Genomic DNA, 56,918 nt, shown 5'->3' on the forward strand with positions numbered 1-56,918 from the left:
CCCGGGAGGCACGATTCATGAGTGAGCGAGCTCTTCGCGGCACGCGCCTCGTGGTGACCAGCTACGAGACGGACCGCGGTATCGACTTGGCCCCGCGCCAAGCCGTGGAGTACGCATGCGAGAAGGGGCACCGGTTCGAGATGCCCTTCTCGGTCGAGGCGGAGATTCCGCCGGAGTGGGAGTGCAAGGTCTGCGGGGCCCAGGCACTCCTCGTCGACGGCGATGGCCCTGAGGAAAAGAAGGCCAAGCCCGCGCGTACGCACTGGGACATGCTGATGGAACGGCGCACCCGCGAGGAACTCGAAGAGGTCCTCGAGGAGCGCCTGGCCGTTCTGCGCTCCGGCGCGATGAACATCGCTGTTCATCCGAGGGACAGCCGGAAGTCGGCATAATCCCGGCAAGGCTTGAGCGGGATACAACACACAAGTAACCGCGGGCGCCGAACGTGAGCTTTCACGTTCGGCGCCCGCGGTTTTGTGCGCCCGCACTTTCGTGTGCCCGCGGTGATCGTGCAGCCGCGGCCGTCGTGCGCCCATGCGCCCTTCGCATCCGCGCCCTGCGTGTTCCGAGGCGACGAGCGGTGGGGGCGGCGCCCCCGCCGTCGGCTCAGTGCGTCAGCGGCGGGCGCGGGTCCTGCGGGGCCTCTCCCGGCTCGTCCCTGATGACCTCGCCCTGGACCACCTTTCCGTCCGGCTGGCGCATACGGGCCTGCTGGAAGGCATCCCCCAGGGTGCCCGGAGTCGCCTCACGGAGCTTGCGCTCGACGGTGCGCTCCGTGTACCGGCTGAGGGCCTTCTGGACCGGCGGGACCAGCAGGAGCAGACCCACCGCGTCCGAGATCAGACCCGGGATCATCAGGAGCAGCCCGCCCAGCATCATCAGGCCGTTGCCGCCACCGCTCGACGAGTCCGACGGGGCCCCGCCGCGCTGCAGCGCCTCGTTGAGGTTCTGGAAGGCGCGCCTGCCCGCCCGCTTGATGACCACCGAGCCGAGCACGAATCCGGCGACCAGCAGCAGGAAGACCGCGAAACCGCTCGTCGCGCCGGCCACCACGATGAGCAGCCAGATCTCCAGCACGAGCCAGGCGGCGACGCCCAGCGGCAGGAACGTGCGCAGCCGGGAACGCCGGGGCCGGGTGGGATAGGTGGGGGTCGGAGCGCCAGTCGTCATACGTCCAGTGTGCCTGGAACCGGCTCAGCACGGGATAAGGGGACGATCAACGGCGGCTGTGAGACAGCGGGTCTACGAACCCGGCGGCTTCGTGCGGCCCACTATCTTGCCGACCCGCTCCCCCACACCCCAGGTGGTGACCCGCCAGAGTGCCTCCACCAGGATGTCCCGGCTCATCTTCGAGTCTCCGAGTTCGCGCTCGACGAAGGTGATGGGCACCTCGACGACGTGGTAGCCGGCCTTGACCGCGCGACGGGCGAGGTCGACCTGGAAGCAGTAGCCCTGGGAGGCGACCTCTTCGAGGCCGAGGCCTTCGAGGGTCTCGCGGCGGAACGCTCGGTAACCGCCGGTGATGTCGCGCAGCGGCAGGTCGAGGGCGAGGCGGGAGTAGAGGCTGCCGCCCCGGGAGATGTACTCGCGGGACCTGGGCCAGTTGACGACCCGGCCGCCGGGCACCCAGCGGGAGCCGAGGACCAGGTCGGCGCTCTTCAGGGCGGTCAGCAGGCGGGACAGTTCCTCGGGCTGGTGGGAGCCGTCGGCGTCCATCTCGACCAGGACGCCGTAGCCCTTCTCCAGGCCCCAGCGGAAGCCGGCCAGATAGGCGGCGCCGAGGCCCTCCTTGCCCTTGCGGTGCAGCACCTGGACGTGGTCGTCACCAGCGGCCAGTTCGTCGGCGAGCTTGCCCGTGCCGTCCGGACTGTTGTCGTCCGCGACGAGCACGTGCGCCTCCGGGACGGCCTGGCGAACCCGGCCGACGATCGCCTTGATGTTCTCCGCCTCGTTGTAGGTCGGGATGATCACCAATGCCGTGCCGAGCGGCCCGAACCGCCTCCCCCGGTCCTGTGCTTCGAGGGTTCCGTCGCCGTCGTTCACTACTGCCCCTTCATCTCCGTACGCAGAGGTCCACCCTAATGGCCGCGGCCTGCGGTGACGTGACAGAACGTTCGTATGGTGGTGTCGTTTCCACAAAAGCGGGGTAAGAATCGACTTTTGCGTGCGGATGCGTGCCATCTCGGGGGCTGTGCGTACTGCGGATGGGGGCCCGGCGCCCTTCGGGCCGACCTGGGACCCGCTGGCTGCGAGTCGACCGAAAGCCGTTGTCTACTGAGCGCCCGGGCCCCATCCGGGTCACACCTCCCCGACCGGCCGGAACGTTCCCTCGCCGTGGCGCGGGCGCTGAGCCTGGCTCCCAGTGACGGTGCCCCGGTTCGGCACACCGTCCCTGACCCAGCGGCGCCACGACGCGTGCGCGGACGTTCCCCGGTCGGGCGTCCGGTGGTGGACTCGGCCGAACCTACCGGCCCGCAGCCGTCGGCTGTCAACAGCCGTTTGACCTGCGTATATTCCGTCAATGCCCTGGTCAGCGCGTTGGATTCGCGGGTCGAGCCCCGGCGCGTCGCGGGCCGATCGGGGGTGCGCCACCCCCGGAGATCACTCGCCCGGGCGTACGAACACCGTCCGCCCGCCCACCACAGTCCGCAGGCAGACGGGAAGGTCGTGACCCGGGGTCAGGTCGGGCAGGCCGGGGGTGCCGGAGCGAGGGTCGGTCGACCAGCGGGCGACCCGGTCGTCCGGGGCCTGGACGACCAGTTCGTCGGTGCGCCACACGGCGTAGTCGGCGGGCGCTCCCGGCACCAGGACGCCCGCGTCGTCCCGTCCGACCGCCCGCCAGCCGCCCCGCGTGTGCGCCGTGAACGCGGCACGCACGGAGACACGGTGCTCGGGGGTGCGATGGAAGGCCGCCGCACGGACCGTGCCCCACGGGTCCAGGGGCGTGACCGGGCTGTCCGAGCCGAAGGCGAGCGGCACACCGGCCCGCAGCAGGGCCGCGAAGGGGTTCAGGGTGCGGGCCCGGTCGGCGCCCAGGCGCTGGGCGTACATGCCGTCCTCGCCGCCCCACAAGGCGTCGAAGGCTGGTTGGACGGAGGCGGTCAGACCGAGTTCGGCGAAGGCGGCGATCGTCTCCGGGGTGAGCATCTCGGCATGCTCCACACGGTGGCGGGCGGCTCGGACACGAGCCAGACCCACCTTCTCGGCGGCGGTGCGCACGCCCTCGACGACGGTGGTCACGGCCGCGTCCCCGATGGCGTGGAAGCCCGCCTGGAGGCCCGCCTCGGTGCACGCGGTGACATGGGCGGCCACGGCGGCGGCGTCCAGGTAGGCGGTGCCGGTGTGGCCGGCGTCGGCGTACGGCTGATGCAGGCAGGCGGTGTGCGAGCCGAGGGCGCCGTCGACGAACAGGTCTCCGGCCGCGCCGACCGCGCCGAGTTCCCGGGCCTTCTCGATGTCCCGCTCGGCCCAGTAGCCGACCACCCGCGGGCCGGGCTCCTCGGCCGCCAGCCGCAGCAGCCCGGTGAAGTCGTCCTCGGAGGAGATCTCCGGCCCTGCGCATTCGTGAACGGTTCCGATACCGAGGGAGGCCGCCCGGGCGAGGGCGGTGCGCTGGGCCTCGACGCGCTGCTCGGGTGTGACGGCCGCGAGGGCGGCGGCACGTACCGCGTGGTGGGCGTCGGCGGTGAGCGGGCCGTCCACGGCGCCGAGACCGGGAGTCAGGTCGAGCAGGGCCGTCGTGACGACCGCCGAGTGGACGTCGATCCGGCTCAGGTAGAGCGGTCGGCCGCCGATGGCCGCGTCGAGCTCGGCGCGTGTCGGGGGGCGACCGTCCGGCCAGCGGGACGCGTCCCAGCCGTGGCCGAGCAGGACGCGATCGTGCGGGCGGGCGCTCGCGAAGTCCCGGACGAGAGCGAGGGCCGCGTCCAGAGTGGGGGCGTCGGACAGGTCCAGGCCGGTGCGGGCGAGACCGGTGGATGTGGTGTGCACATGTGCGTCGGTGAACGCGGGGGTGACAAGAGCGCCGTCGAGGTCGATCACCTCGTCGACGCCGTCCGCGAAGGCGTCGGCGGCACCCTCGGAGCCGACCCAGGCGACTTGCCCGCGTTCCACGACCATCGCCGTGGCGAAGGGATCGGCAGGGCTGTGGACCTCGCCGCGGCGCAGCAGGACGGTGGTCGGTTCGGCGGTGCGTTCACTCATGGGAGACAGTTTCGCGCCTCGCGCGCGCCGCCTCGCACCCAGGTCTGTTCGGCCGGCACGCCGCCCTCAGATGCGGGGCGGCCGGGCCTCGTAGGGCGTCGACAGCACCACCGTGGTCCGGGTCGACACTCCCGCCAGCGAGCGCAGCCGCGCCAGCAGTTCCTCCAGCTCGTGCGGTGTGGACACGCGCACCTTGAGGATGTAGTTCTCGTCGCCCGCGACGCTGTGACAGGCCTCGATCTCGGGGACACCGGCGAGGCGTTCCGCGATGTCGTCGGGGGCGCTGGGATCGAACGGCTTCACCGAGATGAACGCGGTCATCGGCAGCCCGACGGCCTCCGGGTCGACGACCGCGGCGTAACCGCGGATCACCCCCCGCTGTTCCAGCCGGCGCACCCGCTGGTGCACAGCCGACGTGGACAGGCCGGTGGCCTTGCCCAGGTCTGTGTAGCTCATCCGCCCGTCCTTGACGAGCAGCTGCACGATCTGTCGGTCGAGCTCCTCCATGGCGCAAGAACCTACAGTGCTCCTGATCTCCTCGGATACCTGAGCGGCGCAGGTCATACCCGGTTCGTGATGTGGCCGGGAGCAGCCTGCGGGCCTCCTGGGAGTCGGACGGAGCGAACGCGTCGGGCACCTGCGGATGGCATGTGACGAACACCACACGCCATGGGCGGGCTCCGTGATGTTCTCGTGATTACCGCCGAGACGGGACGGGAAGTGCTTGCTGTGGCCGAGGCCGCAGTGCCGTCACGGCCCAGCCCGAGGGGGAGAATCCAATGCAGAGTCTTAAGCGCCCTGGTCGTACCGCGTCCAAGCGGCCGCAACTGGTCGTCGAGTTCGAGCCGGAGGGCGTTGAACCCGACGCCCTCGACGACGAACTCGACGCGTACGACACCTTCGAGATGTACCGGGTCACCTGCCCGGATTGCGCGCAGCCAATCGCCCTGCTGGCGGACGAGGAAAACCTGCCGGAGCACGCGCTGTGCGCCTCGCCGTGGAACCCGTTCGGACTCACGGTCTGCGCCGGCACCGGCCGCAGGGCGTCCGACGCCAAGCCGGCCGACGAGTCGGTGAAGCCCCAGGAGCAGGACACCGCCCTCCTTTTGACGCTCCCTCAGGGTCTCGACTGGCGGACGCAGCCCTTCTCGCACGTCGGCGGCCCGGGCTCGCGTCCCATCCGGGTACCCGTCCTGCGACGCCAGGCAGCCTGAGCGCACAGTCCGCTCCATCTTCGTGACCGACCCTCAGACCGACCGCACCACGGCTCTCAGGCTGCCGTGGTGCGGGGGCGTCAGTACGTCCGGGCTGTCGTGGCGCGGGGACGTCAGCGCGCCCGGACTGTCGTGGTGCGGGGGCATCAGCACGTCGGGGCATCCGCCGCAGGCCGTCGGCCATAGGGCGCATCAGGCCCTCGCCCGAGGTCGGACACGGCGCCTCGGGCCGCGGTCCGCTGCCGAGCCGCGCCCCGGACGACCGTGAACGCACGCCCGATTCCCAGGACCGGTGACCTGTCCGTCGGCCATCGCGTTGCCCTGGTATGTCCCCCACCTACACAGCGACCGGGCGTCAGCGCCGGCTCTTCGTTCCCGCTCCTGTCGCCCGGGCCGCAAAATCGGTTCCGCCGGCGCCGCCGCCGGTTCAGGACCCGCCCATCTACCGCGAACTGCTCCGCGCCTGGGCCGACCGCGGTCGCACCCTGCCGGGGCGCCCCGACCCGGAGTGGGTCCGGCTGGCGGCGACCCAGGTGACGGCGGGCCAGTTCAGCGGGTCTCGGGACCCGCTAGGTGACGGGCGATGACCATCCGCTGGATCTGGTTGGTGCCCTCGACGATCTGCAGGACCTTGGCCTCGCGCATGTACCGCTCGGCCGGGAAGTCTGCGGTGTAGCCGTACCCGCCGAGGATCTGGACGGCGTCGGTGGTCACCTTCATCGCGGTGTCGGAGCAGTGCAGTTTGGCCATGGCCGCCTGCTTGGCGAACGGCCGGCCCGCGTCCCGCAACCGTGCCGCCGTCAGGTACAGCGCCCGGCCGGCTTCGATCTGGGTGGCCATGTCGGCGAGCATGAAGCGCAGCCCCTGGAAGTCGGCGATCGGCCTGCCGAACTGCCGCCGCCCGGTGGCGTATTCCACCGCCTCGTCCAGTGCCGCCTGGGCCAGGCCGATGGCGCAGGCCGCGATGCCGAGCCGTCCCGAGTCCAGCGCGGCCAGGGCGATCGCGAAGCCCTGCCCCTCGTCCCCGATGCGCCGGTCGTCGGACACGCGCACGCCGTCGAGGTGGACCTGGGCGGTCGGTGAGCCCTTCATGCCCATCTTCCTCTCGGGCTGCGCCGCGCTCAGGCCGTCCGCGTCGCCGGGCACCAGGAACGCGGTGATCCCGCGCGGACCTTCCTCGCCGGTGCGCGCCATGACCGTGTAGAAGTCGGCGACTCCGCCGTGCGTGATCCAGGCCTTCGTTCCGGTGATGACCCAGTGGTCGCCGTCCCGCACGGCTTTCGTGCGCAGCGAGGCCGCGTCCGAGCCGGAGGCCGGTTCGGAGAGGCAGTACGCACCCAACAGGCCGCCGCCGAGCATCGCCGGCAGGTGCTCGACCTGCTGCCCCTTGGTGCCGTAGGAGGCGAGCGCGTAGGAGGCCAGGGTGTGCACGCTGACGCCGAGACCGACGGTGAGGCGGGCGGCGGCGAGTTCTTCGAGGACCTGGAGGTAGATCTCGTACGGCTGGTCGCCGCCGCCGTACTCGGAGTCGTACGGCAGGCCGAGCAGGCCGGACGCGGAGAGCAGGGTGAAGACCTCACGCGGGAAGCGTCCGGCGTCCTCCTGCTCGGCCGCCTTCGGGGCGATCTCGTGCTGTGCGATGTCACGCACGAGCGAGATCAGGTCCCGGGCCTCGTCCGTGGGCAGTTGCCGTTCCACGGGCTGCGGGGCGCGATCGGGCATGGCGACGTTCTCCTCCCTGTCGGGATCTGGCGGACACACCCGTCGTGGGGGCGGCTCGCCGGGTCTCACTGGGTGCCGACCGATGCTCGCACTCCCGGGTCGCGGAAGCTGCTGACCAGCGGCTGTGAGCTGTGAGTATGCCCGATCGGAGGCATCCCGTCACCAGTTAACGACCGCTTACTTCAAGAAATTCCGGCACGCCGAACGCCCCCTCGAAATTGGTACGAACCATTGACCGAATGGTCTAGTCCTCTTACTGTTTCGCTCCAACGCTTCCCCGCGTTCATGCCAATCGGCGTGCGATCCCCTCCCTGTCCCCTGCGAGGAGACACCCGATGCCCACCCCGCTCCACCCCCGCGCCCGCTTCCGGGCCCTTCTGTCCGCGTCCTGCTGCGCCGCACTCGGCGCCGCCCTGCTCGCCGGTGCGGGCACCGCCACCGCCACGCCCGACGCCACCTCGGCCGACACGGCGGGCGCGGCCGGCGTGGCCGGCTCGAAGGTTGTCGGCTACTTCACCGACTGGGGCATCTACGGCCGCCAGTACTACGTGAAGAACATCGAGACCTCCGGCTCCGCCGACAGACTCACCCACATCAACTACGCGTTCGGCAACGTCACCGACGGCAAGTGCGCCCTCGGCGACGCCTGGGCGGACACCGACAAGCCGTTCACCGCCGAGGAGTCCGTCGACGGTGTCGCCGACACCGCGGACCAGCCGCTGAGCGGCAACTTCAACCAGTTGCGCAAGCTGAAGAAGCTCCACCCCGGCCTCAAGGTCATCTGGTCGTTCGGCGGCTGGAGCTGGTCGGGCGGCTTCGGCGAGGCGGCCAAGGACCCGGCGGCCTTCGCCCAGTCCTGCTACGACCTGGTCGAGAACTCGAAGTGGGCGGACGTCTTCGACGGCATCGACATCGACTGGGAGTACCCGAACGCCTGCGGCCTGACCTGCGACACCAGCGGCCGGGACGCGTTCAGGGACGTGATGGCCGCGCTGCGCGCCAAGTTCGGCAAGCGGCAGGTGATCACCGCGGCGATCACCGCCGACGCCACACCCGACGGCAAGATCGACGCGGCCGACTATGCGGGCGCGGCCCGATACGTCAACTGGTACAACCCCATGACGTACGACTACTTCGGCGCCTGGGACGCCACCGGCCCGACCGCGCCGCACTCCCCGCTGACGTCCTACCCGGGCATTCCGCAGGAGGGCTACAACACCGCCGCCACCATCGCCAAGCTCCGGAGCCTGGGCATCCCGTCCTCGAAGCTGCTGCTCGGCATCGGCTTCTACGGGCGCGGCTGGACCGGCGTCACACAGGCGAAGCCGGGCGGCACGGCCACCGGACCGGCGGCGGGCACGTACGAGGACGGCAACGAGGACTACAAGGTGCTGAAGACCACGTGCCCGCCGACCGGGACCGTGGGCGGCACCGCCTACGCCAAGTGCGGCAGCGACTGGTGGAGTTACGACACCCCGAAGACGATCAAGGGGAAGATGAAGTACAAGGACGCGCAGCACCTGGGCGGCACGTTCTTCTGGGAGCTGAGCGGGGACACCACCGACGGTGAGCTGATCAAGGCGATCAAGTAGCCGGTCCCACAGGGGACTTGGGGCGGAGGGCCACGAGCCTCCGCCCCCAGTTCGCCAAGCGCCCCGAGTTCGTCAACCGACTCGGGGCGTCGGCGGCCCCGAGGCGCCGTCGTCCCGAGTCGTCAGCCGTCGCCCCGGCGGGCCGGTCGCGGGGTCGAATAGGTGGAGTCCATCTCGTGGATGGCGCGCATGGAGCCGCCCAGTGTCTTCACCAGCAGCTCGCGCATCGTGTCGCGGGTCAACTGGGGCCGGCCGATCCAGTCGAGGGTGGCGCCCTCCACACTGCACACCCAGGCGAGCAGTCCCATGCGGGGCAGCGGGGCGATGTCGCTGCGGCCGTACGCCCCTTCCGCGATGGTCGCCACGATCGCCTCGCGCACGCCGTCCCGAATGGCGTGCACCTCGGCGTCGAAGCCGACGCCGCCGCTGACGATCGTGCGGTAGGCGGCCTGGTTGTGCTCGGCGTAGCGCAGATAGCTGTCGATGGTGCGGTGGACCCGGTCCACCGGCCCCAGTTCGAGGCCGCTCGCCGCGTAGGTGACCAGGTCGGCGACGGAGTCCTGGATGATGGCCAGGTAGTAGCCGCGCTTGGACTGGAAGTAGTAGTAGATCAGCCCCTTGGCGACATGCGCCTGCCGGGCGATGTCGTCCATGGAAAGCGCGTCGTACGACGTGTCGGCAAACAACTTCCGCCCGATGGCGATGAGTTCGGCACGGCGCGCGACCGAACGCTCGGTGCCGCGCGCCCGGGGGCGGACGGCGTCGCGCTGTTGACTGATATTCACTTTCGACCCTGTTCTCGACAGGCAGCGGGAAAGCCGCAGTATGCCAGGTCGGGTATGGGTCACCTCACAGCAGGCCGAGCTGGGTGACGAGCATCGCGATCACCACGACGAGGATCCAGCCCATGAGGTGCTCGAGGGCCTTCGGGCCGTCCTCCCGGGGTCCCCCGGTGCGGGCACGGGCTGCTGTGGCTGCGTGTGCGGTCATGGCGTCTCGCTGAATCTCGGATGCGTGGTGGACTCCCCCGATGGTTCTGTCCACCTTGCCATCGTTGGCGGCATTTACGACGGAGATGTCGGTCACACGCGAACGGCCTCCGGCGCCCTGCCGAAGGCCCTTCGACGTATCGCTCAGCGCACCCCCACCGCCGCGAGCGCCGCGCGCCGGCCCGGGGTGAGGTGGGCGGGGAAGTACAGGTAGCAGACGCCGCCGGAACCGGAGACGACCTTGCCGGAGGCGTTGTACCGCTTGGTCCTGAGCCAGATGTTCTCCCACTCCCGCCGCTTGTAGACGCGTCGCACGGCCTCGTCGCCGGGCGCGGCCGGGTCGTGGGCGATCACATCGCCGTCGGGGGTGAATCCGATCACGGTCATCAGGTGTCCGGAGGTGCCGTAACCGGCGCCGGTGAGCTCCTCCTTCAGGAACGACTGGGACGTTATGACCGGGATGCCGGCCGCGATCAGCGTCTCCAGGTCGGTCAGCGAGCCGAGGCGGGTCACCACGCCCTGGAGGCCCTCGAAGGTGGCCGCGTAGGCGGCGTTGAACGGCCAGTTGCCGCAACCGGCGTACTGGTGGTCATAGGTGAACCGGGCCGCGTGGCACACCTGGGGGTCGGCGTACGACGGATCGACCCACGCCACCTGCTCGGGGGTGAGCCGGCCGCCCCAGTACTCGATGATCATCTGCGAGGAGGTGGGGCTGCACCAGGCCTCGCCGCCGTTGTCGTACTCCGGATACTGGCCGACGTGGATCTCCTGCGAGTAACGCGGGACGACCAGCTCCGCGGCCAGGCCCGACGCCGAGGCCGGGACGGTGAACCGGTCGGGGACGTCGGAGCCCATCGCGCCGAGCCGCCGGACGGTGGGCGTGACCTTCGTGTCCGGCGTGCGGTGGAGCGTGAGCCGGAGACGGTACGAGGCCAGACGCAGGCCGGTGTCCGGGGCGTCGATCGCGAGGGTGTCCGTCCAGACGGCGCTCTTGCCATCGCCCTGGCCGTCGACCGAGGTCCGCCGGATGTCCTGGTCGCCGGACGCCCAACGGCCCATCACGTACCAGGGGCTGTCCGTGCCGTCGGAGTACGTCGCCTTCAGTTCGACCTGGATCCAGGTACCTGCCGGGGTGTGCGCGTTCCAGGAGGCGATCACCTCGGTCGCGGGTACGGCGAGCGTGTGCAGCGGGCCCGTCCAGGTCCCGTACTCCCAGGCGGCGGTCCTGCCGGTGTGCGGATCGGTGTACTGGGTGATGCCCGCGGGGGCGCCGATCACCACGCCCGGACGAGCGCCGGCGACGGCCCGGGCGCCGCGCGAGGTGCCGCCGCGCCATTCGGCGTAGGTGGTCCAGGCACGGTTGTCGACCGGGCGGGCGGGAGCCCTCATCGGGTCAGCGGTGTCGGACAGGGCCTCGGCTGCGGCCGCCGGGCCCGCGCTGCCCGCCGCCGCGGCCGCGACCACGGCGGCCAGGACGCTTCTGCGGGACGGCTGTTCGGATCTGCTCATGGGCGGGATGACCCCCTGGTGTCCGAGTCGAGATGAGTCGAATTGAGGTGAGGTGGTCCAGTGCACGGCCGTGCGCCCACTATGGAGCAGCAGACATGCTCCTGCCAGCACTTCCACCCGTGCCGCGCTCACCAATATTGGTCTCGTCCACTGGCGCCGCGGCCGGTGCCGACGATCAACCGGACGGGCCGCGTAGCCTGACATTCACCGCACCCGAGTCCGACTCCCGATCGCCCCAGGAACCGTCATTCACGAGCTCGCCGCCCTGCTGCGCCGCCTGCCCCCGTCCTGCGGCCCGGTCCGTCTGATCGGGATCGACGGTCACGCCGGCTCCGGAAAGTCGACCTTCGCCGGACAACTGTCCCGCGCGCTGGACGACGCGCCGGTGCTGCACCTCGACGACATCTCCTGCCACGACGAGCTGTTCGACTGGACCGGGCGCCTGCGGACCCAGGTGATCGAGCCGCTGAGCCGGGGCGGTACCGCGCAGTACACCCCGTACGACTGGCACGCCCGGCGCTTCGGACCGCCCCTACCGCTGGCACCCGCTCCGGTGGTCCTCGTGGAGGGGGTCGGCGCCGGTCGCCGCGCACTGCGCCCCCGCCTGGCCCACCTGCTGTGGATGGAGCTGGCGCGGGATGAGGCATGGGCGCGTGGAAGAGCGCGGGACGGGGAGGAGCAGCGGGAGTTCTGGGACGGATGGGTCCGGGCGGAACAACAGCACTTCGCCGAGGACCCCTCCCGGCCCCTCGCCGACCTCCTGGTCCGGCAGCACGAGAGGGGATACGAGGCATTTCCGGGACCTTCCTCTGCCCACCGGGCCGCTGGACCGGACCAGATCGTCACGCACGGTGATTGATCATCCGCGGCGTGCTGAACTTGTGAAGAGTCCGGTCGGGCAACTTGGCGAAGTGCCTCAACTCGGCTTGACCAAGGGGCCGTACAGGACTTACGTTCTGAATGCGCGGTGATTCGAAGCCGCCCCGAAAACGCGAAGCCCCCGATTGTTCCCCCGTGATCGGGGGCTTCGTTCTGCCCTGAAGGCACTTTTCGGGCGCCGCACGACACGAGTCGCTCACCCTCGGTCACCATGCGGAATCCGCGTATCTGCTCCCACCTCGTCAAACGGCCTGTGCGGCACCCTTCGGTGGGCGACACCCCCGCAGGTACGATGCCCTCGGTGCGACCTGCGGACGGCTGCTCTGCACACCGTCGCAACTCCGGTCCGCAGCACAGCGGTTGGACCAAGGACGTCGACGGGCACCGGCCCGTCGACGAACCAACGGGGGCATGGTTTGTGGGGGACGTGATGGACTTCGGCACGCAGGGCCCCGAGGCCCCGGCCGACCTCGCCTGGCTGCGAGGCGTGGACGCCTACACGATGGGCGCCTATCCGCAGGCGGAGGAGGAGTTCCGCACCGCGGTGCGGCTCGATCCAGGGATGGCCGACGGCTGGCTCGGACTGCACGCGCTGCGCCTGGACACGACGACCGCGCTGCTGCGGATGTTCCGGCACCGGGACCGCTTCGGCGAACAGCGAGCGCGGCACCGCCGCACCCTCAACTCCTGGTACTGGCTGGGCTGGTGGGTGCAACCGGTGCTGGAGAGCCCACGCGACCTGCTCCTCGCGCACGCCTCGCACTGGCTGGACGGACGGCACGTCCCGGAACTCGACCGGGCCCTCGCGGGCCTGCCGCCCGTGGACGCCGACTCCCAGGTCCGCTTCCTGCACGCCTGCCGCGCCTACCTGGTCAAGGACTGGGAACAGCTGGTCCGGAACACCGACCCGCTGATCAACGACCCCATGCTGGGCATCGAGGCCGGTCTGTTCGGCGGGATGGCCCGGGTCCGGCTCGAGATGTACGGGCAGGCCGAGCCGCTGCTGTCGTCGGCCCTGATGCGCTGCCGCAGCGAGCAGCCGCAGCGCAAGGAGCTGCGCTACTGGCTGGCCCGGGCCCACGAGGGCACCGGACGCAGCGCAGCGGCACTGCCCCTGTACCGGGCCGTGCACCGCGTCGATCCCGCCTTCATGGACACCTCGGCCCGACTCGCCGCGATCGCCGAGGGCGACGGGTACGACGAGTCGACCGACCTCGCGGCGATCAGGCTCACCGGGGCCGGCCAGGACATGGTGGACGGCCCCGACGGATTCGACCCGCTGTTCGGCGTCGAGGGACGCGAGTTGAGACTCACGGAGCCGGATCTGCCGGTCTCCGCGCCGCTGCCGCCGCTGACCGACCCGGCGGTGCGCGAGAAACTCGTCCCCTCCCCCTCGCTGCCCGCCGGGCCCACCGATCCGGGGCTGCTCGAAGAGGCACTCTCCGAGCTGGAGCGCATGGTGGGGCTGGAGCCGGTGAAGCGCCAAGTCAAAGCGCTGTCCGCGCAGTTGAACATGGCCCGACTGCGCGCCGGGCAGGGTCTGCCGGTCCAGCCGCCCAAGCGGCACTTCGTCTTCTCCGGCCCCTCCGGCACCGGCAAGACCACGGTGGCCCGCATCCTCGGCCGGGTCTTCTACGCCCTCGGGCTGCTCGGCGGCGACCATCTGGTGGAGGCGCAGCGGGCGGATCTCGTCGGCGAATACCTCGGCCAGACCGCGGTCAAGGCCAACGAGCTGATCGACTCCGCGCTCGGCGGTGTCCTCTTCGTCGACGAGGCCTACTCGTTGTCGAACTCCGGCTACGGCAAGGGCGACGCGTACGGCGACGAGGCGTTGCAGGTGCTGCTGAAGCGCGCGGAGGACAACCGGGACCACCTCGTGGTGATCCTGGCCGGATACCCGGAGGGGATGGACCGCCTGCTCGCCGCGAACCCGGGGCTGTCGTCCCGCTTCACGACCCGCGTCGACTTCCCCTCCTACCGTCCGCTCGAACTCACCTCCATCGGCGAGGTGCTGGCCGCGGAGAACGGTGACATCTGGGACGAGGAGGCACTCGACGAGGTGCGCTCGATCGCCGGGCATGTGGTCGACCAGGGGTGGATCGACGAACTGGGCAACGGACGGTTCCTGCGGACCCTGTACGAGAAGAGCTGCGCGTACCGGGATCTTCGGTTGTCGACCTACCCGGGGATGCTGACGCGGGACGACCTGTCGACGCTGCGCCTGCCGGATCTGATGCAGGCGTACGGAGAAGTGCTGTCGGGGCGGGGCCCGCAGGATCCGTCGGCGATCTGACGGACCCCGTGGCCCCGCCTTTCGTCAGCTCGCCAACGCCTCCTCCCGCGCCCCGCTGACCCTCGGTTCCGTGACCCTCACCTCCGGCACCTCCCGGTGCGCGGGGTCGCGTACCTCACCGACCAGCAACTCCAGGACGTCCTCCAGCGCCACCAGGCCCAGTACCTTGCCGGACGCGTCGACGACCTGGGCCAGATGGGTGGCGGCCCGCCGCATCACCGTGAGCGCGTCGTCGAGCGGGAGCTCGGGCCTGAGGGTCGTCATCGGCCTCCACACCTGCTGCGGCACCGCCCGCTCGGAGTCCTCCACGTCGAGTACGTCCTTCACGTGCAGGTAGCCCATGAAGGCGCCGTTCTCCGCCGCCACCGGGAAGCGGGAGTAGCCGGTGCGGGCGGTGAGCTCGACGATCTGGCCCGGGGTGACCGAGGGGCTGACCGTCACCAGTGACTCGCGCCTCAGCAGGACGTCCGTGACCGGGCGGGAGCCCAGCTCCAGGGCGTCCTCCAGGCGTTCCTGCTCCTCGGGGTCGAGCAGACCGGCCTGGCCGGAGTCCTCCACCAGCCGGTTGAGCTGTTCGCTGGTGAAGACCGCCTCGACCTCGTCCTTCGGCTCGACGTGGAAGAGCCGCAGGATGCCCCGGGCGCAGGCGCCGAGGGCGACGGTGATCGGCCGGCACAGGCGGGCGAAGGCGACCAGGCCGGGGCTGAGCCACAGCGCGACCTTCTCCGGTGCCGCCATCGCGAGGTTCTTCGGGACCATCTCGCCGATGACGAGGTGGAAGAAGACGACCACGGCGAGCGCGATCACGTAGCCGAGCGGGTGGATCATGCCGTGCGGCAGGTGGATCCACTCGAAGACCGGCTCCAGCAGCTGCGCCACGGTCGGCTCGGCGACCGCACCGAGGGTCAGCGAGCAGACCGTGATGCCGAACTGCGCGGCCGCCATCATCTGCGGCAGCCGCTCCAGGCCGTACAGGACCTGGCGCGCCCGGGCGGTGCCGAGCGGTTCGATCTGGCTGCGGCGCACGGAGACGAGCGCGAACTCGGCGCCGACGAAGAAGCCGTTGGCGAGTACGAGCAGCGCCGCGAAGAGGAGTTGCAGGACGCTCATCGGGCGGCCTCCACCGCTGCGGGGGCGATGCGCACGAGTCGTACCCGCTCGGCGCGGTAGTGCCCGACCTGGCGCACGGTGAGCCTCCAGCCGGGCAGTTCGGTCCGGTCCCCGACGGCGGGGATACGGCCGAGCAGATCGGCGACCAGGCCGGCGACGGTCTCGTAGGGCCCTTCGGGCACATCCAGGCCTATGCGCTGGAGGATGTCGACGCGGCAGCTGCCGTCGGCCTCCCAGGCGGGCCGGCCGTCCTCCGGCGGGCCGGCGGCGAGTTCCGGCAGGTCGTGCCCGTCGTGCTCGTCACGGACCTCGCCGACGATCTCCTCGACGATGTCCTCCAGGGTGACGACCCCGGCCGTGCCGCCGTACTCGTCGACGACGACGGCGATGGGCTGCTCGCTGCGCAGCTGCGCGAGCAGGGGCTGCACCGGCAGGGTCTCGGGCACGAGCAGCGCCGGGCGGGCGATGCGCACCACGGGGGTGCGCAGCCTGTCGTGCACGGGCACGGCCAGCGCGTCCTTGAGGTGCACCATGCCGACGACCTCGTCGATCCTCTCGCGGTAGACGGGAAAGCGGGACAGACCCGTGGCGCGGGTCAGATTCACCACGTCCTCGGCGGTCGCCGTGGACTGGAGCGCGCTGACCCGCACCCGGGGAGTCATGACGTGCTGTGCGGTCAGCTCGGCGAGCGACAGCGTCCGCACGAAGAGGTCGGCGGTGTCCTGTTCCAGGGCGCCGGCCCGCGCGGAGTGCCGGGCCAGGGAGACGAGCTCGCCGGGGGTGCGGGCGGAGGCCAGCTCCTCGGCGGGCTCGATGCCCAGTGCGCGGACCAGCCGGTTGGCGACCGCGTTCAGGGCTGCGATCACCGGGTGGAAGAGGCGGGCGAAGGCATGCTGCGGGCCCGCGACGAAGCGCACGACCTGCAACGGCTTGGACACCGCCCAGTTCTTGGGCACCAGCTCGCCGATCACCATCTGCACGGCCGAGGCCAGCAGCATGCCGAGAACCACGGCGACACCGGAGACGGCGCCCTCGGGGATGCCGGTCGCGGTGACGGGGCCGTGCAGCAGCTCGGCGAGCGCCGGTTCGGCGAGCATGCCGACGACGAGGGAGGTGATGGTGATGCCGAGCTGGGTGCCGGAGAGCTGGAAGGACAGCTCCTTGAGGGACTCGACGACCGTACGGGCTCGTCGGTCGCCCTCGGCGGCGGCCTTCTCGGCGTCGGTCGCCTCGACCGTCACCAGGCCGAACTCGGCCGCAACGAAGAATCCGTTGGCGAGAATCAGCAGGAACGCCGCTCCGAGGAGCAGCAAGGGGATGGTCATGATGCCGCCGCCTCCGCGTACGCGCGGAGCAGGTCCGCGGTATGTCGGCAGGGGGCGGCGCAGGTACTACAGGACGATCCGTCCATCGCCGGAGAGGGTCACTCCTCGCGTAGCTGGAACCCATGGGGCGCCGGTCGGCGCGCAGGGGCGGAGGCGCAGCGAATACGCCTCCGCCACCAGATTAATCAAGACAGGGGGTTGTGCGGCAGGGTCGGCGGCCCCGAGTCAGACCTGATCTTCGTCGGGGCGGGGTGCGGAGCGCGCTTCGGCGAGCGCTCGCAGGGCTCGGGCGTCGGCGATGGCGTGCTGTTTGGCGATGCCCGGCTGGATGCCGAGGGCCGGCAGGCTGGTGCCGTCACTGAGGTTGAGGAACACCCAGGGATCACCGGGACGGAGGTTCACCTGAATGATCTCGGCCCAGTCCAGACGGCGTCGGCCGGCGATGTTGACGACTGTGACACCGGACTCGTCGGCGACGACCTTCGGCCGGGACAACAGGAACAGCACGCCGGCCAGGAGGGCCGCGGTGAAGACGAAGCTGAGACGCTCGCCGGGGCTGAGCTGTTCCAACAGCATCGCGACCGTCGTGATGACCACGAAGATCGCGACGCCGGCGGTCAGCAGAACGGCACGGGTCCGGCTCGGCCGGAACGTGACGGGGAGCGGGGGCAGGTCCGACATGGTTCCTCGGCGTCTTCGGCTCTCGTACGGCTGTCAGAGACGGCAGGCGTGGATCGCCGTCGTCAGGATGGCCCGGGCACCGATCTCGTACAGGTCGTCCATGATCCGCTGGGCCTCCTTGGCGGGGACCATCGCGCGGACGGCGACCCAGCCCTCGTTGTGCAGCGGGGAGACGGTCGGGGACTCCAGGCCGGGGGTGAGGGCGACGGCGTTCTCGAGCTGCTCGACACGGCAGTCGTAGTCCATCATCACGTAGGTCCGGGCCACCAGGACGCCCTGGAGGCGGCGCAGGAACTGCTGGACCTTGGGCTCCTCGGCCTCGGCGCCGACGCGCCGGATGACGACGGCCTCGGACTTCATGATCGGCTCGCCGAAGACTTCGAGGCCCGCGTTGCGCAACGAGGTGCCGGTCTCGACGACGTCGGCGATGACCTCGGCGACGCCCAGTTCGATCGCGGTCTCGACGGCCCCGTCGAGGTGGACGACGGACGCGTCGATGCCGTTGTCGGCGAGGTGCTTGGCGACGATCCCCTCGTACGAGGTGGCCACGGTCATGCCGGCGAGGTCCGCGATGCCGCTCGCGGTGCCGGGCTTGCCGGCGAAGCGGAAGGTGGAGCGGGCGAAGCCGAGCGGCAGGATGACCTCCGCGTTGGCGCCCGAGTCGATCAGCAGGTCGCGGCCGGTGATGCCGATGTCGAGCTTGCCGGAGGAGACGTAGATCGCGATGTCGCGGGGGCGGAGGTAGAAGAACTCGACCTCGTTGGTCGGGTCGACGATCCGCAGTTCCTTGGACTCGCGGCGCTGCTGGTAGCCGGCCTCATGCAGCATCTCCGCCGCAGGTCCTGACAGGGAACCCTTGTTGGGGACGGCGATGCGCAGCATGAGGTCGGCTTCCTTCTCGTTGTGGATACGGGGGTGTGGTGCGGGGGTACGGGCTCAGAGGTGGGCGTAGACGTCGTCCAGCGAGATCCCGCGGGCGACCATCATCACCTGGACGTGGTACAGCAGCTGCGAGATCTCCTCGGCGGCTGCCTCCTTGCCCTCGTACTCGGCGGCCATCCAGACCTCGGCGGCCTCTTCGACGACCTTCTTGCCGATGGCATGGACACCCTTGCCGACCAGTTCTGCGGTGCGGGAGGTGGCGGGGTCGCCGTTGGCGGCCTTCTGCTGGAGCTCGGTGAAGAGCTCCTCGAACGTCTTATTGGACATGGTGGCGCCCACTTTACGCGTGTGCCGGACGGCTCATCGCCACGGTTCGGATACTGAGCGGAGGGTGGCCGCCGTGGCCACCGCCGCCGTCACCGCCTCGTGGCCCTTGTCCTCGTTGGAACCCTCGATGCCGGCCCGGTCCAGGGCCTGTTCCTCGGTGTCGCAGGTGAGGACGCCGAAGCCGACGGGCACGCCGGTGTCGACGGAGACCTGGGTGAGGCCCTGGGTGACGCCCTGGCACACGAACTCGAAGTGGGGGGTGCCGCCGCGGATGACGACTCCGAGGGCGACGATCGCGTCGTAGCCGCGGCCCGCGAGGACCTTGGCGACGACCGGGAGCTCCCAGCTGCCGGGGACCCTCAGCAGGGTCGGCTCATCGATTCCCAGGTCGTGCAGGGCACGCAGGGCGCCGTCCACCAGACCGTCCATCACCTTCTCGTGCCACTGTGCCGCGATGACGGCGACCCGCAGGTCTCCGACGCCTCGTACGGACAGTTCCGGTGCACCCTTGCCGCTCACTTGTCTCGCATCTCCTCGATGGTCTTTCTTTACTGGTTGCCGCAGGTGGAGACGGGGGTCGTCTCCAGCCAGGGCAGGTCGTGCCCCATCCGGTCCCGCTTGGTGCGCAGGTAGCGGAGGTTGTGCTCGCCCGCCTGTACGGGCATCGGCTCGCGGCCGGTGACCTTGATGCCGTGGCGGACGAGCGCGTCGGTCTTGTCGGGGTTGTTGGTCATCAGGCGCACGCTGCGGACACCCAGGTCCTCGAGGATCTGCGCGCCGGCGCCGTAGTCCCGGGCGTCGGCGGGAAGGCCGAGTTCCAGGTTGGCGTCGAGGGTGTCGTGGCCCTGCTCCTGGAGCTCGTACGCGCGCAGCTTGGACAGCAGGCCGATGCCGCGCCCCTCGTGTCCGCGCAGATAGACCACCACTCCCCTGCCCTCGGCCTGGACGCGGTCCAGGGAGGCGTCCAGCTGGGGGCCGCAGTCGCAGCGCGCGGAGCCGAAGATGTCGCCGGTGAGGCATTCGGAGTGGATGCGGACGACGATGTCCTCACCGTCGCCGATCTCGCCGTGCACCAGGGCGACGTGCTCCACGCCGTCGACGGTGGAGCGGTAGCCGTACGCCGTGAACTCGCCGTGCGTGGTGGGCAGTCGGGTCTCGGCCTCGCGGCGGACGGTGGGTTCGCTGGAGCGCCGGTAGGCGATCAGGTCCTCGATGGAGATGATCGTCAGGCCGTGCTTGCGGGCGAAGGGGATCAGTTCGGGCAGCCGCAGCATGCTGCCGTCCTCGCCGGCGATCTCGACGATGGCGCCGGCCGGGCGCAGACCGGCGAGGCGGGCGAGGTCGACGGCGGCCTCGGTGTGGCCGTCGCGGACGAGCACACCGCCGGACTTGGCGCGCAGCGGGAAGATGTGGCCGGGACGGACCAGGTCCGACGGTTCGGCCGTACCGCTCGCGAGGAGCTGGAGGGTGGCCGCGCGGTCGGAGGCCGAGATCCCGGTGCTCACACCGTGGGCGGCGGAGGCGTCCACGGAGACGGTGAACGCGGTCTTCATCTGCTCGGTGTTGTCGTCGACCATCTGCGGGAGCTGGAGCCGGTCCAGTTCGTCGCCCTCCATGGGGGCGCAGATCAGGCCGCGGCACTCGCTCATCATGAAGGCGACGATCTCGGGGGTCACCTTCTCCGCGGCGACCACGAGGTCGCCCTCGTTCTCCCTGTCCTCGTCGTCGACGACCACGATCGGACGGCCGGCCGCGATGTCCACGATGGCCTGCTCGATCGGGTCGAGCGTGAAGTTCTCGAGGCTTTCGGTGCTGTACATGATCGGTGCCGCCGTCATGCCGGCGCTCCTTCCAGGAAGGGCTGCGAGGCCTTGCGGGAGCGCAGCCACCAGTCGCGCATGCCCCACAGGACGAGCGCGCCGTAGATGACGTAGACGAAACCGGAGAAGGCGTAGCCGTTGGCGAAGTTCAGGGGGACGCCGACGAGGTCGACGAGGAGCCAGGCGAACCAGAACTCGACCATGCCGCGGGCCTGCGCGTACATGGCGACGACGGTGCCGACGAAGATGTAGGCGTCGGGCCAGGGGTCCCAGGACAGGGTCGGGTACGCCTTGAAGAGCAGGGCCACCGCGACCGTGCCGACGGCGGCGGCGCCGACCATCGCCGCGCGCTCGCGCCAGGTGGCGAAGCGCGGGGTGATGTGGCCGTCCCCGGAGCCGTCCTTGCCGCGGTTCCACTGCCACCAGCCGTACAGGGCGACGACCATGACGACGGCCTGCTTGCCGGCGCTGCCGGTCAGGTGGCCGAAGAAGGCGCCGAAGAGGATCAGGCCGGAGACGAACTGGACGGGCCAGCTCCAGATGGACCGGCGCCAGCCGAGCGCGAGGCCGATCAGGCCGAAGATGTTGCCGACCATGTCCGACCAGAGGATGTGCTGGTCGAGGAGGACGAACGCCTCGGAGTTCAGCCAGTTCACCGGGTGGCCCCCTGACTGGTCAGCAGCCGCTCCACGTACTTGGCGATGATGTCGACCTCGAGGTTGACCGGGTCGCCGGGCTGCTTGAGGCCGAGCGTGGTCAGGGCGAGGGTGGTGGGGATGAGGCTCACGGTGAAGTGGTCGGGGCCGGCGTCGACGACGGTGAGGCTGATGCCGTCGACCGTGATGGAGCCCTTCTCCACGACGTAGCGCGTGAGGTCCGCGGGGAGCTCGATCTTCACGAGCTCCCAGTTCTCGGACGGCTTGCGCTCCAGCACCCGGCCGGTTCCGTCGACGTGCCCCTGCACGATGTGGCCGCCGAGGCGTGCGCCCACGGCGGTGGGGCGCTCCAGGTTGACGCGGGAGCCCACGGCGAGGACGCCCAGGCTGGAACGGTTCAGGGTCTCGGCCATCACATCGGCGGTGAACTCGTCGCCCTCGTGGTCGACGACGGTCAGACAGACACCGTTGACGGCGATGGAGTCGCCGTGCTTCGCGCCTTCCGTGACGACGGGGCCACGCAGCCGGAAGCGGGAGGCGTCGCCGAGGTTCTCGACGGCGGTGACCTCACCCAGCTCTTCGACGATTCCGGTGAACACTTCCCGGGTCCTCCTGCCTCTTCGGGCACGGACTCCGGGGCTGTCGATGACGACAGAACGTACGAGCGAGAACACCGGGGGCGACGCCGAACAGGGCTCGTCCCACGGACGAACCAATACGGCGGCGCGCACGAATGCCCGCCCGCCGCGCACTGCCTCCCATCCGGACTTTAACCGTCGGTCCAGGAATTTCACCTGGTCAACCGGCCACTGGAAGTGACCGGGTCGCGGACTGTAACCGCCGGTTCGGACTTTCACCGACCCCGGAGTGCGCTGCTTCTGGTACATGGTCAGTGTGCCACGCTCGATCGGCGGCCATACGAGTGAACGGTGTGGGGTGGCTCACAGGGAGGGTCGATGGACTTCTCGACCGGACCGCGGCAGCCCCAACCCGCTTACCGGCGGACCCCGTTGAACTGGTTCCACACCCCTGGACTTATTGGTCTAGTCCTTATGAGAGGTCGGCCTGCGTGGACACCCGTAGAGACGGGCCCGGTGGCGGTGACGACGGCCCTTGCCCGCCGCCGGGTCTCCCCTCCGGCGCACACGCTCCTCACCCCCGACCTCGAGGCCCCAGAGGAGCGGGACGGACGTGTCGCGGATGTGCGCGCCGTGGTCAACCCGGATCTACTGGAGTTCGTACGCGGTCAGTTGGTTCGACCGCAGTCGGCTGTCACATCGCGCGACGTCCGCACGGTCCGAGCCGACCAGGGGCGTTCCGCCGGGGAGCGTCCGGCATCCGAAGGGGTGAACAGCATGACCACGATCCTGGTGACCGGCGGTACCGGAACACTCGGCCGGCTCGTCACCGAGCGCCTGCGCGCGGGTGGGCACGAGGTGCGGGTGCTCAGCAGGCACGCCCAGCCGTACGCCGTCGACCTGCGTGCGGGCGGCGCGGGGCTGGACGCGGCCGTCGCGGACGTGGAGACGGTCGTGCACTGCGCGAGCACCCCGCGCGGCGGGGACGAGCAGGCGGCGGCGCACCTGATCGGGGCCGCGCGGCGGGCGGGGGTCGGCCATCTGGTCTACATCTCGATCGTCGGTGTGGACCGGGTGCCGTTCGGCTACTACCGGACCAAGCTCGCCGTGGAGAGTCAGATCGAGCGGTCGGGGCTCGGCTGGACCGTGCTGCGGACGACGCAGTTCCACGATCTGCTCGTCCAGGTGCTCGGGGCGCTGTCCAGGCCGCCGGTCCTGCTGTTGCCGGCGGGGGCGCGGGCCCAGCCGATCGAGGTGGCCGAAGTCACCGACCGGCTGGCCGAGTTGGCGGTGGGAGCACCCGCCGGGCGGGCCGAGGACATGGGCGGGCCCGAGGTGCGGTCGCTCGAGTCGCTGGCCCGGGCCTATCTGAAGGCGACGGGACGGCGCCGGGCCGTGGTCAACGTGCCGCTGGCGGGCAAGGCGTACCGGGGGTTCCGCGCGGGCGGCCATCTCACGCCGGAACGGGCGGTGGGCAAGGGGACGTTCGAGGACTTTCTGGCCGCGCGGCGGGGATAGGGCCGCCCGCTTCCCATCGACAGAACAGGGCTACCTCGCCCTCCGGGGCGCGAACAGGTCGTCCTGCGCCCGGTCGCGGGCCGTCAGCAGCGCCCCGCGCAACACCGCTCCCCCGCCCAGCGCGCTGGACCGCACCTCCGTGGGCAGGGGAGACAGCCGGGTCAGGCGGGCCTGGACCCGCCGGGCCAGGGTGTCGCCGCCCGCACGGCCGATCTCGCCGGCCAGCACCACACAGCCCGGGTCCAGGACGGAGATGACGGCGGCGGCACCGAGGGCGACTCGGTCGGCGAGGACGTCGAGGAAACGGTCGGCCGCGGGGTCCGGACGGGCGTGCGAGGCGACAGGGCCGCCCTCGGCGGGGGCCTCGCGGCGCACCCCGTCCGCCGCCCCCGCCACCCGCGTCACCGCCGTCCGAACCAGCACCGCCGCGTACGGCTCGTGCGCCGCCGCCGTCGCCGTCACACCGTGCTCCGCCGCCAGGGCGGCGATCGCCCCGGCCGCCGCGAGGGAGTGGAAACCCCCGTCGCAGCCGGTCGCCGACGGGAGTCCGGTCGTCCCCGGCACCGGCAGGAAGCCGATCTCGCCCGCGCCGCCGGAGGCGCCCCGGCGCAGCGCCCCGTCGAGGACCAACGCGGCGCCGATGCCCATGCCGAGCCACAGCAGGACGAAGGTGTCCCGGTCGCGGGCGGCACCGTCGCGCTGTTCGGCGAGGGCCGCGAGATTGGTCTCGTTCTCGACACTGAACCGGGCCATGGGGAGCCGCTCCTGCAGGGCCGCCACCAGGCGCCGGTGCCAGGCGGGCAGCCCGGAGGAGTCGCGGAGTTCACCGCTGGCGGGGTCGATCAGCCCGGGCGTGCCGATGCCGACGGTGTGCAGCCGGTCCGCCCCTGCCTCCTTCACCACCCGTTCGACCAGAGTGACCGCCTGCTCCACCGCGGGTCCGGTGCCGGTGTCGTCGCCGATCGGCACGGACGCCTCGGCGAGCACCCGCCCGAGCAGGTCGGACACGACCACGGCGACACCCTCGGTCCGGACGTCCAGGGCGGCCAGATGGGCGCGGTCGGCGACGATCCCGTACAGCTTGGCGTTCGGCCCTCGTCGCTGCTCGCCCGACTCCCCGGCCACCTCGATCAGCCCGGACGCGGTGAGGCGCTCGACGAGGTCGGCCACGGTCGGCCGGGACAGGCCGGTGAGCTGCTTCAACCGCCCTGCCGTCAGCGGACCCTCCTCCTGGAGCAGGCGCAGGGCGAGCCGGTCGTTGATGGCCCGGGCGGTGCTCGGGGATGCGGGCATGCCGGGATCCTTCCAGATCGGCGGGACCGCACGGGCGGGCGGCCGGTAAAGCGCTATCTATCAGGCAGGGTTCCTGATAGTTTACGGCACCGCGAACGGGGACCCGGAAGCCTGGAGGGGCCGGAGAATGAGCGACGTGGTCTACGACCGACGCGAGGTGCGGCGGGCGCGGTACGCCCTGGCCGCCGTGTTCGCTGTGCACGGTGCCGTCACCGGCTCGTTCGCGACCCGGGTGCCGTGGATCCAGGAGCACGCCTCGGTCGGTGCGGGCCAACTGGGGCTCGCCCTGGCCTTCCCCGCGCTCGGCGCGTCCGTGGCGATGCCGCTCGCGGGCCGCATCAGTCACCGCTTCGGCGCACGCAACGCCCTGCGCGGCCTGATCACCCTGTGGACGCTGTCGCTGATCCTGCCGGCACTCGCCCCGAACCTGCCAACGCTGTGTCTGGCCCTCTTCGTCTACGGCGCCTCGGCGGGCATGGCGGACGTGGCGATGAACGCGCTCGGCGTCGAGATCGAGAACCAGTTGGGCCGGTCGATCATGTCCGGCCTGCACGGTATGTGGAGCGCGGGCGCCCTGGTCGGCTCGGCGGCGGGCACACTCGCCGCGCACCTGGGCTCGGACGCCCGGCTGCACCACGCGCTGGCCGCCGCCGTCCTGACCGTGCTGGGCGTCACCGCGTGCACCTGGGTCCTCGACATCCAGCCGGCCGAGGACGAGGAGCCGCCGCCCCGGTTCGCGCTGCCCCCGAAGTCGGCGCTGCTCATCGGCGCGGTCGGGTTCTGCGCGGTGTTCGCCGAGGGCGCGAGCCTGGACTGGTCGGCGGTCTATCTGCGCGACCGGCTGGACAGTTCGGCGGGGCTGGCGGCCGCCTGCACCACGGGCTTCACGCTCACCATGGCGATCGCCCGGATCGTCGGCGACAAGGTGGTGGACCGCTTCGGCTCGGTGGCCACGGTCCGGGTGGGCGGAGTGCTGGCCGCGCTGGGCGGGCTGCTGATCGTCCTGGCCGGCCATCCGGCGGTGGCCATGGCGGGGTTCGCGCTGATGGGGCTGGGCATCGCCGTCGTCGTACCGCTGTGCTTCGCCGCGGCGGGTCGCAGCGGCCCGAATCCCAGCCTGGCCATCGCGGGCGTCGCGACCATCACGTACACCTCGGGCCTGGTCGCGCCGAGCGCCATCGGCGGCCTCGCCCAGGCCACCAGCCTGACGGTGTCCTTCGGCCTGGTGACGGTACTGGCATGCGGGCTGGTGACCTTCGCGGGCGTGCTGCGTACGGCTGACCGGGACCGTCCGAAGCTCAGTGCCGAGGCCGCGGCGACTCCGGGCCCGCGGCCCTGAACGGATCCCTTCTGATGGGACGGCCCTCCCCACCCCTGGGCGGACGCTCAGCGTCCGTTTTCTCTGGACACTGAGCGGGGCACCCGCCACCCGAACCGCAGGCACGACGAAAGCGAAACCGCACCATGGATCTTGGCGTCGGCTGGAAGCTGCACGGCGACGGACGGACTCCGGCACCGGGAGCGGTGGTCCGCCCCGACGAACGGCTCTCCTGGCCCCGCACGGCAGGGCTCGGCGCCCAGCACGTGGTGGCCATGTTCGGTGCGTCGTTCGTCGCGCCCGTCCTGATGGGCCTGGATCCCAACCTCGCGATCATGATGTCGGGCGTCGCGACCGTGATCTTCCTGCTCGCCACCCGTGGCCGGGTGCCCAGCTACCTGGGCTGCTCGCTCTCCTTCGTCGGTGTCGCCGCGGTCATCCGGGCACAGGGCGGGACGAGTGCCACGGTGACCGGCGCGGTCCTGGTCGTCGGTGTCGCACTGTTCCTGGTCGGTGTCGCCGTGCAGCGGTTCGGGGCGCGGATCATCCACGCGACGATGCCGCCGATCGTCACCGGCGCGGTGGTGATGCTGATCGGCTTCAACCTGGCGCCCGTCACGGCCACCACCTACTGGCCGCAGGACCAGTGGACCGCCCTGCTGGTCATGCTGTTGACCGGTCTGGCCGTGGTCTGCCTGCGTGGTTTCTGGTCCCGGATCGCGATCTTCCTGGGCCTGGTCTTCGGCTACGGCATCTCCTGGGCCTTCGACCGGATCTTCGGGCGGATCCACTCGGTGGACCCGAGCGGCAAGCTCACCGACCACTGGCGGCTCGACCTGTCCGCCGTCGGCCGGGCCGACTGGGTCGGACTGCCGTCCATCCACGGGCCGTCCTTCGAGTGGTCCGCGATCCTGGTCGCACTGCCCGTCGTCATCGCCCTGGTCGCGGAGAACGCCGGGCACGTCAAGGCGGTCGGCGAGATGACCGGCGACTCCCTGGACGACAGGCTGGGCACGGCGATCGCCGCGGACGGCATCGGCTCCGTGCTCTCCACCGCGGTCGGCGGCCCGCCCAACACCACTTACTCGGAGAACATCGGCGTGATGGCCGCGACCCGTGTCTACTCGACGGCCGCGTACTGGGCCGCCGCCGGCTTCGCGCTCCTGTTCGGCCTCTGCCCGAAGTTCGGCGCGATCGTGGCCGCGGTCCCGGGCGGTGTCCTCGGCGGCATCACCGTCATCCTGTACGGCATGATCGGCCTGCTCGGCGCCCAGATCTGGCTCAACGCCGAGGTGGACCTGCGCAACCCGCTCAACCTGGTACCGGCCGCGGCGGGCGTCATCATCGGCGTCGGCAACGTGACGATGAAGATCACCGACACCTTCTCGCTGAGCGGCATCGCGCTGGGCACACTCGTCGTGATCACCGGCTACCACGCGCTGCGCGCGTTCGCGCCTGCCCATCTCAAGACGGGCCGGCCCCTCCTGGACGAGGGCACCAGTTCCTACGACGAGAAGGATCAGCGCGCCAACTCGTAGGCGTAGGACGGCGAGAACGTCCCCGGCGAACCCTTGCAGCCGTCCGACTCCCCCGGCAGTTTCACCCACAGGAAGGCGTCGATCCGGGCCTCCCCGGTGCTGAGCGTGGGCGCCCGGCCGATCTTGCGGCCGGGCGGGTCGCACCACTCGCCGTCCGCCGGGGCCCCGTTGCCGTTGCGGCTGGTGTCGATGACGGCGCCCAGGCCGGCCGGGCCGCCCAGCGCGTCGAGGACTCGTCGGTCGTAGGCGATCTCGTCGGCCGTGCGGTGGAAGTTGGAGACATTGCTGAAGACACCGTCGGAGGACGCGGCCGAGGCGGCACCGGCCTGCCGGAGCCAACCCGCCTGTTTCGTGGGCGTGTTCCAGCCGGAGTGACCGGCGTCGTAGTAGACGCGTGCCCTGGGGTTGGCGGCCTTGAGGACCCGGCCCGCGCGGGCCAACGAGGCGAAGCGGCGGGACCGTTCGCCCGAGGAGAGGCACTCGGCCTGGGCGACCGAGTCCGGCTCCAGGACGACGACGACCTCGCCGGAGCCCAGCCCGGCGGCGAAGGCGTCGATCCAGGCGTCGTAGGCGTCGAGGTCGGGTGCCCCGCCCTCGGAGGCGCCGCCGCAGTCGCGGCCGGGGATCGCGTACGCCACGACCACCGGAACCCGGCCCTGAGCGACACCGCCCGACGTGACCGCGCGGACCCGGGAGGTGATGGTCGACGGTGTGAAGTCGGCGAACCAGAGGGCCGCGGGCCGGTCGGCGATCCGGGACTCGATGACCTCCTGCCGGGGGTCCGCGCCGTTGCCACGCACCCAGTCGAGCACCTGGGACTCGGGATGACGGTAGAGCCGGGCGGACGCGAAGGCGCTCAGGTCCTTCTCCCTCTGCTCCGACCTCGCGGCCGTCGGCGTCGGCGTGGGCGCCGACGTGGCCTTCGGCTTCTCCTTCGAGGACGGCGAGGCGGAGTTGCTCGGGCTCGGAGAGGCGGACAGGGTGGGTGCGGCGGGCAACGGCGCCAGGTAGGGCGAGACGGTCACCTGGGGCTTCGCCTCGTCGGAGCCGCGTCGGTCGTCGAGGGCGGTCAGCATCCCGGCCGCGGTGCCGACCGCGACGACGAAGGATGCCGCGGCGACCATCACACCGCGTCGCACGGTCCGCCCGCGCACGGCCCGGTGCGCCGCCGGGCGCCTGGCCCGTAAGCCTGACACGGTCGCGCTCCCCCTCCCCCACGGCGGGCGCGCGTTCCCCCGTTCTGGGGAAGCGCCGGGCCCACCGGCACTCGGGTCAGCCTAAAGCTGCGACCCTGCCCCCATGGTGCAATGCGAACAATTCACCACCCCCGTGGACACGGTCATCTCCCGTATGCGCGCGCTCGACCAGACACTGCCGGCGGCCGACGGGGTCGCCGTCTTCAACCGTGTCTACCTCGCCGTCACGGAGGCGGTCGACCGGCGTATCGACAGCGGCCGGTTCGAGGACACCCGGGCCGCGATCACACTGGACGTGCGGTTCGCGGAGCGCTACCTGGCCGCCGTCGAGACGGTGAGGAACGAGCGACGTCCGCCCGCCTGCTGGCGGCCCCTGTTCCAGATGCGCCGTCATCCCGGCGTACGACCGCTGCAGTTCGCGCTCGCGGGCATCAACGCGCACATCGGCCACGACCTGGCGCTCGCCGTCGTGGACACCTGTCGTACGCTCGACTGCGAACCCGCCGAGGTGGAGGACGAGTTCGACCGCGTGGGCGATCTCCTCGTCTCGCTGGAGGAGAGCATCCGCGAGGAGCTGATGCCGGGCCCCGACCTCCTCCAGATCGCCGACCCGCTCACCCATCTGCTCGGCTCCTGGAGCCTGGACCGGGCCCGGGACGCCACCTGGACCGCCGCCAGGGCTCTGTGGGCACTGCGCGGACTCCCCGAAGTCGCCTGGGAGTTCACCGATCGGCTGGACGCGGCGGTCGGCCTCGCGGGACGCATGCTGCTCACCCCGCTGCCCGACCGCTGACGGGCCCTGATCCTCTAAGACCGCCAAGTACTCCTAGTCCTCCGGCAGTTCGACCGGCGCGATCTCGTCGTACACGTCTCCCGGACCCGGGTTCGTCGCGTCGGTCGTCCCTCCGAAGTGGTGCATGACGCCCCAGACCGCGTTGAGCGCGGTCTGTACGGCGCCCTCGGCCCAGCCGGCCGTCCAGGAGATGTCGTCGCCGGCGAGGAAGATACCCCGCTTGTCCTCGGGCAGCCGGTCCTGCATGAAGTGGGTGAACAGGCGCCGCTGGTAACGGTAGTGACCGGGCAGGTTGGCCTTGAAAGCACCCATGAAGTAAGGCTCGTTCTCCCAGGACACGGTCACCGGGCTGCCGATGACGTGCTTGCGGATGTCGACGTTCGGGTAGATCTCGCCGAGCGACTTCAGCATGACCTCCATCCGCTCGTTCGCCGACAGCGGCAGCCACTTCAGGCTGTCGTCGCACCAGGTGTACGAGAGGCAGATGACGGCCGGCTTGTCGGGGCCGTCGTCGAGGAGGTAGGTCCCGCGGGTCATCCGGTCGGTGAGCGTCATCGACATGACATCCCGGCCGGTGGGGTTTCCGTTGCCGTCGACGGCCTTGTCGAGCCAGAACGGCCGGTCCACCGGCACGAAGAGCTTGGAGCTCTCCATGTAGTGGGTCCGCTCGATCGCCGTCCAGTGATCGATCGGGAAGAGCGAGTCGTCGCAGGCGATCTTCGACAGCAGCATCCAGGACTGGGCGGTGAAGATCGCCGTCCGGTAGGTGCGGATGTCGCCGTCCGCGTCGGTGACGGTGATCCGGTCGCCCGCGGTGCGGTGCAGCCGGGTCACGGCCGGACGGGGCTCCCCGCCCTCGTGCAGACTCGCCAGCGAGGTGCCGTACGCCCAGTGGACGATCTTCTCCGGCTCGCGCTCCCAGAGCCTGAGCGGCAGTTGCTGGGAGCCGCCGACGATGCCGCGGTGGTGGTCGTCGGCCTCGGTGTAGACGACGCGCAGGATCTCCAGGATGGAGTTGGGGAAGTCGGTGTCCCAGCCGCCGGTGCCGAAGCCGACCTGGCCGAAGATCTCACGGTGCCGGAACGACCTGAAGGCCTCGGAGTCGCAGAGGAAGCCGTAGAAGGTCTGGTTGTCGAGCTTCTCGACGAGCTTCGCCCAGATCTCCCGGATGCGCGGCACGTCCCGCTCCCGGATCGCGCGGTTCATGTCGGAGAAGTCGGCACCCTCTTCGAGGCACCTGTTCCAGGCCGCGGCGACGTCCCGGTAGACCTGCGGCAGGTCGTCGACCGTCTCGGCGTAGTGGGACTCGCCCTTGAGGTCGACGACGGTCGAAGGAGTCACCTCCGCGAGGGGGTTGGGGAAGGGCCGGGTCGTCAGGCCCACCAGGTCGATGTAGTGCTGGAGGGCGGTGGAGGACGGCGGGAAGCGCATCGCGCCCATCTCGGCGGTGAGGGAGGGGTCGCACCCGTCGAAGCCGACGGTCCGCAGCCGGCCGCCGATCCGGTCGGCCTCGTAGACGACGGGCTTGAGGCCCATCTTCATCAGTTCGTACGCGGCCACGATGCCGGACAGTCCGCCCCCGATGACCGCGACCTCGGTGCCGTGCTCGGTCGCCGGTATCTGACCGAGGCCCGCCGGGTGGGCGAGGAAGTCGTCGTACGCGTACGGGAAGTCCGGACCGAACATGGTGATCGGCGGCTGCTGCTCGTCAGCGTGCTCGACGGCGTTGGGCACGGTGGACGTCATGGGGTACGGACTCCTTGCGCGTACGAACTCGAGAGAGCTCGGGGAACTCGACGGAACTCGAGTGAGTGAGAGACAACTCGGGGAGGGGCTCGGGGGAACCCGAGGAGGAGCTCAGGGGATTCGGACCAGGGCGCCGTAGAGGCCGGGACGCCGGTCCTTCAGGTACGGGTTGGCCTCGCGGGAGGTGGCGAGGAAGGCGGGGTCCACGTCCGCGAGCAGCAGTTCCTCGGCGCGGCCGGCCCGGGTGCGGGCGACCCCGTCGGGCCCGGCGAGGGTGGAGAGCCCGACGAACTCGAACTCCCCTTCCTGACCTACCCGGTTGACGTACGCGACGTACATCTGGTTCTCGAAGGCCCGCACCGGCACGACCGACTCGGCGACGAACTGGAACGGGTGCATCTGCGCGGTCGGCACCAGGAGGAGGTCGGTGCCGGCTAGGGCGTGGGCGCGGACGTTCTCCGGGAACTCCACGTCGTAGCAGATCATCAGGCCGACGCGGAGGCCGTTCAGCTCGGCCTGTACGACCGGCTGGTCCCCCGGCGTGAAGTGGTCGCGTTCGAAGCAGCCGAAGAGGTGGGTCTTGCGGTAGTTGGCCAGTCGGGTGCCGTCCGCGGCGATCAGCTGGGCGGAGTTGAAGACGGCCTCGCCGGCCCGCTCGGGGTAGCCGTAGGCGAGGGCGAGGCCGTGCCGGGTGGCGAGCTCGGCGATCGCGTCCGCCGTGTCGCCGTCGGCGGGTTCGGCGAGGCGGCCGATGTCGTCGCCGATCGCGTACCCGGTGAGGAACATCTCCGGCGCGGCCAGCAGTCCGGCGCCCGCGGCGGCGGCCCGGCCCGCGGCCTCGTCGAGAACCTTGAGGTTCGCGGCGATCGAGCCGGGCCGGCCGGAGCTCTGGAGCAGGGCGGTGCGCATGCGTGTTCCTCACCGGGCGGAAGGGTGGTTGCGGGGGCCACCTAGACGGTACGGGCGACGGGCTCGGCCCGACAAGAAGCAGCCGTTGCGCGCCCGTACGCCGATCGTTGCGCGCTGGGTCCGGACAGCGGCGATTTGTTGCGTGCCCGAGGTGGCCTCGCCCGACCCGGCCACCGCGTGAGCCGACCACCGCCCGAGCCGGCCACCACGTGAACCGACCACCGCCCAAGTCGGCCTCCGCCCGAGCGGGCCCCCGCCCGGGGACCCGCCACGTCACCGGTCGGGCCACCCGCACTCATTGCCATCCCGTGTGCCGTTCACCGGCATTCGTGTTCCGTTCGCCAGCAGTAGGGCCGTGACCAGGTACGGCACCGCGAACAGCGCGAACACGGTGGCGTGGGAGGCACTCTGGGCGAGGGTCGCGTACGCGCCGTACACGACGATCGTGGCCAGTTCGGTGCCCAGGCTCGCGACCGAGGTCAGGGTGGCCCGCCCGGTGTCCTCGATGCGGTGCTGGAGGCGGACGTCGGCGAGCACGGTCGCCAGCTGGAAACCGCCGAAGGCGAGGGCCACGAGGACGAGGCCGGCCGGTGTCCGCGCACCCGCGCCCACGGCCAGGGCGAGCGCGGCGACCCCGAGCAGAGCGCCGAGCCCGCGGCTGCCGAGTCGCTCCGCGGGACCGGCCAGCAGGCTCCCGGCCGTGGCCCCCGCCCAGATCAGCAGGAGCAGATACGGGACCATCCGGTCCGGTACGCCGGTGTCCCGCACCAGCAGCGGCGTGTACTCGTCGAGCGCGCCCCACACGGCGCCGACGGCCGGGACGAGCAGCAGCGCCCGGCGCAGCGACCGGTCGCCACGAGCCGCGGCGAGTCCGTCCCGCAGGGTCGCGGCCCAGTTGGCGCCGCCGGTCCCCGGTGTCCGGTGTTCCGGGAACCGGGTCGCGGTCACCGCGGTGAGCAGGCAGGCCAGGACGCTCGCGGCGCCGACCGCCGGGTAGCCGCCGAACGCGAACACGGGACCGGCGGCCGCCATCGAGGCCATCACGGCCAGCAGTCCCGCGGCCCTGGCCCGGCCCATGACGCGGGCATACCGGTCGGCCGCGCCCAGCCGGACCAGTTCCTCGTACACCAGAGCCTCCAGCGCGCCGGAGCCGAGCGCTCCGCGCACCCCCCACAGCACGAAGCCGACCGCGAAGGCCCAGTACGACGGGGCCAGGACCCACAGGGCGAAGCCGACCGAGGTGAGCAGCGGGCCGAGCCACAGCAGCAGCCGGCGCGAGACCGCGTCGGCCCAGGCTCCGGACGGGACCTCCAGCAGGACGCCGGTGAGGGACCACAGGACGAACAGGGAGGAGATCTGCCAGATCGACAGACCGGTGTCGGCGAACAGCAGCGCGTACACCGGGTAGAGCAGGACGAAGTCGTCGAGGAACGCGTAGCCGTACAGCGTGGCCGTGAGTTTCCGGACACCGGTGACGGGCACGCGCGCAGGTGAGAGTGTCATGGGGCCTTCCCGCAGGGACGAATCGGACGCCGGAGGTGCGGCGTCCGAGGCGGCCCTCGGGAGGCAAGACTGGTGGATCAATGTCGCCAGGTCATGACACCGATGGTAGTCGGGGTCGTGCGTACGGCCGAGTGAATTGCGCGTCCGCGTCCCCTCGGTCCGCCGCGGCTACCGTGGACATGTCATCGGCTCCCGGGGAGGACGCATGAAGATCGCAGCACTACCGCATGTGGACGAGCACACGACGATCGTCGCGGCGGAGCCCGCCGCGGTCTGGCGGGGTATCGACGACGTCCTGGACCGGTCCTTCGCGAGTGACCGGACGGCCCGCTACGCGCGCCTGCTCGGCTGCGCCGACCGTACGGTGTCCGGGCCACGGCCGGTGGCCGAGGGCTCGAGGTTCCCGGGGTTGCGCGTGGCCGGCGCGCGCCCCGGCCGGGAGCTGGTCCTCGTCGGGCGCCACCACTTCTCGACGTACGCCCTGGTCTTCCGCCTCGACGAGGCCGGGCCGGGGCGGACCCTGCTGCGGGCCGAGACCCGGGCGAGGTTCCCCGGCCCGGTCGGCCGCCTCTACCGGCGGCTCGTCATCGGCACGGGCGGGCACGCGGCATTTGTACGGCGGCTGCTCTCAGCGGTCCGGCGGGGCGCCGAGTAGGACGGGTCCTGGGGCGGCTCAGGTCGGCGAGCCCGACGAGAAGCGGCGCAGCAGCGGCGACAGCACCAGCACGGACTTGGTGCGCTCCACGAACGGCTCCCCCGCGATCCGCTCCAGGACCCGCTCGAAGTGCCGCATGTCGGAGGCGAAGACCTGGACGATCGCGTCCGCGTCGCCGGTGACGGTCGACGCGGCCACGACCTCCTGGTAGCGCTCCAGGCCTCGCTGGATGGTCTCCGGCGAGGTGTTGCGGCGGCAGTGGATCTCGACGAACCCCTCGGTCTTCCAGCCGAGTGCCGCCGGATCCACCCGGACGGTGAAGCCGGTGATGGCCCCGGTGGCGCGCAGCCGGTCGACCCGCCGTTTCACCGCGGGCGCGGAGAGGCCGACCAACTGGCCTATGTCCGCGTAGGAGCGGCGCGCGTCCTCGGCGAGGGCGTGCACGATGCGTTCGTCGAGATCGTTCAGCACTGCGGGTGGTTCACTTCGTTCCGGACTGGGCGAGACGGGAGCGGCGATGACCGTACCCGAAGTAGACCACGAGCCCGACGGCCATCCAGACCCCGAAGACGACCCAGGTGACGGCGGACAGACTGCCCATCATCCAGACGCACAGGGCGAAGCCCACGGCCGGCAGGACGGGCGACAGCGGCACCCGGAAGGTGCGGGGCATGTCGGGTCGGGTGCGGCGCAGCACCACCACGGCCACGTTGACCAGCGCGAAGGCGAACAGCGTGCCGATGCTGGTGGCGTCGGCGAGCTGGCCCAGCGGAACGGCGGCGGCCAGGACACCGCAGAACAGGGACACGATCAGCGTGTTGGCGCGGGGCGTACCGGTCCTGGGGTGGACGCGGGCGAACACCTTGGGCACCAGGCCGTCCCGTGACATCGCGAAGAGGATGCGGGTCTGGCCGTACAGGACGGTCAGGACGACGCTCGCGATGGCGACGACCGCGCAGAACGCGAGCAGGGTGCCCCAGAACCCCTGCCCGGTGACCTCGCGCATGATCTGGGCGAGGGCGGCCTCGGAGTCGGTGAACTGCTTCCAGGGCTTCGCGCCGACGGCGACGGCGGCGACCAGGACGTACAGGGCCGTCACGATGACCAGCGAGAGCATGATCGCGCGCGGCAGGTCGCGCTGCGCGTTCTTGGCCTCCTCGCCGGCGGTGGAGGCGGCGTCGAAGCCGATGTACGAGAAGAAGAGCGTGGCACCCGCGGCGCTGACGCCGGCCATGCCGAGCGGCATGAAGTTGTCGTAGTTGCCCGAGCGGAAGCCCTGGACGCCGATGGCGCAGAACAGCACCAGCGCGGCGATCTTCACGGTGACCATGACGGTGTTGGCGCGGGCCGACTCGCGGGCGCCGCCCAGCAGGAAGACCATCGCGAGCAGGACGACGATCAGTGCGGGCAGGTTGAAGACGCCGCCGTCGCCGGGCGGGGCGGACAGCGCGTCGGGGATGGTGACGCCGATCGTCCCGTCGAGCAGCTCGTTCAGGTACTCGCCCCAGCCGACGGCCACGGCGGCGACCGAGACGCCGTACTCAAGGACCAGACACCAGCCGCACACCCAGGCGATCAGTTCGCCCATCGTTGCGTATGCGTACGAGTACGAGGACCCGGCGACCGGGATGGTGCCCGCCAGTTCGGCGTAGGACAGCGCCGAGAACAGCGCGGTGAGACCCGCGATCACGAAGGACAGGGTGACGGCCGGGCCCGCCTTGGGAACGGCCTCGCCGAGGACGACGAAGATGCCGGTGCCGAGGGTGGCACCGATGCTGATCATGGTCAGCTGCCACAACCCGAGGGAACGGCGCAGGCTGCCGCCCTCGCCCTGGCCGCCCTCCGCGACCAGGTTCTCCACCGGCTTGCGACGCATGAGCCGCGCACCGAAGCCGGGGGGCGAGGGGGTGGTACGGCCACGGTTGTGCGGGGGTGCGCCTTGATCGAGCACGCGCTGTCTCCTTTGTCGCTTCCTCTCGGTGCGACGGGGACCGGTGGCACACCCCTGACAGCAGGGACCCACCGAGCGGGGTCCCCGCCACGCCATGTACAGGGCATGACCCTAGGGGATGGCGTTGCCTGTGTAATGTGGCAACTTTGCGCACCGCCGCAAGATCGTTGCGTTCATCGAGGGTGGGCGGATGTTCGTTGCGCGGGGGCTCTCGACCGTTGCGCGGGGGCCGTACGGGAGGGCGCCGCTCAGCCCCAGCTGGCGTGCAGGGGCTTGCCCTCGGCGTAGCCGGCGGCGCTCTGGATGCCGACGACCGCCTTCTCGGCGAACTCCTCCAGGGAGCCGGCGCCGGCGTAGGTGCAGGAGGAGCGGACGCCCGCGATGATCGAGTCGATCAGGTCCTCGACGCCCGGCCGGGCCGGGTCGAGGAACATCCGGGAGGTGGAGATGCCCTCCTCGAAGAGCCCCTTGCGGGCCCGGTCGTACCCCGACTCCTCGGACGTGCGGTTGGCCACGGCACGCGCGGACGCCATGCCGAACGACTCCTTGTAGAGGCGGCCGCCGGCGTCCTGCTGGAGGTCGCCCGGGGACTCGTAGGTGCCCGCGAACCAGGACCCGATCATCACGTTGGACGCACCGGCCGCGAGTGCCATGGCGACATCGCGCGGGTGCCGGACGCCGCCGTCGGCCCACACGTGCTTTCCGTACTTCCGCGCCTCGGCGGCGCACTCCAGGACCGCCGAGAACTGCGGCCGGCCGACGCCGGTCATCATGCGGGTGGTGCACATGGCGCCGGGGCCCACTCCCACCTTGATGATGTCGGCGCCCGCCTCGACCAGGTCCCGGACGCCCTCCGCGGCGACGATGTTGCCCGCGACGATCGGTACCCGCGGGTCGAGGTCGCGCACCAGCTTGATCGCGCTGATCATCGACTCCTGGTGGCCGTGCGCCGTGTCGATGACGAGGGTGTCGACGCCCGCCTCGAGCAGTTCCTCGGCCTTGCCCGCGACATCGCCGTTGATGCCGACGGCGGCGGCGATGCGCAGCCCGCCCCGCGCGTCCACGGCCGGGGTGTAGAGCGTGGCGCGCAGGGCGCCCTTGCGGGTGAGGATGCCGGCGAGGCGGCCGTCCTGGTCGACGGCGGGCGCGTAGCGGCGGTTGGCCGCGTCCAGCCGGTTGAAGGCCTCGCGCGGGTCGATGTCCGCGTCGAGCAGCAACAGGTCCTTGGACATGACCACTTCGAGCTGGGTGAAGCGGTCCACACCATCCAGGTCCCGGTCGGTGACCACGCCGATCGGCCGCCGGTCCTCGTCGACGACCACACCGGCGTTGTGCGCGCGCTTGGGCAGCAGGGACAGCGCGTCGGCGACGGTCTGGTGCGGGGCCAGTTCGATCGGCGTGTCCAGGACGTGGTGGCGGCCCTTCACCCAGGAGACGACCTCGGCGACGACCTCGATCGGGATGTCCTGCGGGATGACGACCAGACCGCCGCGCCGGGCGACCGTCTCGGCCATGCGGCGCCCGGCGATGGCGGTCATGTTGGCGACGACCAGCGGGATCGTGGTGCCCGTACCGTCCGGGGCGCTGAGGTCCACGTCCTGCCGCGAGCCGACCGCGCTGCGGCTCGGCACCATGAACACGTCGTCGTACGTCAGGTCGTACGGGGGCTGGATGTCGTTGAGGAAACGCACGTGCTGCACATCCCAGTCGATCAGAGGTGGCCCCCGGACAGGTCAGCCAGGGGGAAGAGCACGTACCTCATTGTCCCATGGCGGCTGGAAAGCGATGCCCGGTCGGATCATCCAGGCAGGTCAGAGGGCTCCTAGGAGGAACCTCCAAGGGCGAGAGACCTCGTAGTGATCATCGGTACGGCCGACCACGCAGGGGGCGGCCGTGGCGGTACGCCGCCACGGCCGCCCCCTGTGGCGGTTCGTCAGATCCCGTCGGGATCGGCCCGGTTGAGGGCGGACTTCGGCGTCGGTCCGCCGGTCAGCAGGTAGTCCGCCGCCGACGTGTCCGTCACCAGGCTGGTGACGAGCCCCGACCGCAGTACCGCGTCGATGGCCGCCGCCTTGCGCTGCCCGCCCGCGATCGCGACCACCTCGGGGATACGGCGGAGCTGGTCGGCCTTGACGGTGATGCACCGCTCGCCCAGATCCCGCCCGACCCGGCGGCCCTCGGCGTCGAAGAGGTGCGCGGACATCTCGGCGGCGACGCCGAGCGAGGCGTAGTGCGAGCGCTCCTCGTCGCTGAGCATGTCGTGCACCGTGGAGATGCCCGGCTCCCAGGAACCGATCGAGACACAGGCGACCGTGACCTTGTCGAAGTACTCGAAGGCCCGGGCAATCCCGGTCTGGTGGCGCAGCGCCTGTGCGGTGGCCGCGTCCGGCAGCAGCATCGGCGCGTAGATGGGGTGCGCGTCGCCGCCGGACACCTGGGCGGCGCGGCGCACGGCCTCGACCGAGCCGCGTTCCGCGGTCCCGGCGTCGTACACACCCGTCAGCTGCACGACCGTGCAGGGCGGCAGCCGGTCGAGCGCCGCCGCCATGTGAATGGTGGACCGGCCCCAGGCCAGGCCCAGCACATCACCTTCGTTCAGGAGTTCACCGAGCAGTTCTGCGGCCACTTCCCCCAAGTTCTCCGGGTCGGGTGTCTCCTCGGCCTCGGCCGGGGACTCCACCACGACGGCGTGCCTGAGGCCGTAACGGGCGCGCAGCGCGTCAGAGCGCTCCGCGTCCAGTTCGGCCGGCACGCGGATCTCGATCCGCACGAGATCCCGTTCGAGGGCGGTCTCCAGGACCCGGGCCACCTTGAAGCGGCTGACGCCGAACTCCTCCGCGATCTGGATCTTGGACTTGCCCTCGAGGTAGAAGCGGCGGGCCATGGCCGCCGCCTGCACCAGCTCAGCGGGTCCCATCCGCATGGCTGACCGGCCCGCCGACATACCCGACACGGCGATCTCCTCACTGCTGTTCACATTCTGGATTCGCCTTCATCCTTGCAGATCCGGCGCACTTGATCGGCCCTGATGGGAGCCCGTTCACGTTCCCTTGGTTCAGTGGTCGCACGCCCAGCTCGCCCTGGCGGTCGCCCCCTCGGCTTGGGTGCGCAATGCACGTACCGCCTCGGCCGGGTCCGACGCCCCGTAGACCGCCGATCCCGCGACGAACACATCGGCGCCCGCGTCCGCGCAGCGCTCGATGGTGGAGGCCGAGACACCGCCGTCGACCTGGAGCCACAGCTCGAGACCGTGCTTGTTGATCAACTCGCGGCTGCGGCGGATCTTCGGCAGCATGATGTCGAGAAACGCTTGTCCCCCGAAGCCCGGCTCGACCGTCATGATCAGCAGCATGTCGAGTTCGGGAAGCAGATCCTCGTACGGCTCGACGGGCGTCGCGGGCCTCAGCGCCATGGCGGCGCGGGCGCCCTTGGAGCGGATCTCCCGGGCGAGCCGGACCGGAGCGGCGGCCGCCTCCACATGGAAGGTGACGGAAGAGGCCCCTGCCTCGACGTACTGGGGCGCCCACCGATCGGGGGCCTCGATCATCAGATGGCAGTCCAGCGGCGTGTCCGTCGCACGGGCCAGCGACTCTACGACCGGCACACCAAGCGTGAGGTTCGGGACGAAATGGTTGTCCATGACGTCGACATGAAGCCAGTCGGCTCCTTCGACCGCCTTCGCCTCGTCCGCGAGGCGGGCGAAGTCGGCGGACAGAATGCTGGGGTTGATCTGCGCGGCCATGACCCAAGACTGCCATGCCCTCCGGGGGTTAGCGGCATCGGTCCGATGTGGATACCGTCGGATGAACGCCGCGTACCGTGCGTGGTTGAGCACGCCCACGTGGCGCAGCCGCACGGTGTCACGCCTCGTACCCCTCGCGGGACCCGGTCTCGGGCACTGTCGGCCGACCGTTTCCGGGGGTGTCCATGAACGAGAAGCGAGGCGTCGCGCACCTGGTGTGCGGGCGGCGTGCCAAGTGGCTGGTGCTGGTGTTGTGGCTGGTGGCGTTGTTCCTCACGGCACCGCTCGCCCAGAAGCTGACCGACGCGCAGGACAACGACGCGGCCTCCTGGCTGCCCGGCTCGGCCGAGTCGACCCAAGTCCTGCAGATCTCCGAGGACTTCAGGCCGGAACAGATCCCGGCGGCCGTCGTGTACGCCCGCGAGGGCGGCCTGACCACCCAGGACCGGGCGCAGATCACCGAGGACACGGCCCAGCTCAAACAGCTGACGGACCACGGCATCCGCGGCGCCGAGACCCGGGGCCCGGTCTACGACCGGCCGACCGATCCGCGCGCCGCCCAGATCCTCGTACCGATCACGATGGACGAGAAGGGCTGGGAGCGGATCGCGCCCGCCGTCGACTCGATCCGTGACATCGTCGGCGAGGGTGGCGGCGGCCTCGCCGTGCACATCACGGGCCCGGGCGGGACCTCCGCGGACTTCTCCGAGGCCTTCGAGGGGATCGACTCCACGCTGCTGGTCTCGGCGATGGGCGTCGTCATCGTGATGCTGCTCCTCACCTACCGCAGCCCCACCCTCATCCTGGTCCCGCTGCTCTCGGTGATCGCCGCCCTGTTCACCGCGCAGGCCCTGATCTACCTGCTGGCGGAGCACGCGGGCCTGACCGTCAACGGCCAGAGCGCCGGCATTCTCACGGTCCTCGTCTTCGGCGCGGGCACGGACTACGCGCTGCTGCTCGTGGCCCGTTACCGGGAAGAGCTGCGCCGTCACGAGGACCGGCACGAGGCGATGGCGCTGGCGCTGCACCGCGCCGGTCCGGCAGTGCTGGCCTCGGGCGTGACGGTCGTACTGAGCATGCTGATGCTGCTGGCCGCCGAGATGAACTCGACCAGTGGTCTCGGCCCGGTCGCCGCGATCGGCGTGGCGGTCGCCCTGCTGGCGATGACGACCCTGTTCCCGGCCCTGCTGGTGATCTTCGGCCGTTGGATCTTCTGGCCGGTGATCCCGCACTTCGGTGCCCCCGACCCGACCGAGCGCGGCGTGTGGGCCCGTCTGGGCCGCCGGATGGCCCGTCGCCCGCGCAGGGTCTGGGGCGTGACGGCCCTGGTACTGGCGGTCTGCTCGCTCGGCCTGATCCAGCTGCGCGCGGAGGGCATCAGCAACGCGGACGCGTTCACCGGGAAACCGGACTCGATCGTCGGCCAGGAGGTCTCGGCACGCTACTTCCCGGCGGGCAGCGGCGATCCCCTGGTCATCGTCAGCGACCAGGCGCAGGCGGGGCAGGTCCGCGAGGCGGTCGCCGCGACCCGGGGCGTGGTCCCCGAGTCGCTCGGCCTGCCACCGAACACGAAACCGTCCTTCGAGGGCAAGGTGCTGTTCGAGGCCACCATGAGCGACCCGGCCGACAGCGAGGCGGCGAAACAGACCGTGGAGCGGGTCCGGGACGTCGTGCACGCGGTGCCGGACGCGGACGCCCAGGTGGGCGGCGGTACGGCCGCCCTGTTGGACGCGGACAAGGCGACCACGCACGACAACCTGCTGATCATCCCGCTGGTGCTGGTCGTCGTGCTGCTGATCCTGAGCCTGCTGCTGCGCGCCCTGATCGCCCCGTTGCTACTGGTCGGAACGGTGATCCTGTCGTTCGCGGCGGCACTCGGCCTCAGCGCGCTCGCGTTCCGCCACCTGTTCGACTACGCGGGCGAGTCGACGGACTTCCCGTTGTTCGTGTTCGTCTTCCTGGTCGCCCTGGGCATCGACTACAACATCTTCCTGACCACCCGGATCCGCGAGGAGGCGGCCCGTCAGGGCACCCGGCGGGGCGTGGTGACGGGCCTCGCGACGACGGGCGCGGTCATCACCTCCGCCGGCCTGGTCCTGGCCGGCACCTTCGCCGCCCTCGGCACACTCCCGATGGTCGCCTTCGCGGAGATCGGCTTCGCGGTCGCCCTCGGTGTGCTGATCGACACGTTCGTGGTGCGGTCGGTGCTGGCCCCGTCCCTGTTCCTGGACGTCGGCCCGAAGGTGTGGTGGCCACACCGGCTGGCCCGCGAGGACGGCGGGGCACCGGCGCCCGAGTCGGTGGAGGCGGGTGTCAGCCGGTCCGCCGAATGAGCGCCAGGTACATCGCGTCGGTCCCGTGCACATGCGGCCACAGCTGTACGTCGGGGCCTTCGCCGAGATCCGGCACGCCCGGCAACAGCGGGCGGGCGTCGACGAGTTCGGCATCGGGCCGCTGCTTGAGCAGGTCGTCGACGACGGCCCGGGTCTCGGCGAGGTGGGGCGAGCAGGTGGCGTAGCCGACGATCCCGCCGACGCGGACGGACTCCAGGGCGGTGCGCAGCAGGCCGCGCTGCAGTGGCGCGAACCCGTCGAGGTCCTCGGGCCGCCTGCGCCACCGCGCCTCCGGCCGCCGCCGCAGCGCGCCGAGCCCGGTGCACGGCACGTCCATCAGCACCCGGTCGAAGGAACCGGGCCGCCACGGCGGACGGGTCCCGTCGGCGGCGATGACCTGGTACGGCCCGGGGTTCCCGGCGAGGGCCCGGGCCACCAGCCCGGCCCGGTGCGGCTGCTTCTCGGAGGCGAGCAGGAAGGCCCCGCGCTCGGCGGCGAGGGCGGCGAGCAGCGCGGCCTTGCCACCCGGGCCGGCACATCCGTCGAGCCACTTCTCGTCCCGCCCGTCCAGGGGCGCGTTCGCGAGCGCCAGCGCGACGAGCTGGCTGCCCTCGTCCTGCACCCCGGCCCGGCCCTCCCGTACGGCCTCGACGGCACCCGGCTCGCCGCCCTCGGCCAGCCGCACCGCGTACGGCGACCAGCGCCCCGGCAGCGCCGCGTCCTCCCTCAGGAGCTCCTCGGCCGTGGACCGCCCCGGCCGGGCGACCAGGGTCACCTCGGGCCGCTCGTTGTCCGCCTCCAGCAGCTCCTCGATCCCGGCCCGCCCGCCGCCGAGCGAGTCCCACAGCGCGGAGACGACCCAGCGGGGGTGCGAGTGCACGACGGACAGATGGTCCTCGGGGTCGTCCTCGTAGGGCGGGGCGACCTTCTCGAGCCACCCGTCCAGATCGGCCTGCGCGACCTTGCGCAGCACCGCGTTGACGAACTTGGCCCGCCCGTCACCGAGCACGACCCGGGCGAGCTCGACGGAGGCGGACACCGCGGCATGCGTCGGGATCCGTGTCCCGAGCAGCTGGTGCACTCCCAGTCCGAGCACGTCGAGCACCGGGGGGTCGACGTCCCGCAGCGGCCGGTCGACACAGGCGGCGATGACGGCGTCGTACGTCCCCTGCCACCGCAGCGTCCCGTACACCAGCTCCGTCGCGAGGGCCGCGTCCCGCCCGTCGAAGCCGCCCTTCTCGCGTGCCTTCCGCAGCAGGGGCGGCAGGACGAGGTTGGCGTACGCGTCCCGCTCGTCCACGGCCCGCAGCGCCTCGAAGGCGAGCATGCGGACGGGGTCCTTCTGGGGCCGACGGTAGGGCTTGCCGGTCTTGCCGGGCCGACGGGGCTGGTCGCTCACGAAAAAGGTGCTCCGGATTTCAGGAAGATGTACGCGCCAAGCCTAAGTCCGCGGGCCTCCGCGTCACCCGCCGAGGGTCTCGCCGCCGCCGATGCGTACGCCGCGGGCCCAGTCGGCGGCCCGCATCGGCTTCTTGCCCTGGGCCTGCACCCACAGCAGCTCGACGGCGTACGAGCCGGTGCCCACGTGCACGTCGTTCTTTCCGACGGCCGGCACCCCGGGCGCGAGGTCGGTGCGCTCGGGAACGGGCCGGACCTGGATGAGCTTGAGCCGCTCGCCGCGGAAGGTGGTCCAGGCGCCGGGGGCCGGGGTGCATCCGCGCACCACCCGGTCGACCCGCAGCGCCGGCGTGTGCCAGTCCACCTGGGCGTCCTCGACGGTGATCTTCGGGGCCTGGGTGACGCCCTCGGCAGGCTGCGGTGCGGCCTTCAGCGAGCCGTCCTCGATCCCGTCCATGGTGGCGGTCAGCAGCCCGGCGCCGGCGAAGGCGAGCCGGGTCAGCAGGTCGCCGCTGGTGTCGGTGGGCCGGACGGTCTCGGTCACCGTCCCGTAGACGGGCCCGGAGTCGAGTCCCTCCTCGATGAGGAAGGTGGTGGCCCCCGTGATCTCGTCGCCCGCCATGACGGAGTGCTGCACGGGAGCGGCGCCGCGCCAGGCGGGCAGCAGCGAGAAGTGCAGGTTGACCCAGCCATGGGCGGGGATGTCGAGGGCGACTCGGGGCAGCAGGGCTCCGTAGGCGACGACGGGACAGCAGTCCGGGGCGATCTCTCGCAGCCGCTCCAGGAACGCCGGGTCCCGCGGCTTGACGGGCTTCAGCACCTCGATCCCGGCCTCCTCGGCCCGCTCGGCGACGGGAGAGGCGACCAGCCTCCGCCCACGCCCGGCCGGCGCGTCGGGCCGCGTGACGACAGCGGCCACCTCGTGCCGCCCGGAGGCGAGCAGAGCGTCCAGAGCGGGAACGGCGACCTCGGGGGTACCGGCGAAGACGAGCTTCATGGGTGGGTTCGGGCCTCTCGGGCGGGGGCGGATACGGCCAACGCCCAAGTCTATGACCTCGTACGGAACAGCCGCCGACGGCAGGCGCCCCCGCCGCAGGGGCCCGTCTCCCGGCCAACTGGCCACGACTGGCGCGCGGGTGGCGAACGGCATGTGAAAACAGATCCGAGGCCGCGGACCGAGGCGCGATCCCCTCTCCAGGGGCGTACGAATATGCGTACACGCCCCCGATGCGTGACCAGCGGCGCGAATCCGCGTTGGTCAAGAAAGAGTTGACCGCAAAGGGCCGCATTCGAGCGGTCCGATCCTTTTCAACGCCGGTTCGAGAGGCTTGTTCATGGCCGACCACGCAACCCACGACGCCCAGGCTCGGGCCAGCCTGCACTTGCTGGTGCGGGACATCGAGCGGGTCCGCCGGCAGGTGGACGCACTTCGCACCCTCACCGCCCAGTTGGGCAACGTATACCGCCCGCGCCGCTCCGGCCCCTCCACGGGCTTCGTCGTCTACGGACGCGCCCCCGCCCCGACGGTCCGTCTCGCCCAGGAACTGCGGGACAGTGTCGAGACCTTGGTGACGGCCGCCGTGGACTTCGACCGTTCACTCGGTTTCTCGTGGGACGCCGTGGGCTCCGCCCTCGGAGTCACCAAGCAGGCGGTGCACCGGCGCTACGGCGCCCGCCGTGCCGCCGCCCAGGCGGCCGCCGAGACCGAGCGGGCCGCGGAACCCACGGGGTCCCACCCGGTCAACGTGGGCCCGGGCATCTCCGCGGTACCGACCGTCCCCGCCGCCCGCTCCATGCCGACCCAGCCCACGGCGGGCAGTCCGTCCCTCCGCGAGGATGCCAGGCCCACCGCCTTCCCGGCCCCGCGCAACGGCTGACCGATTCCGCCCCTGCCCTCCCGGCACGCTTCCGGGAGGGCAGACGTGTGCCGCCCCTGTCCACTGACCGGGTTGTGGCCGTGGCACCGGGCCAAGAACCCGGGCCGGCCGAAGACTCCGGCGAGGGCGCGGCGCCACCGCGACGGCCACCGCCACCGTCCACTCTGACGGACCTGCCCGGCCCGGCCCGTCGCCCGCTCACCCGATGTCGGGCGGATCGATCCGCACCCGAACCCCGGCCTCCGTGCCGCCGCGCGCCATCCGCGCCGCCTGGGCCGCCTTCAGCGCGGAGGCCAACGCCGCCCCGCTCCCCGGCGGCACCCGGATCAACGCCCGCTCCCAGTGCTCCCCGGGAGGCGGCCCACCCGCCCTGCGCGGACGCCCCGCGGTCACGACAGGCACCGGCACGGGTCCCAACACCTGGGAGTCCGGGGGCAGTTCCGACGCCCGCAGAAACTCCGCGACCGCCTCAGCGGCCCCCGACACGGCCGCCATCCGCGACACCGGCGGGAAACCCAGCTCGGCCCGCTCGGCCAGCTCCCGCACCGCGTGCCCCACCGGGTCCCATCGCACCAGTGCCTGGACGGGCCGCAGCGTGGGCTCGGCGACCACCACGACGGTGCCCCCAGCTCCCTGCGGGCGTACCAGAGCGGCCGCGCCGATCCACCGCCGCAGCGCCTCCTCACCGGCGCGCAGGTCCGGCCGCCCCAGCATGGCCCACCCGTCCAGCAGCAGAGCCGCCGCGTAGCCGCCCTCGGCGACCGGTTCGGCCCCCGGCGTGCTCACCACCAGCGCGGGTGCCCCGGGCACGGTGTCCAGCACCTGCTCGCGTCCCGACGTCCGTACCGGGACCGTCGGAAACGCCCGCCCCAGCTCCTCGGCGGTGCGCCGCGCCCCCACGACCTGCGCCCGCAGCCGGAACCCCCCGCACTCCGGACAGTGCCAGGCGCCGTCCTCCCGCCCGCACCACCCGCAGCGCAGCGCGGCCCCGGACTCCTGTGCCTCCAGGGGCCCGGAGCAGTGCCGGCACCGCGCGGGCGCCCGACAGGCGGCGCAGGCCATCCTCGGGACGTATCCCCGCCGGGGCACCTGCACCAGCACCGGCCCGTGCCGAAGTCCTTCTCTGACGGCTTGCCAGGCGAGGGTCGGCAGCCGCGCGGCCCGCGCCGCCTCGTCCCGCGCGAGGTCCCCGTCGCCCACGGTCCTGACCAGTGGCGCGGCGGCCCGCACCTGGTCCCGCCCGGCGACGAGCGGCCGCGCCCATCCGCTCTCCACGAGCTGCGCTGCCTCCACGGTGCAGCTCCAACTTCCGAGCAGGAAGCCGCACTTGTCCTGAGCTGCCCGTAGCAGCAGCACCTCCCGCGCATGCGGCTGGGGTGCGTGCTGTTCGCTGTGGCTGTCGTCGCCGTCCTCCCACATGGCGACCAGGCCCAGGTCCCGCACCGGAGCGAACATGGCGGCCCGGGTCCCCACGACGGCCCGCACACTCCCCCGCCGCACGGCCAGCCACTCCCGATACCGTTTCTCGGGGCCGACGTCGGCGGTGAGCACCGCGTGCCGCCCCTCCCCCAGCAGCGCGGTCAGCGCGGCGTCGACCCGTGCGACCGCCCTGCCGTCGGGGAGGACGACCAACGCACCGCGCCCGGAGGCCAGCGTCGCCACGACGGCCCGGGCCAGCTCGTCACTCCACTCCGGCCCCGACAACGCGTTCCACACCGCGCGCGGGGCGCCTCCGGCGGACAGCGACTCCAGGAACGCGGCCCCGTGCTCGTACCGCCCCCAGGTCCCCGGGTCCGGCGCGGCGGGAGGCGGCAGCGGAGCGGGCGAGGGCCGCTGCTCGGCTCGCGCGTTGCGCGGTGGCACGGCGAGCTGGAGCACATCGGCGAGGCTGCCCGCGTACCGGTCGGCGACGGCCCTGGCCAGCCCGAGCAGTTCCTCGCCGAGCACGGGCTCGGGCGACACGACCTGGGCCAGTGCGGCCAGCGGCCCGGAGTAGTCGGATTCGGCGAGCCGCTCGACGAGGAACCCGTCGATCAGCCCTCCGCCCTCACGCCGCCCGTCCCGCACCCGGTGCCTCCCGGCCCCGAAGCGCACCCGCACCCGCACACCTGGCTGTGCGTCGGCGTCCAGGTCTTCCGGGACCGCGTAGTCGAAGTACCGGTCGAGGTGCAGCACCCCCTTGTCCACCAGCACCCGGGCGACGGGCAGTTCCCCGGCCAGCGCGGCGCCCCGCCAGGTCCGCGGCTTGGCCCGCGGCGTCTTCGCCCTGCGCACGCTCTCCCGGATGAGCGCGAGCTGCTCGGGCGCCGCGTCCTGCGCCGCACGCTCCGGATCCTCGTTCCCGCTGCTCACAGCATCATTGGTACCAGACCCCACTGACATTCGACCGGGCCCGGGGCTCCACGGTGGTTTCCCTCTCGTCCGCCACGATGCAGTCGATGGCTCCGGCCGCCCGCGCGACCGCAGCCTGGTCACCGTCACCGTCACCGGTCCGGCGAGGTTCCGTCCCGGCATCGGACCGCGGCCCCGACCGGATCGCGGTGGAGCCGCAGCCGGCAGAGCCCTGGGTCCGCGGAAGAGAACAAGACCGAGGCCCGGCTCCCACCAGGGAACCGGGCCTCGCGGCGAGCCGTGTGTCTACAGACCCACTGCCTTCCGCAGCGCCTCCACACGGTCCGTGTTCTCCCACGTGAACTCGGGGATCTCACGGCCGAAGTGACCGTACGCCGCGGTCTGGGCGTAGATCGGGCGGAGCAGGTCGAGGTCGCGGATGATGGCGGCCGGACGCAGGTCGAAGACCTCGTCGATCGCCTTCTCGATCCGGTCGGTGTCGATCTTGGCCGTGCCGAAGGTCTCCACGAACAGGCCGACCGGCTCGGCCTTGCCGATCGCGTACGCCACCTGGACCTCGCAGCGCGAGGCCAGACCCGCGGCCACGACGTTCTTGGCGACCCAGCGCATCGCGTACGCCGCCGAGCGGTCCACCTTGGACGGGTCCTTGCCCGAGAAGGCACCGCCGCCGTGGCGGGCCATGCCGCCGTACGTGTCGATGATGATCTTGCGGCCGGTCAGGCCGGCGTCGCCCATCGGGCCGCCGATCTCGAAGCGGCCGGTCGGGTTGACCAGGAGGCGGTAGTTCTCGGTCTCCAGCTTGATGCCCTCGTCGAGCAGGGCCTTCAGCTCCGGCTCCACCACGAACTCGCGGATGTCGGGGGCCAGCAGCGACTCCAGGTCGATGTCGCTGGCGTGCTGGGAGGAGACCACGACCGTGTCCAGGCGGACTGCCTTGTCACCGTCGTACTCGATGGTGACCTGCGTCTTGCCGTCCGGGCGCAGGTAGGGGATGGTGCCGTTCTTGCGGACCTCGGACAGACGCTTCGAGAGCCGGTGCGCCAGGAAGATCGGCAGCGGCATCAGGGTGGGGGTCTCGTCCGTCGCGTAGCCGAACATCAGACCCTGGTCACCCGCGCCCTGGCGGTCCAGCTCGTCCTCGTCACCCTCGACGCGGTTCTCGTAGGCCGTGTCGACACCCTGGGCGATGTCCGGGGACTGCGCGCCGATGGACACCGACACACCGCAGGAGGCGCCGTCGAAGCCCTTCTTCGAGGAGTCGTAGCCGATCTCCAGGATCTTGTCGCGCACGAGCTGCGCGATGGGGGCGTAGGTCTTGGTGGTGACCTCACCGGCCACATGCACCAGGCCGGTCGTGATCAGCGTCTCGACGGCGACCCGGGACGTCGGGTCCTCCTTGAGCAGCGCGTCGAGAATGGTGTCGCTGATCTGGTCAGCGATCTTGTCGGGGTGGCCCTCGGTCACGGACTCCGAGGTGAACAGGCGACGGGACACAACGCTCCCTGGGGTTGCAGCGGCTGCTGGCTGATCATTGGCGGACGGGACGGGGGCTGCGCCCGGCGTCGTCCGAGAACAGTTTATCGGTCGCACTATGCCAGCGGGCCTCCTGTCTCGCCTCTCGGGAGTGCTGTGACCTGCGGCACGGGCATTCTGCCCAATCCCGAGCGTGCTTGGCCAGCGACGCCACGCCCCAATGTGCGAGGCCTGAGCGATTCTTGAGCAGAAACGAGGCCTCAGCCCAGACGCTCGACGACCAGGTCCCACACGGTTTCGGCCAAGGCTTCCTTGGGCCCGTGCGGGACCGGTGTCTCGCTGCCGTCGGCGCCCAGGACCAAGGCCTCGTTCTCCTCGGAGCCGAACGTCTTGCGCTCCCCCACCTCGTTCACCACGAGCAGGTCGCAGCCCTTGCGCCGGAGCTTCGCACGGCCGTTGGCCAGCACGTCGTCCGTCTCGGCGGCGAAACCGACGACCACCTGGCCCGGGCGAGCCCGGTCGGCGGAGATCTCCGCAAGGATGTCCGGATTCCGTACGAGCACGATCGGGTCCGGATCCTGACCGTCCTTCTTCTTGATCTTCCCGGCCGCGTAGGTGCCCGGACGGAAGTCGGCGACCGCGGCGGCCATCACGACCGCGCCGGCGTCGGCGGCCGCCTTCAGGACCGCCTCCCGCAACTGCACCGCCGTCCCGACCGGGACCACGTCCACACCCGCGGGGTCCGGCAGACCGGTGTTCGCCGCGACCAGCGTCACCCGGGCGCCCCGGGCGGCGGCGGTACGGGCGAGGGCGTAGCCCTGCTTGCCGGAGGAGCGGTTGCCGAGGAAGCGGACGGGGTCCAGGGGCTCGCGGGTGCCCCCGGCGCTCACGACCACGTGCCGGCCCACGAGGTCCGGTTCCCTCACTCCTCTGGCGAGCACCCGGCGGCAGACCTCGAAGATCTCGGCGGGGTCGGGCAGCCGGCCCTTGCCGGTGTCGACGCCGGTGAGCCGGCCGACGGCCGGCTCGATGACGACCGCGCCCCGGCGGCGCAGTGTCGCCACGTTCTCCTGGGTGGCCGGGTGCTCCCACATCTCCGTGTGCATGGCGGGCGCGAAGACGACCGGGCAGCGGGCGGTGAGCAGAGTGTTGGTGAGGAGGTCGTCGGCGAGGCCGTGGGCCGCCTTCGCCAGCATGTCCGCAGTGGCCGGGGCGACCACGACCAGGTCGGCGTGCTGGCCGATGCGGACGTGCGGGACCTCGTGGACGTCGTCCCACACCTCGGTCGAGACCGGATTGCCGGAGAGGGCGGACCAGGTGGCGGCGCCGACGAAGTGCAGGGCGGAGGCGGTGGGGACGACGCGCACGTCATGCCCCGACTCGGTCAGTCTGCGCAGCAGCTCACAGGCCTTGTACGCGGCGATGCCGCCGCTGACCCCCAGAACGACCTTGGGCTTGTCCACCGTCTCTCCCCGGACCTCGGAACAGGTACGCCGCGACTCCCGGCGTTCGGCTCCATGCTGCATCATCGCGAGGCCGATCCCCGCACCCCGAGCAGACCACAGGCCCCGGCAGTCGCGCTGCCGGGGCCTGTGGAAAAGTCAACTGCAATCCGAAAATACTACTGAGCCGGGCCCTCGATGGCCTCGGACGTCAGCAGACCCGCGTTGATCTCGCGGAGGGCGATCGAGAGCGGCTTCTCGTGGACGTGAGTGTCGACGAGCGGACCGACGTACTCGAGGAGGCCCTCGCCGAGCTGCGAGTAGTACGCGTTGATCTGGCGGGCCCGCTTGGCCGCGTAGATCACGAGGCTGTACTTCGAGTCGGTGGCCTCGAGGAGCTCGTCGATCGGCGGGTTGATGATGCCCTCGGGCGCGGAGATGGAAGAGGACACGCTCTACCTTCCGATGGATGGGAAAAGATCGGTCGTGATCACTGAGCCCGTCAGAATCCCGGAGTACCCGCGATCACACAACATCCATCAAGGCTAGCAGCTCACGCGCCACGTCCTCGACGGAGGTGTTGACCAGGGTCACGTCGAACTCCGGCTCGGCCGCCAGTTCGACCTTCGCCGCGTCCAGACGCCGCTCGATCACCTCGGGCGGCTCGGTGCCCCGGCCGGTGAGTCTGCGCACCAGCTCCTCCCAGGAGGGCGGAGCCAGGAACACCAGTTGGGCGTCCTTCATGGACTCCCGGACCTGCCGGGCACCCTGGAGGTCGATCTCCAGGAGGACGGGTTCCCCCGCCTCCAGGCGCTCCAGCACGGCAGCACGCGGCGTGCCGTACCGGTTGCCGGCGAACTCGGCCCACTCCAGCAGCTCGCCGTTGGCGATCAGCTTGTCCATCTCCTCGTCGGTGACGAAGAAGTACTGGACTCCGTGCTTCTCGCCGGGGCGGGGCCTACGGGTCGTCGCCGACACCGAGAGCCAGACCTCGGGGTGTTCCTTGCGCATATGGGCGACGACCGTGCTCTTGCCGACCCCGGAGGGGCCGGAGAGCACGGTCAGCCGAGGACGTTCACTCATGCAGCGATTATTCCAGCTGTCCCGGAGTGCCCGGGACGCCCTGTCCGGAGTGCCCGGGTTCAGGAACCGGTGCTGCCGAACTCACGCTCCAGGGAGGCGATCTGGTTGGAACCGAGACCGCGTACACGGCGGCTCTCGGAGATGCCGAGTCGCTCCATGATCTGCTTGGCGCGGACCTTGCCCACGCCAGGCAGGGACTCAAGCAGGGCGGAGACCTTCATCTTGCCGATGACGTCGTTTTCCTGGCCCTGCTTGATGACCTCATGCAGGGAGGCGCCGGAGTGCTTGAGTCGATTCTTGACCTCGGCCCGCTCCCGGCGAGCCGCGGCGGCCTTTTCGAGCGCGGCTGCGCGCTGTTCAGGGGTAAGGGGCGGAAGAGCCACGCCTACGTCACCTCGGATGTCGAACTGTCGGATACGGACCGGTGAGGAACCTATTCGCCCCACACCTGGGGAGCCACGAGCAACACGCTTGCCCGTTCACTCTGCTCGGAGACTAGCGGGCAAGTCCGCCAGAGTCAGCGAGAACAGCGGAAAAGTCCTGGTCAGCCTTTGCCAGGTCGGACATTTCGAACATATTGCCCAGGATTTGAGTATGTATTCAGACTCAAGTCGGCCTCGAACCACTCATCGGAGGACTTGACCGAAGGACCCGAAACACTCAGGAGGCGTCCACAGCCGCCCGGATCTCCTCCGCGAACCGGTCCGCAGCAGCTCGCAGCGCGGCGACGTCGGGACCGTGACGCAGAACACCCCGGCTGACGTTCGGCAGGACATTGCGCACCGCGGCCCCGAAGACGTCGGGCAGGTCCGCCGGAGTCGCCCCCTGTGCTCCGATGCCCGGTGCCAGGAGGGGACCGTTGATGTCCAGCTCGTAGGACGACAGGTCGCCCAGCGTGGCGCCGACGACCGCCCCGAAGGATCCCAGGGGCTGCTCCCCCGCGTTCTCGGCCGCCAGGTGGGCCAGCATCGCCGCACCGACGGTCCGGCCGTCCGCACGGACCGCGTGCTGGACCTCGCCGCCTTCCGGGTTGGAGGTCAGGGCCAGCACGAACAGGCCCGCGCCGTTCTCCCGCGCCAGCGCGACGGCGGGAGACAGCGATCCGTAGCCGAGATACGGCGAGACGGTCAGGGCGTCCGAGAACAGCGGGGCGTCCCGGTGGAGGAAGGACTCGGCGTACGCGGCCATGGTCGAGCCGATGTCGCCGCGCTTGGCGTCCATCACGACCAGCGCGCCGGCCGCCCGCGCCTGCTCGACCGAGGTCTCCAGGACGGCGACACCGCGTGAGCCGAAGCGCTCGAAGAAGGCGCTCTGCGGCTTGAGCACCGCGACCCGGTCGGCCATCGCCTCGACGACCGTGCGGCTGAACCGCTCCAGACCCCTCACGTCGTCGTCCAGGCCCCACTCGGCGAGCAGGGAGGCATGCGGGTCGATGCCCACGCACAGGGGGCCGCGTTCGTCCATGGCGCGGCGCAGGCGCGCGCCGAAGGGCTCGGTCATGCCGTCTTCCTCACGTCCGCGCCGACCGCGTCGGCGAGGGTGGCGTAGGGGCTCGCGCTCAGGCGGGCGGCGAGGCCCTTGTGGAGGCCGCGAGCGTAAAACGGCCCCTCGTAGATGAAGGCGCTGTATCCCTGGACCAGCGTGGCACCCGCCAGGATGCGCTGCCAGGCGTCCTCGGCGTCCTGGACGCCCCCGACACCCACGAGGGTGATCCGGTCGCCCACGCGCGCGTAGAGGCGGCGCAGGACCTCCAGGGAGCGTGCCTTCAGGGGTGCTCCGGACAGGCCGCCGGTCTCCTTCACCAGTGAGGGCTCGGATGCCAGGCCGAGGCCCTCGCGCGCGATGGTGGTGTTGGTGGCGATGATCCCGTCCAGACCGAGTTCGACGGCCAGGTCGGCGACCGCGTCGACGTCCTCGTCGGCGAGGTCGGGTGCGATCTTCACCAGCAGCGGGACGCGGCGCGAGGTGACCGTACGGTCGGCGGCCTCGCGCACGGCGCTCAGCAGCGGGCGCAGCGCCTCGGTGGCCTGCAGGTTGCGCAGCCCGGGCGTGTTCGGCGACGACACGTTCACGACCAGGTAGTCCGCGTACGCAGCCAGCCGCTCGGTCGACTTCACGTAGTCGCCGACGGCCTCGGACTCCGGGACGGCCTTGGTCTTGCCGATGTTCACGCCCACGACCGTCCTGAAGACGGGCGTACGGGACGCCAGGCGGGCCGCGACGGCCAGCGAGCCCTCGTTGTTGAAGCCCATGCGGTTGACCAGCGCTCGGTCCTGCACGAGGCGGAACAGCCGCTTCTTGGGATTGCCCGGCTGCGGCTCGCCCGTGACCGTGCCGATCTCGACATGGTCGAAGCCGAGCATCGCCATGCCGTCGACGGCGACGGCGTTCTTGTCGAAGCCCGCGGCGAGCCCGAAGGGGCCGTGCATCCGCAGTCCGAACGCCTCCGTGCGCAGTTCCTTGTACCGGGGGGCGAGCGCGGCGGCCACGAAGGTGCGCAGCACGGGGATGCGGACGGCGAACCGGATCCAGCGGAAGGCCAGGTGGTGGGCCTGCTCCGGGTCCATCCGGGTGAAAACCAGACGGAAGAATTGCTTGTACATCTCGAGAGTCCTCAGAAGTCCTCGGAAGTCCTCATGAGGACAGGGGTCCTCATGAAGAGGGGGACACCGTTTCCGGTGTCCCCCTCAGGGCTGCTAGTCGCGGGCCGCGGTCAGGTGTTCCGCGTGTTCCTGGAGCGAACGGACACCCACGTCGCCGTGTTTGAGGGCGTCGATGCCCTGGACGGCCGCGGCGAGTGCCTGGACCGTCGTGAGGCACGGCACGGACCGCGCCACGGCGGCCGTACGGATGTCGTAGCCGTCGAGGCGGCCGCCGGTGCCGTACGGGGTGTTGACGATGAGGTCGACCTCGCCGTCGTGGATGAGCTGGACGATGGTCTTCTCGCCGTTCGGGCCGGCGCCCTCGCTCTGCTTGCGCACGACGGTGGCGTTGATGCCGTTGCGCTTGAGGACCTCGGCCGTGCCGGAGGTGGCGAGCAGCTCGAAGCCGTGTGCGACCAGCTCGCGGGCCGGGAAGATCATCGAGCGCTTGTCCCGGTTGGCGACCGAGATGAAGGCGCGGCCCTTCGTCGGCAGCGGACCGTAGGCGCCTGCCTGCGACTTGGCGTACGCCGTGCCGAATACGGAGTCGATGCCCATGACCTCGCCGGTGGAGCGCATCTCCGGGCCGAGGATCGTGTCGACTCCGCGGCCGTGGACGTCACGGAAGCGGGACCACGGCATGACCGCCTCCTTCACGGAGATCGGCGCGTCGAGCGGGAGTTCGCCGCCGTCGCCGGTCGCCGGGAGCAGTCCCTCGGCGCGCAGCTCGGCGATGGTCGCGCCCAGGGAGATCCGGGCGGCGGCCTTCGCCAGCGGCACCGCGGTCGCCTTCGAGGTGAAGGGGACGGTGCGGGAGGCACGCGGGTTGGCTTCGAGGACGTACAGGATGTCGCCCGCCATCGCGAACTGGATGTTGATCAGGCCGCGCACCCCGACGCCCTTGGCGATGGCCTCCGTGGAGGCCCGCAGACGCTTGATGTCGAAGCCGCCGAGTGTGATCGGCGGGAGCGCGCACGCGGAGTCGCCGGAGTGGATTCCGGCCTCCTCGATGTGCTCCATGACGCCACCGAGGTAGAGCTCCGTGCCGTCGTAGAGCGCGTCGACGTCGATCTCTATCGCGTCGTCGAGGAAGCGGTCGACCAGGACCGGGCGGGAGGGGCTGATCTCGGTCGACTCGGCGATGTACGACTCCAGCCGGGTCTCGTCGTACACGATCTCCATGCCGCGCCCGCCGAGGACGTACGACGGCCGGACGAGCACGGGGTAGCCGATCTCGTCGGCGATGGTCTTTGCCCCCGCGAACGTGGTGGCGGTGCCGTGCTTGGGGGCCGGGAGGCCCGCCTCGGCGAGGACACGGCCGAAGGCGCCGCGGTCCTCGGCGGCGTGGATCGCCTCGGGGGGCGTGCCGACGACGGGCACGCCGTTGTCCTTCAGGGCCTGCGACAGGCCCAGCGGGGTCTGGCCGCCGAGTTGCACGACCACGCCCGCGATCGGACCGGCCAGCGACTCCGCGTGGACGATCTCCAGCACGTCCTCCAGCGTCAGCGGCTCGAAGTACAGGCGGTCGGAGGTGTCGTAGTCCGTGGAGACGGTCTCCGGGTTGCAGTTGACCATCACCGTCTCGTACCCGGCGTCCGACAGCGCGAAGGAGGCGTGGACGCAGGAGTAGTCGAACTCGATGCCCTGGCCGATGCGGTTGGGTCCGGAGCCCAGGATGATGACGGCCGGCTTCTCGCGCGGGGCGACCTCGCTCTCCTCGTCGTAGGAGGAGTAGAAGTACGGCGTCTTCGCGGCGAACTCGGCGGCGCAGGTGTCGACCGTCTTGTACACCGGGCGTACGCCCAGCGCGTGGCGCACCTCGCGCACCACGTCCTCGCGCAGGCCCCGGATCTCCCCGATCTGGTGGTCGGAGAAGCCGTGCCGCTTTGCTTCGCCGAGCAGTTCGGCGTCCAGGCGCTCGGCGGCGGCGAGCTCGTCCGCCACCTCCTTGATCAGGAAGAGCTGGTCCACGAACCAGGGGTCGATCTTCGTGTACGCGAAGATCTCCTCCGGCGTGGCACCGGCCCGGATCGCCTGCATGACCGTGTTGATCCGGCCGTCGGTCGGACGGACCGAAGCCTCCAGGAGCTCCTTCTTGTCACCCGTCTCGCCGACGAAGGTGAACTGCGAGCCCTTCTTCTCCAGCGAGCGGAGCGCCTTCTGGAAGGCCTCGGTGAAGTTGCGGCCGATCGCCATGGCCTCGCCGACCGACTTCATGGTCGTGGTCAGCGTGGCGTCGGCCGAGGGGAACTTCTCGAAGGCGAACCGCGGGGCCTTGACGACCACGTAGTCGAGGGTCGGCTCGAAGGACGCCGGAGTCTTCTCCGTGATGTCGTTCGGGATCTCGTCGAGGGTGTAGCCGACGGCCAGCTTGGC

The 56,918-nt window shown here is 71.1% G+C and carries 51 protein-coding genes and 1 riboswitch (1 of these 52 only partly in view); of the genes, 13 read left to right on the forward strand and 38 right to left on the reverse strand.

What is annotated here, in order from left to right:
* Positions 1–17: 17 nt before the first annotated feature.
* Positions 18–392, forward strand: coding sequence for an RNA polymerase-binding protein RbpA (locus OHA64_RS08625; protein ID WP_003977404.1), 375 nt, complete (start codon positions 18–20; stop codon positions 390–392).
* Between the two features lie 214 nt (positions 393–606).
* Here OHA64_RS08625 and fxsA read toward each other — a convergent pair whose 3' ends face one another.
* The 4 genes from fxsA to OHA64_RS08645 all read right to left on the reverse strand — a co-directional run bounded on the left by fxsA (position 607) and on the right by OHA64_RS08645 (position 4,710).
* Positions 607–1,170, reverse strand: coding sequence for an FxsA family membrane protein (gene fxsA, locus OHA64_RS08630; protein ID WP_405610348.1), 564 nt, complete (start codon positions 1,168–1,170; stop codon positions 607–609).
* A 72-nt stretch (positions 1,171–1,242) separates the two neighbouring features.
* Positions 1,243–2,043, reverse strand: coding sequence for a polyprenol monophosphomannose synthase (locus OHA64_RS08635; protein WP_405610351.1), 801 nt, complete (start codon positions 2,041–2,043; stop codon positions 1,243–1,245).
* A 558-nt stretch (positions 2,044–2,601) separates the two neighbouring features.
* Positions 2,602–4,203, reverse strand: a complete 1,602-nt coding sequence (locus tag OHA64_RS08640) for an amidohydrolase (RefSeq protein ID WP_405610354.1) — start codon at positions 4,201–4,203, stop codon at positions 2,602–2,604.
* A gap of 66 nt (positions 4,204–4,269) precedes the next feature.
* On the reverse strand, positions 4,270–4,710 hold the full coding sequence (locus OHA64_RS08645; RefSeq protein ID WP_301978267.1) for an Lrp/AsnC family transcriptional regulator: 441 nt from the start codon (positions 4,708–4,710) through the stop codon (positions 4,270–4,272).
* Between the two features lie 272 nt (positions 4,711–4,982).
* On the opposite strand from OHA64_RS08645, the gene OHA64_RS08650 reads away from it, so the two are divergent.
* Both OHA64_RS08650 and OHA64_RS08655 read left to right on the forward strand, forming a co-directional pair.
* Positions 4,983–5,417 carry a hypothetical protein gene (locus tag OHA64_RS08650; protein ID WP_405610358.1) on the forward strand — a complete coding sequence of 145 codons (435 nt, stop codon included), beginning with the start codon at positions 4,983–4,985 and terminating at the stop codon, positions 5,415–5,417.
* Between the two features lie 326 nt (positions 5,418–5,743).
* Entirely contained in the window at positions 5,744–6,004 is a 261-nt protein-coding gene (locus OHA64_RS08655) for a hypothetical protein (protein ID WP_405610361.1), read from the forward strand.
* Here OHA64_RS08655 and OHA64_RS08660 read toward each other — a convergent pair.
* On the reverse strand, positions 5,967–7,139 hold the full coding sequence (locus OHA64_RS08660; protein WP_405610364.1) for an acyl-CoA dehydrogenase family protein: 1,173 nt from the start codon (positions 7,137–7,139) through the stop codon (positions 5,967–5,969). The genes OHA64_RS08655 and OHA64_RS08660 overlap by 38 nt on opposite strands.
* A gap of 335 nt (positions 7,140–7,474) precedes the next feature.
* On the opposite strand from OHA64_RS08660, the gene OHA64_RS08665 reads away from it, so the two are divergent.
* The gene (locus tag OHA64_RS08665; RefSeq protein WP_405610367.1) at positions 7,475–8,731 is read left to right on the forward strand and encodes a glycoside hydrolase family 18 protein; all 1,257 of its coding nucleotides are present in this window, start codon (positions 7,475–7,477) and stop codon (positions 8,729–8,731) included.
* Positions 8,732–8,853: 122 nt separating this feature from the next.
* Here the strand turns inward: OHA64_RS08665 and OHA64_RS08670 are convergent, their stop codons facing one another.
* From OHA64_RS08670 to OHA64_RS08680, 3 genes are all read right to left on the reverse strand, one after another.
* Positions 8,854–9,516: a TetR/AcrR family transcriptional regulator gene (locus OHA64_RS08670; RefSeq protein WP_405610370.1), complete on the reverse strand. Its 663-nt coding sequence runs from the start codon at positions 9,514–9,516 to the stop codon at positions 8,854–8,856.
* A gap of 64 nt (positions 9,517–9,580) precedes the next feature.
* Entirely contained in the window at positions 9,581–9,721 is a 141-nt protein-coding gene (locus OHA64_RS08675) for an SCO1431 family membrane protein (protein ID WP_405610373.1), read from the reverse strand.
* Between the two features lie 143 nt (positions 9,722–9,864).
* Positions 9,865–11,229 carry a peptidase C39 family protein gene (locus OHA64_RS08680; RefSeq protein WP_405610376.1) on the reverse strand — a complete coding sequence of 455 codons (1,365 nt, stop codon included), beginning with the start codon at positions 11,227–11,229 and terminating at the stop codon, positions 9,865–9,867.
* 247 nt (positions 11,230–11,476) lie between these two features.
* Here OHA64_RS08680 and OHA64_RS08685 point away from each other — a divergent pair, with 247 nt between their 5' ends.
* Together OHA64_RS08685 and OHA64_RS08690 are read left to right on the forward strand one after the other, a co-directional pair.
* Positions 11,477–12,088 (forward strand): uridine kinase, encoded by a 612-nt coding sequence (locus OHA64_RS08685; RefSeq protein ID WP_405623906.1) that lies wholly within the window; start codon positions 11,477–11,479, stop codon positions 12,086–12,088.
* Positions 12,089–12,538: 450 nt separating this feature from the next.
* Entirely contained in the window at positions 12,539–14,401 is a 1,863-nt protein-coding gene (locus tag OHA64_RS08690; protein WP_405623907.1) for an AAA family ATPase, read from the forward strand.
* Positions 14,402–14,425: 24 nt separating this feature from the next.
* Here the strand turns inward: OHA64_RS08690 and OHA64_RS08695 are convergent, their stop codons facing one another.
* From OHA64_RS08695 to OHA64_RS08735, 9 genes are all read right to left on the reverse strand, one after another.
* Positions 14,426–15,511, reverse strand: coding sequence for a hemolysin family protein (locus OHA64_RS08695; RefSeq protein WP_405610379.1), 1,086 nt, complete (start codon positions 15,509–15,511; stop codon positions 14,426–14,428).
* The gene (locus tag OHA64_RS08700; RefSeq protein WP_405610382.1) at positions 15,508–16,836 is read right to left on the reverse strand and encodes a hemolysin family protein; all 1,329 of its coding nucleotides are present in this window, start codon (positions 16,834–16,836) and stop codon (positions 15,508–15,510) included. Before OHA64_RS08700 ends, OHA64_RS08695 begins: the two co-directional genes overlap by 4 nt.
* Before the next feature lie 225 nt (positions 16,837–17,061).
* Positions 17,062–17,517, reverse strand: a complete 456-nt coding sequence (locus OHA64_RS08705; protein ID WP_405610385.1) for a PH domain-containing protein — start codon at positions 17,515–17,517, stop codon at positions 17,062–17,064.
* 33 nt (positions 17,518–17,550) lie between these two features.
* Positions 17,551–18,399: an ATP phosphoribosyltransferase gene (gene hisG, locus OHA64_RS08710; protein ID WP_405610388.1), complete on the reverse strand. Its 849-nt coding sequence runs from the start codon at positions 18,397–18,399 to the stop codon at positions 17,551–17,553.
* Between the two features lie 54 nt (positions 18,400–18,453).
* The gene (locus OHA64_RS08715; RefSeq protein WP_200300558.1) at positions 18,454–18,726 is read right to left on the reverse strand and encodes a phosphoribosyl-ATP diphosphatase; all 273 of its coding nucleotides are present in this window, start codon (positions 18,724–18,726) and stop codon (positions 18,454–18,456) included.
* Between the two features lie 33 nt (positions 18,727–18,759).
* The gene (ribH, locus tag OHA64_RS08720) at positions 18,760–19,245 is read right to left on the reverse strand and encodes a 6,7-dimethyl-8-ribityllumazine synthase (protein ID WP_405610392.1); all 486 of its coding nucleotides are present in this window, start codon (positions 19,243–19,245) and stop codon (positions 18,760–18,762) included.
* Between the two features lie 29 nt (positions 19,246–19,274).
* On the reverse strand, positions 19,275–20,564 hold the full coding sequence (locus OHA64_RS08725; RefSeq protein WP_405610395.1) for a bifunctional 3,4-dihydroxy-2-butanone-4-phosphate synthase/GTP cyclohydrolase II: 1,290 nt from the start codon (positions 20,562–20,564) through the stop codon (positions 19,275–19,277).
* The gene (locus OHA64_RS08730) at positions 20,561–21,202 is read right to left on the reverse strand and encodes a nicotinamide riboside transporter PnuC (RefSeq protein WP_405610398.1); all 642 of its coding nucleotides are present in this window, start codon (positions 21,200–21,202) and stop codon (positions 20,561–20,563) included. The genes OHA64_RS08725 and OHA64_RS08730 overlap by 4 nt, the downstream gene beginning before the upstream one ends.
* Positions 21,199–21,801, reverse strand: a complete 603-nt coding sequence (locus tag OHA64_RS08735; RefSeq protein ID WP_405610401.1) for a riboflavin synthase — start codon at positions 21,799–21,801, stop codon at positions 21,199–21,201. The genes OHA64_RS08730 and OHA64_RS08735 overlap by 4 nt, the downstream gene beginning before the upstream one ends.
* A 145-nt stretch (positions 21,802–21,946) precedes the next feature.
* A riboswitch (FMN riboswitch) is annotated at positions 21,947–22,077 on the reverse strand.
* A gap of 480 nt (positions 22,078–22,557) precedes the next feature.
* Between OHA64_RS08735 and OHA64_RS08740 the strand changes: the two genes are divergently transcribed.
* Positions 22,558–23,298, forward strand: a complete 741-nt coding sequence (locus OHA64_RS08740; protein WP_405610404.1) for an SDR family oxidoreductase — start codon at positions 22,558–22,560, stop codon at positions 23,296–23,298.
* Between the two features lie 30 nt (positions 23,299–23,328).
* Here the strand turns inward: OHA64_RS08740 and OHA64_RS08745 are convergent, their stop codons facing one another.
* Positions 23,329–24,591, reverse strand: coding sequence for an ROK family transcriptional regulator (locus OHA64_RS08745; protein ID WP_405610407.1), 1,263 nt, complete (start codon positions 24,589–24,591; stop codon positions 23,329–23,331).
* Positions 24,592–24,718: 127 nt separating this feature from the next.
* Between OHA64_RS08745 and OHA64_RS08750 the strand changes: the two genes are divergently transcribed.
* Together OHA64_RS08750 and OHA64_RS08755 are read left to right on the forward strand one after the other, a co-directional pair.
* Positions 24,719–25,930, forward strand: a complete 1,212-nt coding sequence (locus OHA64_RS08750) for an MFS transporter (protein WP_405610410.1) — start codon at positions 24,719–24,721, stop codon at positions 25,928–25,930.
* A gap of 125 nt (positions 25,931–26,055) precedes the next feature.
* The gene (locus tag OHA64_RS08755; RefSeq protein ID WP_405610413.1) at positions 26,056–27,447 is read left to right on the forward strand and encodes a uracil-xanthine permease family protein; all 1,392 of its coding nucleotides are present in this window, start codon (positions 26,056–26,058) and stop codon (positions 27,445–27,447) included.
* Here the strand turns inward: OHA64_RS08755 and OHA64_RS08760 are convergent.
* A complete protein-coding gene (locus tag OHA64_RS08760) occupies positions 27,429–28,571 on the reverse strand; it encodes a glycoside hydrolase family 6 protein (RefSeq protein WP_405623908.1) in 1,143 nt (380 codons plus the stop codon). The genes OHA64_RS08755 and OHA64_RS08760 overlap by 19 nt on opposite strands.
* Positions 28,572–28,746: 175 nt before the next feature.
* On the opposite strand from OHA64_RS08760, the gene OHA64_RS08765 reads away from it, so the two are divergent.
* A complete protein-coding gene (locus OHA64_RS08765; RefSeq protein ID WP_405610416.1) occupies positions 28,747–29,436 on the forward strand; it encodes a DUF5995 family protein in 690 nt (229 codons plus the stop codon).
* Positions 29,437–29,469: 33 nt separating this feature from the next.
* Here the strand turns inward: OHA64_RS08765 and OHA64_RS08770 are convergent, their stop codons facing one another.
* The 3 genes from OHA64_RS08770 to OHA64_RS08780 all read right to left on the reverse strand — a co-directional run bounded on the left by OHA64_RS08770 (position 29,470) and on the right by OHA64_RS08780 (position 33,594).
* Complete coding sequence (locus tag OHA64_RS08770; RefSeq protein WP_405610419.1) at positions 29,470–31,182, reverse strand: flavin monoamine oxidase family protein; 1,713 nt, start codon at positions 31,180–31,182, stop codon at positions 29,470–29,472.
* 111 nt (positions 31,183–31,293) lie between these two features.
* Positions 31,294–32,091 carry a carbon-nitrogen hydrolase family protein gene (locus OHA64_RS08775; RefSeq protein ID WP_405610422.1) on the reverse strand — a complete coding sequence of 266 codons (798 nt, stop codon included), beginning with the start codon at positions 32,089–32,091 and terminating at the stop codon, positions 31,294–31,296.
* 273 nt (positions 32,092–32,364) lie between these two features.
* Complete coding sequence (locus tag OHA64_RS08780) at positions 32,365–33,594, reverse strand: MFS transporter (RefSeq protein ID WP_405610425.1); 1,230 nt, start codon at positions 33,592–33,594, stop codon at positions 32,365–32,367.
* Between the two features lie 205 nt (positions 33,595–33,799).
* Between OHA64_RS08780 and OHA64_RS08785 the strand changes: the two genes are divergently transcribed.
* Positions 33,800–34,249: a hypothetical protein gene (locus OHA64_RS08785; RefSeq protein ID WP_405610428.1), complete on the forward strand. Its 450-nt coding sequence runs from the start codon at positions 33,800–33,802 to the stop codon at positions 34,247–34,249.
* An 18-nt stretch (positions 34,250–34,267) separates the two neighbouring features.
* On the opposite strand, the gene OHA64_RS08790 is transcribed toward OHA64_RS08785, so the two are convergent.
* From OHA64_RS08790 to rpe, 5 genes are all read right to left on the reverse strand, one after another.
* Positions 34,268–34,720, reverse strand: a complete 453-nt coding sequence (locus tag OHA64_RS08790) for an Lrp/AsnC family transcriptional regulator (protein WP_356774804.1) — start codon at positions 34,718–34,720, stop codon at positions 34,268–34,270.
* Positions 34,721–34,730: 10 nt separating this feature from the next.
* Entirely contained in the window at positions 34,731–36,200 is a 1,470-nt protein-coding gene (locus OHA64_RS08795) for an amino acid permease (protein WP_405610431.1), read from the reverse strand.
* Positions 36,201–36,448: 248 nt separating this feature from the next.
* Entirely contained in the window at positions 36,449–37,891 is a 1,443-nt protein-coding gene (locus tag OHA64_RS08800; protein WP_405623909.1) for a GuaB1 family IMP dehydrogenase-related protein, read from the reverse strand.
* A gap of 242 nt (positions 37,892–38,133) precedes the next feature.
* Entirely contained in the window at positions 38,134–39,177 is a 1,044-nt protein-coding gene (locus OHA64_RS08805; protein WP_405610434.1) for a sugar-binding transcriptional regulator, read from the reverse strand.
* Positions 39,178–39,255: 78 nt separating this feature from the next.
* A complete protein-coding gene (gene rpe / locus OHA64_RS08810; protein ID WP_405610437.1) occupies positions 39,256–39,942 on the reverse strand; it encodes a ribulose-phosphate 3-epimerase in 687 nt (228 codons plus the stop codon).
* A 185-nt stretch (positions 39,943–40,127) separates the two neighbouring features.
* Here rpe and OHA64_RS08815 point away from each other — a divergent pair, with 185 nt between their 5' ends.
* Positions 40,128–42,275, forward strand: coding sequence for an MMPL family transporter (locus tag OHA64_RS08815; protein WP_405610440.1), 2,148 nt, complete (start codon positions 40,128–40,130; stop codon positions 42,273–42,275).
* Here OHA64_RS08815 and OHA64_RS08820 read toward each other — a convergent pair.
* Positions 42,256–43,674 carry an RsmB/NOP family class I SAM-dependent RNA methyltransferase gene (locus OHA64_RS08820; protein WP_405610443.1) on the reverse strand — a complete coding sequence of 473 codons (1,419 nt, stop codon included), beginning with the start codon at positions 43,672–43,674 and terminating at the stop codon, positions 42,256–42,258. The genes OHA64_RS08815 and OHA64_RS08820 overlap by 20 nt on opposite strands.
* Positions 43,675–43,737: 63 nt before the next feature.
* Entirely contained in the window at positions 43,738–44,670 is a 933-nt protein-coding gene (fmt, locus tag OHA64_RS08825; protein ID WP_405610446.1) for a methionyl-tRNA formyltransferase, read from the reverse strand.
* Between the two features lie 337 nt (positions 44,671–45,007).
* Between fmt and OHA64_RS08830 the strand changes: the two genes are divergently transcribed.
* Complete coding sequence (locus tag OHA64_RS08830; protein ID WP_405610449.1) at positions 45,008–45,550, forward strand: hypothetical protein; 543 nt, start codon at positions 45,008–45,010, stop codon at positions 45,548–45,550.
* 198 nt (positions 45,551–45,748) lie between these two features.
* On the opposite strand, the gene OHA64_RS08835 is transcribed toward OHA64_RS08830, so the two are convergent.
* The 9 genes from OHA64_RS08835 to carB all read right to left on the reverse strand — a co-directional run.
* A complete protein-coding gene (locus tag OHA64_RS08835) occupies positions 45,749–47,932 on the reverse strand; it encodes a primosomal protein N' (RefSeq protein WP_405610452.1) in 2,184 nt (727 codons plus the stop codon).
* Between the two features lie 255 nt (positions 47,933–48,187).
* A complete protein-coding gene (gene metK / locus OHA64_RS08840; RefSeq protein ID WP_405610455.1) occupies positions 48,188–49,396 on the reverse strand; it encodes a methionine adenosyltransferase in 1,209 nt (402 codons plus the stop codon).
* Positions 49,397–49,635: 239 nt separating this feature from the next.
* Positions 49,636–50,838 carry a bifunctional phosphopantothenoylcysteine decarboxylase/phosphopantothenate--cysteine ligase CoaBC gene (gene coaBC, locus OHA64_RS08845; RefSeq protein ID WP_405610458.1) on the reverse strand — a complete coding sequence of 401 codons (1,203 nt, stop codon included), beginning with the start codon at positions 50,836–50,838 and terminating at the stop codon, positions 49,636–49,638.
* A 158-nt stretch (positions 50,839–50,996) separates the two neighbouring features.
* Positions 50,997–51,269, reverse strand: coding sequence for a DNA-directed RNA polymerase subunit omega (gene rpoZ, locus OHA64_RS08850; RefSeq protein WP_003977348.1), 273 nt, complete (start codon positions 51,267–51,269; stop codon positions 50,997–50,999).
* A 73-nt stretch (positions 51,270–51,342) separates the two neighbouring features.
* Positions 51,343–51,900, reverse strand: coding sequence for a guanylate kinase (gmk, locus tag OHA64_RS08855; RefSeq protein WP_405610461.1), 558 nt, complete (start codon positions 51,898–51,900; stop codon positions 51,343–51,345).
* Between the two features lie 59 nt (positions 51,901–51,959).
* Positions 51,960–52,283 carry an integration host factor gene (locus tag OHA64_RS08860; RefSeq protein WP_003977346.1) on the reverse strand — a complete coding sequence of 108 codons (324 nt, stop codon included), beginning with the start codon at positions 52,281–52,283 and terminating at the stop codon, positions 51,960–51,962.
* A gap of 277 nt (positions 52,284–52,560) precedes the next feature.
* Positions 52,561–53,400, reverse strand: coding sequence for an orotidine-5'-phosphate decarboxylase (gene pyrF / locus OHA64_RS08865; RefSeq protein WP_405610464.1), 840 nt, complete (start codon positions 53,398–53,400; stop codon positions 52,561–52,563).
* On the reverse strand, positions 53,397–54,503 hold the full coding sequence (locus OHA64_RS08870) for a quinone-dependent dihydroorotate dehydrogenase (RefSeq protein ID WP_405610467.1): 1,107 nt from the start codon (positions 54,501–54,503) through the stop codon (positions 53,397–53,399). The genes pyrF and OHA64_RS08870 overlap by 4 nt, the downstream gene beginning before the upstream one ends.
* Positions 54,504–54,596: 93 nt before the next feature.
* Positions 54,597–56,918 carry the 3' portion of a carbamoyl-phosphate synthase large subunit gene (gene carB, locus OHA64_RS08875; RefSeq protein ID WP_405610470.1) on the reverse strand. The gene runs 987 nt beyond the window's last position, so the window shows 2,322 of its 3,309 coding nt (coding positions 988–3,309); its start codon lies off the right edge, out of view; it ends in the stop codon at positions 54,597–54,599.

The sequence above is a fragment of the Streptomyces sp. NBC_00076 genome, assembly GCF_045041235.1.
Classification (GTDB): domain Bacteria; phylum Actinomycetota; class Actinomycetes; order Streptomycetales; family Streptomycetaceae; genus Streptomyces.

What these genes read in the sequence shown, in the direction of transcription:
- OHA64_RS08870 (WP_405610467.1), bottom strand. Translation starts at nt 54,503, where the DNA reads ATGTACAAGCAATTCTTCCGTCTGGTTTTCACCCGGATGGACCCGGAG.
- OHA64_RS08645 (WP_301978267.1), bottom strand. Translation starts at nt 4,710, where the DNA reads ATGGAGGAGCTCGACCGACAGATCGTGCAGCTGCTCGTCAAGGACGGG.
- OHA64_RS08755 (WP_405610413.1), top strand. Translation starts at nt 26,056, where the DNA reads ATGGATCTTGGCGTCGGCTGGAAGCTGCACGGCGACGGACGGACTCCG.
- OHA64_RS08815 (WP_405610440.1), top strand. Translation starts at nt 40,128, where the DNA reads ATGAACGAGAAGCGAGGCGTCGCGCACCTGGTGTGCGGGCGGCGTGCC.
- OHA64_RS08690 (WP_405623907.1), top strand. Translation starts at nt 12,539, where the DNA reads ATGGACTTCGGCACGCAGGGCCCCGAGGCCCCGGCCGACCTCGCCTGG.
- OHA64_RS08760 (WP_405623908.1), bottom strand. Translation starts at nt 28,571, where the DNA reads ATGGTCGCCGCGGCATCCTTCGTCGTCGCGGTCGGCACCGCGGCCGGG.
- OHA64_RS08675 (WP_405610373.1), bottom strand. Translation starts at nt 9,721, where the DNA reads ATGACCGCACACGCAGCCACAGCAGCCCGTGCCCGCACCGGGGGACCC.
- OHA64_RS08745 (WP_405610407.1), bottom strand. Translation starts at nt 24,591, where the DNA reads ATGCCCGCATCCCCGAGCACCGCCCGGGCCATCAACGACCGGCTCGCC.
- OHA64_RS08740 (WP_405610404.1), top strand. Translation starts at nt 22,558, where the DNA reads ATGACCACGATCCTGGTGACCGGCGGTACCGGAACACTCGGCCGGCTC.
- OHA64_RS08695 (WP_405610379.1), bottom strand. Translation starts at nt 15,511, where the DNA reads ATGAGCGTCCTGCAACTCCTCTTCGCGGCGCTGCTCGTACTCGCCAAC.
- OHA64_RS08705 (WP_405610385.1), bottom strand. Translation starts at nt 17,517, where the DNA reads ATGTCGGACCTGCCCCCGCTCCCCGTCACGTTCCGGCCGAGCCGGACC.
- OHA64_RS08785 (WP_405610428.1), top strand. Translation starts at nt 33,800, where the DNA reads ATGAAGATCGCAGCACTACCGCATGTGGACGAGCACACGACGATCGTC.
- OHA64_RS08830 (WP_405610449.1), top strand. Translation starts at nt 45,008, where the DNA reads ATGGCCGACCACGCAACCCACGACGCCCAGGCTCGGGCCAGCCTGCAC.
- rpe (WP_405610437.1), bottom strand. Translation starts at nt 39,942, where the DNA reads ATGGCCGCGCAGATCAACCCCAGCATTCTGTCCGCCGACTTCGCCCGC.
- OHA64_RS08660 (WP_405610364.1), bottom strand. Translation starts at nt 7,139, where the DNA reads ATGCCCGATCGCGCCCCGCAGCCCGTGGAACGGCAACTGCCCACGGAC.
- OHA64_RS08780 (WP_405610425.1), bottom strand. Translation starts at nt 33,594, where the DNA reads ATGACACTCTCACCTGCGCGCGTGCCCGTCACCGGTGTCCGGAAACTC.
- OHA64_RS08770 (WP_405610419.1), bottom strand. Translation starts at nt 31,182, where the DNA reads ATGACGTCCACCGTGCCCAACGCCGTCGAGCACGCTGACGAGCAGCAG.
- OHA64_RS08715 (WP_200300558.1), bottom strand. Translation starts at nt 18,726, where the DNA reads ATGTCCAATAAGACGTTCGAGGAGCTCTTCACCGAGCTCCAGCAGAAG.
- OHA64_RS08750 (WP_405610410.1), top strand. Translation starts at nt 24,719, where the DNA reads ATGAGCGACGTGGTCTACGACCGACGCGAGGTGCGGCGGGCGCGGTAC.
- OHA64_RS08655 (WP_405610361.1), top strand. Translation starts at nt 5,744, where the DNA reads ATGTCCCCCACCTACACAGCGACCGGGCGTCAGCGCCGGCTCTTCGTT.
- OHA64_RS08650 (WP_405610358.1), top strand. Translation starts at nt 4,983, where the DNA reads ATGCAGAGTCTTAAGCGCCCTGGTCGTACCGCGTCCAAGCGGCCGCAA.
- OHA64_RS08665 (WP_405610367.1), top strand. Translation starts at nt 7,475, where the DNA reads ATGCCCACCCCGCTCCACCCCCGCGCCCGCTTCCGGGCCCTTCTGTCC.
- OHA64_RS08680 (WP_405610376.1), bottom strand. Translation starts at nt 11,229, where the DNA reads ATGAGCAGATCCGAACAGCCGTCCCGCAGAAGCGTCCTGGCCGCCGTG.
- OHA64_RS08700 (WP_405610382.1), bottom strand. Translation starts at nt 16,836, where the DNA reads ATGACCATCCCCTTGCTGCTCCTCGGAGCGGCGTTCCTGCTGATTCTC.
- gmk (WP_405610461.1), bottom strand. Translation starts at nt 51,900, where the DNA reads ATGAGTGAACGTCCTCGGCTGACCGTGCTCTCCGGCCCCTCCGGGGTC.
- OHA64_RS08835 (WP_405610452.1), bottom strand. Translation starts at nt 47,932, where the DNA reads ATGTCAGTGGGGTCTGGTACCAATGATGCTGTGAGCAGCGGGAACGAG.
- OHA64_RS08625 (WP_003977404.1), top strand. Translation starts at nt 18, where the DNA reads ATGAGTGAGCGAGCTCTTCGCGGCACGCGCCTCGTGGTGACCAGCTAC.
- fxsA (WP_405610348.1), bottom strand. Translation starts at nt 1,170, where the DNA reads ATGACGACTGGCGCTCCGACCCCCACCTATCCCACCCGGCCCCGGCGT.
- OHA64_RS08775 (WP_405610422.1), bottom strand. Translation starts at nt 32,091, where the DNA reads ATGCGCACCGCCCTGCTCCAGAGCTCCGGCCGGCCCGGCTCGATCGCC.
- fmt (WP_405610446.1), bottom strand. Translation starts at nt 44,670, where the DNA reads ATGAAGCTCGTCTTCGCCGGTACCCCCGAGGTCGCCGTTCCCGCTCTG.
- hisG (WP_405610388.1), bottom strand. Translation starts at nt 18,399, where the DNA reads ATGCTGCGCATCGCCGTCCCCAACAAGGGTTCCCTGTCAGGACCTGCG.
- pyrF (WP_405610464.1), bottom strand. Translation starts at nt 53,400, where the DNA reads ATGACCGAGCCCTTCGGCGCGCGCCTGCGCCGCGCCATGGACGAACGC.
- OHA64_RS08725 (WP_405610395.1), bottom strand. Translation starts at nt 20,564, where the DNA reads ATGACGGCGGCACCGATCATGTACAGCACCGAAAGCCTCGAGAACTTC.
- OHA64_RS08640 (WP_405610354.1), bottom strand. Translation starts at nt 4,203, where the DNA reads ATGAGTGAACGCACCGCCGAACCGACCACCGTCCTGCTGCGCCGCGGC.
- OHA64_RS08765 (WP_405610416.1), top strand. Translation starts at nt 28,747, where the DNA reads ATGGTGCAATGCGAACAATTCACCACCCCCGTGGACACGGTCATCTCC.